Source organism: Phycobacter azelaicus, assembly GCF_014884385.1.
GTDB classification, from domain to species: Bacteria; Pseudomonadota; Alphaproteobacteria; order Rhodobacterales; family Rhodobacteraceae; genus Phycobacter; species Phycobacter azelaicus.
This window is the reverse complement of record NZ_WKFH01000003.1, coordinates 2,512,919-2,568,975: the sequence shown is the minus strand read 5'-3', so window position 1 is coordinate 2,568,975 and position 56,057 is coordinate 2,512,919. Positions and strand designations below refer to the sequence as shown.

The 56,057-nt window shown below is 59.1% G+C and carries 56 protein-coding genes and 1 tRNA gene (1 of these 57 cut by a window edge); 33 read left to right on the top strand and 24 right to left on the bottom strand.

The features are described from left to right. Window positions 1-122: the 5' end (the start) of an Asp-tRNA(Asn)/Glu-tRNA(Gln) amidotransferase subunit GatC gene (gene gatC, locus INS80_RS13445; RefSeq protein ID WP_192966122.1), read on the bottom strand. Its footprint begins 166 nt before the window's first position; only the first 122 of its 288 coding nucleotides appear in the window; its start codon is at window positions 120-122; the stop codon falls past the left edge of the window. Window positions 123-279: 157 nt separating this feature from the next. On the opposite strand from gatC, the gene INS80_RS13440 reads away from it, so the two are divergent. Then, entirely contained in the window at window positions 280-972 is a 693-nt protein-coding gene (locus INS80_RS13440) for a metal-dependent hydrolase (RefSeq protein WP_192966121.1), read from the top strand. On the opposite strand, the gene INS80_RS13435 is transcribed toward INS80_RS13440, so the two are convergent. From INS80_RS13435 to INS80_RS13425, 3 genes are read right to left on the bottom strand one after another with little or no spacing between them, the layout of a single operon-like run. Further along, window positions 969-1,577, bottom strand: coding sequence for a DNA-3-methyladenine glycosylase I (locus INS80_RS13435; protein ID WP_192966120.1), 609 nt, complete (start codon window positions 1,575-1,577; stop codon window positions 969-971). The genes INS80_RS13440 and INS80_RS13435 overlap by 4 nt on opposite strands. Next, window positions 1,570-2,421, bottom strand: coding sequence for an aminoglycoside phosphotransferase family protein (locus INS80_RS13430; protein WP_192966119.1), 852 nt, complete (start codon window positions 2,419-2,421; stop codon window positions 1,570-1,572). The genes INS80_RS13435 and INS80_RS13430 overlap by 8 nt, the downstream gene beginning before the upstream one ends. Window positions 2,422-2,430: 9 nt before the next feature. Beyond that, the gene (locus INS80_RS13425) at window positions 2,431-2,880 is read right to left on the bottom strand and encodes a nucleoside deaminase (protein WP_192966118.1); all 450 of its coding nucleotides are present in this window, start codon (window positions 2,878-2,880) and stop codon (window positions 2,431-2,433) included. A 61-nt stretch (window positions 2,881-2,941) separates the two neighbouring features. Here INS80_RS13425 and INS80_RS13420 point away from each other — a divergent pair, with 61 nt between their 5' ends. The 6 genes from INS80_RS13420 (at window position 2,942) to INS80_RS13395 (ending at window position 9,707) form a co-directional block, all read left to right on the top strand. Beyond that, window positions 2,942-4,015, top strand: a complete 1,074-nt coding sequence (locus INS80_RS13420; protein ID WP_192966117.1) for a pseudouridine synthase — start codon at window positions 2,942-2,944, stop codon at window positions 4,013-4,015. Between the two features lie 166 nt (window positions 4,016-4,181). Then, window positions 4,182-5,096, top strand: a complete 915-nt coding sequence (locus INS80_RS13415) for a 5-bromo-4-chloroindolyl phosphate hydrolysis family protein (protein ID WP_192966116.1) — start codon at window positions 4,182-4,184, stop codon at window positions 5,094-5,096. A 25-nt stretch (window positions 5,097-5,121) separates the two neighbouring features. Beyond that, window positions 5,122-6,312, top strand: a complete 1,191-nt coding sequence (locus tag INS80_RS13410; RefSeq protein WP_192966115.1) for a toxic anion resistance protein — start codon at window positions 5,122-5,124, stop codon at window positions 6,310-6,312. 103 nt (window positions 6,313-6,415) lie between these two features. Then, window positions 6,416-7,291, top strand: a complete 876-nt coding sequence (locus INS80_RS13405) for a DUF2927 domain-containing protein (RefSeq protein ID WP_192967279.1) — start codon at window positions 6,416-6,418, stop codon at window positions 7,289-7,291. A gap of 47 nt (window positions 7,292-7,338) precedes the next feature. Then, complete coding sequence (locus INS80_RS13400) at window positions 7,339-8,502, top strand: SPFH domain-containing protein (RefSeq protein WP_192966114.1); 1,164 nt, start codon at window positions 7,339-7,341, stop codon at window positions 8,500-8,502. Window positions 8,503-8,549: 47 nt separating this feature from the next. Further along, a complete protein-coding gene (locus INS80_RS13395; RefSeq protein ID WP_439650943.1) occupies window positions 8,550-9,707 on the top strand; it encodes a primosomal protein N' (replication factor Y) - superfamily II helicase in 1,158 nt (385 codons plus the stop codon). A 72-nt stretch (window positions 9,708-9,779) separates the two neighbouring features. On the opposite strand, the gene INS80_RS13390 is transcribed toward INS80_RS13395, so the two are convergent. Then, on the bottom strand, window positions 9,780-10,199 hold the full coding sequence (locus tag INS80_RS13390) for an Hsp20/alpha crystallin family protein (protein ID WP_192966112.1): 420 nt from the start codon (window positions 10,197-10,199) through the stop codon (window positions 9,780-9,782). 136 nt (window positions 10,200-10,335) lie between these two features. Here INS80_RS13390 and INS80_RS13385 point away from each other — a divergent pair, with 136 nt between their 5' ends. From INS80_RS13385 to INS80_RS13345, 9 genes are all read left to right on the top strand, one after another. Further along, window positions 10,336-11,016, top strand: a complete 681-nt coding sequence (locus INS80_RS13385) for a nitroreductase (RefSeq protein WP_192966111.1) — start codon at window positions 10,336-10,338, stop codon at window positions 11,014-11,016. A 30-nt stretch (window positions 11,017-11,046) separates the two neighbouring features. After that, on the top strand, window positions 11,047-11,493 hold the full coding sequence (dtd, locus tag INS80_RS13380; RefSeq protein ID WP_192966110.1) for a D-aminoacyl-tRNA deacylase: 447 nt from the start codon (window positions 11,047-11,049) through the stop codon (window positions 11,491-11,493). A 40-nt stretch (window positions 11,494-11,533) separates the two neighbouring features. Next, entirely contained in the window at window positions 11,534-11,719 is a 186-nt protein-coding gene (locus INS80_RS13375) for a hypothetical protein (RefSeq protein WP_192966109.1), read from the top strand. An 89-nt stretch (window positions 11,720-11,808) separates the two neighbouring features. Beyond that, complete coding sequence (locus tag INS80_RS13370) at window positions 11,809-13,392, top strand: ABC transporter substrate-binding protein (protein WP_192966108.1); 1,584 nt, start codon at window positions 11,809-11,811, stop codon at window positions 13,390-13,392. Window position 13,393: 1 nt separating this feature from the next. Beyond that, a complete protein-coding gene (locus tag INS80_RS13365) occupies window positions 13,394-14,353 on the top strand; it encodes an ABC transporter permease (RefSeq protein WP_192966107.1) in 960 nt (319 codons plus the stop codon). Further along, window positions 14,350-15,165, top strand: a complete 816-nt coding sequence (locus INS80_RS13360) for an ABC transporter permease (RefSeq protein WP_192966106.1) — start codon at window positions 14,350-14,352, stop codon at window positions 15,163-15,165. The genes INS80_RS13365 and INS80_RS13360 overlap by 4 nt, the downstream gene beginning before the upstream one ends. Continuing rightward, on the top strand, window positions 15,162-16,799 hold the full coding sequence (locus tag INS80_RS13355) for an ABC transporter ATP-binding protein (RefSeq protein WP_192966105.1): 1,638 nt from the start codon (window positions 15,162-15,164) through the stop codon (window positions 16,797-16,799). The genes INS80_RS13360 and INS80_RS13355 overlap by 4 nt, the downstream gene beginning before the upstream one ends. 97 nt (window positions 16,800-16,896) lie before the next feature. Then, the gene (locus INS80_RS13350) at window positions 16,897-17,733 is read left to right on the top strand and encodes an alkaline phosphatase family protein (RefSeq protein WP_192966104.1); all 837 of its coding nucleotides are present in this window, start codon (window positions 16,897-16,899) and stop codon (window positions 17,731-17,733) included. Window positions 17,734-17,796: 63 nt separating this feature from the next. After that, window positions 17,797-18,363, top strand: a complete 567-nt coding sequence (locus INS80_RS13345; protein WP_192966103.1) for a DUF4453 domain-containing protein — start codon at window positions 17,797-17,799, stop codon at window positions 18,361-18,363. A gap of 4 nt (window positions 18,364-18,367) precedes the next feature. Here INS80_RS13345 and INS80_RS13340 read toward each other — a convergent pair whose 3' ends face one another. From INS80_RS13340 to INS80_RS13325, 4 genes are all read right to left on the bottom strand, one after another. Continuing rightward, window positions 18,368-19,294, bottom strand: a complete 927-nt coding sequence (locus INS80_RS13340; RefSeq protein ID WP_192966102.1) for an alpha/beta hydrolase — start codon at window positions 19,292-19,294, stop codon at window positions 18,368-18,370. Window positions 19,295-19,415: 121 nt separating this feature from the next. Further along, window positions 19,416-21,323: an acyl-CoA synthetase gene (locus tag INS80_RS13335; RefSeq protein ID WP_192966101.1), complete on the bottom strand. Its 1,908-nt coding sequence runs from the start codon at window positions 21,321-21,323 to the stop codon at window positions 19,416-19,418. 191 nt (window positions 21,324-21,514) lie between these two features. Further along, entirely contained in the window at window positions 21,515-23,314 is a 1,800-nt protein-coding gene (locus tag INS80_RS13330) for an ABC transporter transmembrane domain-containing protein (protein ID WP_192966100.1), read from the bottom strand. A 228-nt stretch (window positions 23,315-23,542) separates the two neighbouring features. Continuing rightward, window positions 23,543-23,616 (bottom strand) — tRNA-Gly (locus INS80_RS13325). 282 nt (window positions 23,617-23,898) lie between these two features. Between INS80_RS13325 and INS80_RS13320 the strand changes: the two genes are divergently transcribed. Together INS80_RS13320 and INS80_RS13315 are read left to right on the top strand one after the other, a co-directional pair. Further along, window positions 23,899-24,621, top strand: a complete 723-nt coding sequence (locus INS80_RS13320; RefSeq protein ID WP_192966099.1) for a CbiX/SirB N-terminal domain-containing protein — start codon at window positions 23,899-23,901, stop codon at window positions 24,619-24,621. Between the two features lie 229 nt (window positions 24,622-24,850). Continuing rightward, window positions 24,851-27,352: a Hint domain-containing protein gene (locus tag INS80_RS13315; RefSeq protein ID WP_192966098.1), complete on the top strand. Its 2,502-nt coding sequence runs from the start codon at window positions 24,851-24,853 to the stop codon at window positions 27,350-27,352. 63 nt (window positions 27,353-27,415) lie between these two features. On the opposite strand, the gene INS80_RS13310 is transcribed toward INS80_RS13315, so the two are convergent. Continuing rightward, window positions 27,416-27,838: a tellurite resistance TerB family protein gene (locus INS80_RS13310; RefSeq protein ID WP_192966097.1), complete on the bottom strand. Its 423-nt coding sequence runs from the start codon at window positions 27,836-27,838 to the stop codon at window positions 27,416-27,418. Window positions 27,839-28,109: 271 nt separating this feature from the next. On the opposite strand from INS80_RS13310, the gene INS80_RS13305 reads away from it, so the two are divergent. The 3 genes from INS80_RS13305 to INS80_RS13295 all read left to right on the top strand — a co-directional run bounded on the left by INS80_RS13305 (window position 28,110) and on the right by INS80_RS13295 (window position 32,597). Further along, on the top strand, window positions 28,110-29,690 hold the full coding sequence (locus INS80_RS13305) for a lysine--tRNA ligase (RefSeq protein WP_192966096.1): 1,581 nt from the start codon (window positions 28,110-28,112) through the stop codon (window positions 29,688-29,690). 112 nt (window positions 29,691-29,802) lie between these two features. Further along, complete coding sequence (locus INS80_RS13300) at window positions 29,803-30,207, top strand: DUF4864 domain-containing protein (protein ID WP_192966095.1); 405 nt, start codon at window positions 29,803-29,805, stop codon at window positions 30,205-30,207. Between the two features lie 104 nt (window positions 30,208-30,311). After that, on the top strand, window positions 30,312-32,597 hold the full coding sequence (locus INS80_RS13295; protein WP_192966094.1) for a glycosyl hydrolase family 28-related protein: 2,286 nt from the start codon (window positions 30,312-30,314) through the stop codon (window positions 32,595-32,597). Window positions 32,598-32,629: 32 nt separating this feature from the next. Here the strand turns inward: INS80_RS13295 and INS80_RS13290 are convergent, their stop codons facing one another. Continuing rightward, window positions 32,630-33,115 carry a HugZ family pyridoxamine 5'-phosphate oxidase gene (locus INS80_RS13290; protein ID WP_192966093.1) on the bottom strand — a complete coding sequence of 162 codons (486 nt, stop codon included), beginning with the start codon at window positions 33,113-33,115 and terminating at the stop codon, window positions 32,630-32,632. Between the two features lie 24 nt (window positions 33,116-33,139). Next, window positions 33,140-33,730 carry a hypothetical protein gene (locus tag INS80_RS13285; protein ID WP_226892622.1) on the bottom strand — a complete coding sequence of 197 codons (591 nt, stop codon included), beginning with the start codon at window positions 33,728-33,730 and terminating at the stop codon, window positions 33,140-33,142. Window positions 33,731-33,953: 223 nt separating this feature from the next. Between INS80_RS13285 and INS80_RS13280 the strand changes: the two genes are divergently transcribed. The 10 genes from INS80_RS13280 (at window position 33,954) to istB (ending at window position 44,743) form a co-directional block, all read left to right on the top strand. Continuing rightward, on the top strand, window positions 33,954-34,277 hold the full coding sequence (locus INS80_RS13280) for an antibiotic biosynthesis monooxygenase family protein (protein ID WP_192966091.1): 324 nt from the start codon (window positions 33,954-33,956) through the stop codon (window positions 34,275-34,277). 84 nt (window positions 34,278-34,361) lie between these two features. Next, window positions 34,362-34,769, top strand: coding sequence for a universal stress protein (locus INS80_RS13275; RefSeq protein ID WP_192966090.1), 408 nt, complete (start codon window positions 34,362-34,364; stop codon window positions 34,767-34,769). Window positions 34,770-35,581: 812 nt separating this feature from the next. Next, window positions 35,582-36,445 (top strand): hypothetical protein, encoded by an 864-nt coding sequence (locus INS80_RS13270; protein ID WP_192966089.1) that lies wholly within the window; start codon window positions 35,582-35,584, stop codon window positions 36,443-36,445. Window positions 36,446-37,020: 575 nt separating this feature from the next. Beyond that, the gene (locus INS80_RS19485; RefSeq protein ID WP_192966088.1) at window positions 37,021-39,345 is read left to right on the top strand and encodes an ankyrin repeat domain-containing protein; all 2,325 of its coding nucleotides are present in this window, start codon (window positions 37,021-37,023) and stop codon (window positions 39,343-39,345) included. Window positions 39,346-39,649: 304 nt separating this feature from the next. Next, entirely contained in the window at window positions 39,650-39,952 is a 303-nt protein-coding gene (locus tag INS80_RS13260) for a helix-turn-helix transcriptional regulator (protein ID WP_192966087.1), read from the top strand. After that, window positions 39,945-41,165: a type II toxin-antitoxin system HipA family toxin gene (locus INS80_RS13255; RefSeq protein ID WP_192966086.1), complete on the top strand. Its 1,221-nt coding sequence runs from the start codon at window positions 39,945-39,947 to the stop codon at window positions 41,163-41,165. The genes INS80_RS13260 and INS80_RS13255 overlap by 8 nt, the downstream gene beginning before the upstream one ends. 377 nt (window positions 41,166-41,542) lie before the next feature. Then, complete coding sequence (locus INS80_RS13250; RefSeq protein ID WP_035262952.1) at window positions 41,543-41,740, top strand: hypothetical protein; 198 nt, start codon at window positions 41,543-41,545, stop codon at window positions 41,738-41,740. A 206-nt stretch (window positions 41,741-41,946) separates the two neighbouring features. Continuing rightward, window positions 41,947-42,342 carry a uracil-DNA glycosylase family protein gene (locus INS80_RS13245; RefSeq protein WP_192966085.1) on the top strand — a complete coding sequence of 132 codons (396 nt, stop codon included), beginning with the start codon at window positions 41,947-41,949 and terminating at the stop codon, window positions 42,340-42,342. Between the two features lie 90 nt (window positions 42,343-42,432). After that, window positions 42,433-43,962 carry an IS21 family transposase gene (gene istA, locus INS80_RS13240; protein ID WP_110732346.1) on the top strand — a complete coding sequence of 510 codons (1,530 nt, stop codon included), beginning with the start codon at window positions 42,433-42,435 and terminating at the stop codon, window positions 43,960-43,962. Then, window positions 43,952-44,743 (top strand): IS21-like element helper ATPase IstB, encoded by a 792-nt coding sequence (gene istB / locus INS80_RS13235; protein ID WP_050687164.1) that lies wholly within the window; start codon window positions 43,952-43,954, stop codon window positions 44,741-44,743. The genes istA and istB overlap by 11 nt, the downstream gene beginning before the upstream one ends. 148 nt (window positions 44,744-44,891) lie before the next feature. On the opposite strand, the gene INS80_RS13230 is transcribed toward istB, so the two are convergent. From INS80_RS13230 to INS80_RS13205, 6 genes are all read right to left on the bottom strand, one after another. Continuing rightward, the gene (locus INS80_RS13230; protein ID WP_192966084.1) at window positions 44,892-46,040 is read right to left on the bottom strand and encodes a lytic transglycosylase domain-containing protein; all 1,149 of its coding nucleotides are present in this window, start codon (window positions 46,038-46,040) and stop codon (window positions 44,892-44,894) included. Window positions 46,041-46,183: 143 nt separating this feature from the next. Continuing rightward, complete coding sequence (locus tag INS80_RS13225; RefSeq protein ID WP_192966083.1) at window positions 46,184-48,550, bottom strand: VirB4 family type IV secretion/conjugal transfer ATPase; 2,367 nt, start codon at window positions 48,548-48,550, stop codon at window positions 46,184-46,186. Continuing rightward, window positions 48,540-48,818, bottom strand: coding sequence for a VirB3 family type IV secretion system protein (locus INS80_RS13220; protein WP_058260733.1), 279 nt, complete (start codon window positions 48,816-48,818; stop codon window positions 48,540-48,542). Before INS80_RS13220 ends, INS80_RS13225 begins: the two co-directional genes overlap by 11 nt. Before the next feature lie 7 nt (window positions 48,819-48,825). After that, window positions 48,826-49,116 carry a TrbC/VirB2 family protein gene (locus INS80_RS13215; RefSeq protein WP_058260734.1) on the bottom strand — a complete coding sequence of 97 codons (291 nt, stop codon included), beginning with the start codon at window positions 49,114-49,116 and terminating at the stop codon, window positions 48,826-48,828. Next, window positions 49,116-49,694: a lytic transglycosylase domain-containing protein gene (locus INS80_RS13210; protein WP_192966082.1), complete on the bottom strand. Its 579-nt coding sequence runs from the start codon at window positions 49,692-49,694 to the stop codon at window positions 49,116-49,118. Before INS80_RS13210 ends, INS80_RS13215 begins: the two co-directional genes overlap by 1 nt. 64 nt (window positions 49,695-49,758) lie before the next feature. Beyond that, complete coding sequence (locus INS80_RS13205) at window positions 49,759-50,076, bottom strand: hypothetical protein (RefSeq protein ID WP_226892621.1); 318 nt, start codon at window positions 50,074-50,076, stop codon at window positions 49,759-49,761. Window positions 50,077-50,278: 202 nt separating this feature from the next. Here INS80_RS13205 and INS80_RS13200 point away from each other — a divergent pair, with 202 nt between their 5' ends. After that, complete coding sequence (locus tag INS80_RS13200) at window positions 50,279-50,536, top strand: hypothetical protein (RefSeq protein WP_082638140.1); 258 nt, start codon at window positions 50,279-50,281, stop codon at window positions 50,534-50,536. Window positions 50,537-50,729: 193 nt separating this feature from the next. Here the strand turns inward: INS80_RS13200 and INS80_RS13195 are convergent, their stop codons facing one another. The 5 genes from INS80_RS13195 to INS80_RS13175 are packed head-to-tail and all read right to left on the bottom strand — an operon-like array spanning window position 50,730 to window position 54,403. Beyond that, the gene (locus INS80_RS13195; protein ID WP_192966081.1) at window positions 50,730-51,092 is read right to left on the bottom strand and encodes a tautomerase family protein; all 363 of its coding nucleotides are present in this window, start codon (window positions 51,090-51,092) and stop codon (window positions 50,730-50,732) included. 27 nt (window positions 51,093-51,119) lie between these two features. Next, a complete protein-coding gene (locus INS80_RS13190) occupies window positions 51,120-51,800 on the bottom strand; it encodes a haloacid dehalogenase type II (protein ID WP_192966080.1) in 681 nt (226 codons plus the stop codon). A gap of 38 nt (window positions 51,801-51,838) precedes the next feature. Beyond that, complete coding sequence (locus INS80_RS13185) at window positions 51,839-53,080, bottom strand: MFS transporter (RefSeq protein WP_192966079.1); 1,242 nt, start codon at window positions 53,078-53,080, stop codon at window positions 51,839-51,841. Next, window positions 53,073-53,663, bottom strand: a complete 591-nt coding sequence (locus tag INS80_RS13180) for a 2-hydroxychromene-2-carboxylate isomerase (RefSeq protein WP_192966078.1) — start codon at window positions 53,661-53,663, stop codon at window positions 53,073-53,075. Before INS80_RS13180 ends, INS80_RS13185 begins: the two co-directional genes overlap by 8 nt. 23 nt (window positions 53,664-53,686) lie before the next feature. Then, window positions 53,687-54,403: an SDR family NAD(P)-dependent oxidoreductase gene (locus INS80_RS13175; RefSeq protein ID WP_192966077.1), complete on the bottom strand. Its 717-nt coding sequence runs from the start codon at window positions 54,401-54,403 to the stop codon at window positions 53,687-53,689. A gap of 99 nt (window positions 54,404-54,502) precedes the next feature. Here INS80_RS13175 and INS80_RS13170 point away from each other — a divergent pair, with 99 nt between their 5' ends. After that, entirely contained in the window at window positions 54,503-55,369 is an 867-nt protein-coding gene (locus INS80_RS13170; RefSeq protein ID WP_192966076.1) for a LysR family transcriptional regulator, read from the top strand. Between the two features lie 17 nt (window positions 55,370-55,386). Here INS80_RS13170 and INS80_RS13165 read toward each other — a convergent pair whose 3' ends face one another. Next, entirely contained in the window at window positions 55,387-55,971 is a 585-nt protein-coding gene (locus INS80_RS13165) for a TetR/AcrR family transcriptional regulator (RefSeq protein WP_192966075.1), read from the bottom strand. Between the last annotated feature and the right edge of the window lie 86 nt (window positions 55,972-56,057).

The window sequence follows — 56,057 nt, the reverse complement described above, 5'->3', positions numbered from 1 at the left end:
AGCTGTTCGATGAAGCCCAGAATGGTGTTGAACTCGTCCGCCAGGGCAGGCAGCGCGTCCTCTTCGACCTTGATCCGGGCCAGTTTGGCCACCTTGGCGGCTGTGCTTTGGTCAATCGACATGGAAACCCTCATCTCGTGTTACAGACGCGTTTACCGCCGCACCGTCCGCGCCGCAAGCCTGCGCCGCGCAATTCCCACGCCGGAGGCCGCGGGACAGTGGATTCCTGCAGGAGCGGTGCTAGAGTTTGCGCAAATCACAACAAAAGGGAGAGTCACCATGAAGATCATCTGGCTGGGCCACGGCAGTTTCCGTTTCGAGACCGAAGACAAGGTGCTGCTGCTGGACCCCTGGCTGACGGGCAACCCCAGCCTGCCCGAAAACCAGCACGATGCGGCCATCGCGGGCGCCACCCATATCATTCTGACCCATACCCATTTCGACCATGTGGTCGATGTGCTGCCGCTTGCCAAAAAGCTGAACATCCCGGTCGCAGGTCAGTACGATCTGATGGGCTTCTGGGGCGAAACCGAAGGGATCGAGACCATCGGCTTCAACAAGGGCGGTACGGTGGATCTGGGCGGCGTGAAACTGCCGATGGTGCCCGCCTCGCACAGCTCGACCTTCTCCACCCCCGAAGGCCTGCGCACCGGCGGATCGGAAGTGGGCTATGTGCTGCAGGCCGAGGGCAAGACCGTCTACATCAGCGGTGACACTGCGATCATGGCCGACATGGACTGGATCGGGGATTACTTCAAACCTGATGTGGGCATCCTGTGCGCAGGCGGTCATTTCACCATGGACATGAAACAGGCGGCCTATGCGGCCAAGCGCTATTTCAACTTCAAGACCGTGATCCCTTGCCACTACAAGACCTTCCCACTGTTGGAGCAATCGGCGGAAGATCTGGTTGCAGGCCTGCCCGATGTGGACGTGATCGAACCCGAAGTAATGACGGCGATCGAGATCTAAACCGGTTTCGTGAACGCCGACCGCGCGCGGTCGGCCTTTTCCCGGCAATAGCAGCCCGTCGCATGGTCATTGATCAGCCCCATCGCCTGCATGAAGGCAAAGACGGTGGTGGGGCCGACGAATTTCCAGCCGCGTTTCTTCAGCGCTTTTGACAATGCGATGGACTCGGAGCTTGTCGATTGCGTCTGCGGCTCGGGCAGGTTTTCCGGGTCCGGCTCATAGCTCCAGAAAAAGGCCGCCAAGGATCCGAATTCCTCGACCAGCTCCTGCGCGCGGCGGGCGTTGTTGATCACCGCTCCAATCTTGCCGCGGTGACGGATGATACTGGCATCCTTCAACAAGCGCTCCACATCCGCATCGGTGAAGGCAGCGACCCGGTCCCAGTCAAAGCCACAAAAGGCCGCGCGGAAGTTCTCCCGCTTGACCAGGATGGTGCGCCAGCTGAGACCCGACTGGAAGCTTTCAAGGCAGATCTTTTCAAACAGCCGGATGTCGTCGCCAACCGGATAGCCCCATTCCGTGTCGTGATAGGCATCAAACTCGGGCGCAGAGGCGCTCCAGGCGCAGCGGGTACGGCCATCTTCTCCGGTCACGATCTTATTCATCGACATTCTCCGCACAGGATAAAAGGTTGGCCAGCAGCGGCAGTTCAGGATCATGGGACAATCGCCCCTTGCTGCGCCAAGCGATCGACAGCGCGCACTTGGCAGCCGCCCATTGCAGCAGGCGCAGGCGATCAACCCCAAAGCCCGCCGACCACAGAGCCGCCAGCGCCAGGATGCGCCCTGGGTCGCAGATCCGTTCTTCGCAGCCCTTGGGAAGGCGAAAGGCATTGGCCAGCTCATAGCTGCGCTCTCCGACCAACCCCTTGGCATCAAAGGCACAATAGCCCCGCGCAGCCTTGCGGATATTGTCGTGATGCAGATCTCCATGCAGCGGGCGCTGATCCACCTGAGAGGACAGCAATTCCTGCGCCATCGACCGTGCCTTGGCCATCGCTGCGCGCAGCTGCGGTTCACAGTCGTCCGCCAGTCTCAAATCGAACAGCGCAGCGAACCGCTCCATGAGCAAGGGGTATCCCTCGGTCGGCTGAGCCGCCCCCCGATGCAGCCCCGAGGCAACGCCAAGAAGCTCTTGCGCCGCTGGCATGTCATGCCCTGCGCGCGCGGTATCCCCCAAGGACGGGCCTTCAAGCCATTCGATCAGGGCCGCATCCGGCCGGGTGGCATAGACCCGCGCGGCGTGATCCGGGGGAGCCGCCGCAAGGAACCTGAAGCCCTGCGCCTCGCTGCCCATGCCCCGCGGCCCATAGACCTTCAGGACCGCGCGGTGGCCATCGGCGCGCGTCACGGTCCAAAGGTTTGCGATTGCGGTCTGCGCCAGGGACGCCGGTTCTGACAGGGCAAAATGCGCCAACAGGTCTGCGCTCGGCATCTCGAGGCCGGTCATTGACGCCCCCTAGCGTTTAGCACTGAAGAAGTCCTTGAGCATTGACGCGCACTCCCCTTCGGCAATCCCCTCATAGACCTCTGGCGCATGGTGCGCCTGGGGATGGGAGAAGACACAGGCCCCATGAGCGACCCCGCCCGATTTGGGGTCGGAGGCGCCGTAATACACCCGTGCAATCCGCGCCGCTGCAATTGCCGCCGCGCACATGGCGCAAGGTTCAAGCGTCACATAAAGGTCAAAGCCCGCGAGCCGTTCCGAGCCGCGCGCAGCGCAGGCCGCCCGGATCGCCAGGATTTCGGCATGGGCAGTTGGGTCCGACAATTCGCGAGTGCGGTTACCGGCCCGCGCCGCCACTGTGCCATCCGGCGCAATCAGCGCAGCTCCGACCGGGACCTCCCCGCGGGCGGCAGCAGCGCGCGCTTCTTCCAGGGCGATGGACATATGAGAGCGAAAGACCATACCCCTCCCTGCCGCAGAATGTGCGCTTTCGCAAGGCGCCGGAATGCTCTATGGCAAAGGGATGAGCAAGACACCCGCATCCCCCAAACGCCCCTCTCGCCCCAAGGCACCAGCCAGCAAGGCTGCCCATTCATCGCAGCGCGCCGACAAGGACAACGAAACCACGCCCGATGGCGACCGGATCGCCAAGGTGCTATCGCGCGCGGGCGTTGCCTCGCGGCGTGAAGCCGAGCGGATGATTTCGGAAGGGCGGGTCGCGGTAAACGGCAAGGTGATCGACAGCCCTGCGTTGAACGTGACCAACAGGGACCGCATACTGGTGGACGGCCAGCCCCTGCCCGAAGCCGAGGCGCCGCGGCTATGGCTCTATCACAAACCGGCGGGCCTTGTGACCACCACCAGCGATGAGCTCGGCCGCAAGACCATCTTTGACGAGCTGCCCGAAGACCTGCCGCGGGTTATGACCGTGGGGCGGCTTGACCTAAATTCCGAGGGGCTGCTCTTGCTGACGAACGACGGCGGTATCAAGCGCAAGCTGGAGCTGCCCTCGACCGGCTGGCTGCGCCGCTACCGGGTCCGTATCAAGGGTCGCCCGCAGGAAAGCGATTTCGAACCGCTGCGCAAAGGCCTTGTAATCGAAGGCCAGAAATTCCAGCCGATGATCGTGTCTCTGGACCGCCAGCAAGGTGCCAATGCATGGCTAACCGTTGGCCTGCGCGAGGGAAAGAACCGCGAAATCCGCCGCGCCATGGAGGATATCGGCTTTTCCGTGAACCGCCTGTTGCGCCTTTCCTATGGACCCTTCCAACTGGGCGCCTTGAGACCGGGAGAGGTCGAGGAGTTGCGCCCGCGGGTAATCCGCGACCAGCTAGGCCTCGAACCAGTGGAGAAAGAAGACTCGTCTGGACGCAAACTCACCCGTGGCGCCCGCCCAGGCCGCAAACATTCTGGAAAAGCGCCGCCCCCCTATCGCGGTGAAGAGCCGTCACGCGGCAAACCAGGCCCAAAAACAGGGGCGCGCGCATCAAAACCAGCTCAGAGAGAGAAGAATACGATAGGAAAAAAACCCCGTCCCGACGCAAATGACCGGTCCCGCGCCGCAAAAGGGCCTATCGGCAAGAATCCCCGGCGCTGAGCCATCTGAAACAGACTTCCCCCTAGTAAGCGGGCGTCCCATCTCTTAGGTTTCAAGCATGAACACTTAAACCCAGGGGGAGCCCGCGTGCAGAAAGTCGCCTTTGCAGCACTGATGATCCTGATGTTCGGTCTGAGCACTGGCTGGATCGTGGGAGCCTGAGCGGATGGCTCAAAGGTACGGCGGAAAATTCAGCCCAAACGGAAGCGCGGATCAAGCCAGCGCCGTATCCGATATCGAGACGGGCGAAAAAAGCGGCTCCTTTCGCAATGCCAAGGTAGATCCGGTTGGCGCGCGCGCCAACACGATGTTCGTCCCCGGCGGTGTCTTACTGATGATGTCGTTGAATGACGGTGCAACAGGCTTGGCCCTCGGCGGGATTGCTGCCGCGCTCTGGACCGGTGGGGCCTTCTTGTTGCGCGAGGGGCTGCGCGCGGAGGCGGCCTTTGCGGCCCGAAAGGTTGCCCGCAAGCCCGCCTTGCCACGAAAGATCCTGGCTTCCATCCTGACCGGCGCCGGGGCGGCGCTGGCGGCCTGGAAGGCAGAGCCTGGGATCATGATTGCCGCCATCTATGGCCTTGCCGCCACGGGCCTTCATCTTGCAGCCTTTGGCATTGATCCATTGCAGGACAAGGGGGTGGAAGGCGTCGATGATTTTCAGCAAAGCCGGGTCGCACGCGCTGTGGATGAGGCCGAAGCTTACCTTGACGCCATGCGCGACGCCGCACTGCGTGCGCAGGACCGGGATCTAGAGGCCCGTGTGGAACGTTTTCAGTCGGTTGCCCGCGAAATGTTCCGCACAATCGAGGAAGACCCCCGCGATCTGACCGGCGCGCGCAAATACCTGACCGTCTATCTGCAGGGCGCGCGCGATGCGACTGTCAAATTTGCTGACATTTTTTCCCGAAGCCGAGATACACAGGCCCGCAAGGATTACCTTGCTCTGCTGGAAGATCTGGAAAAGAATTTCGCTGCCCGAACCAAAAAGATGCTGCTCGAAGACCGCAGCGATCTTACCATTGAAATAGATGTGTTGCGGGAGCGCCTGCAGCGCGAAGGGGTCCAGCTGGACCGCAACTGACACTTCGACTTAAGGAACGCCATTGATGTCCGAGACCGTTCAAAAGAAAGCCCTTGAGGCAGAGGCCCTCGTCACCGAAGTGACAGCCGTGGAACTGCCTGCCCCGGCAGGCAATATCCAGCCTCTTGCCGGCGCAGATGCCGCCACCAGCGAAGCAATCCAGCAGCGCATTGGCGAAATCGACATGAAGGACAGCAACTCGATCATCGGCTTCGGATCTCGTGCACAAGGAGAATTGCAGACGATCAGCCAGGCGATGCTAGCCGATGTCCGCAACAAGGATGTCGGACCTGCCGGGGACTCCTTACGCGATATCGTCACAACTATTCGAGGCTTTTCGGTGTCCGAATTGGACGTGCGCCGCAAACCGACTTTCTGGGAACGGCTTTTGGGCCGCGCTGCGCCTTTTGCCAAGTTCACCGCCCGCTATGAGACCATTCAGGCGCAGATCGACAAGATAACCGATGACTTGCTCGGCCACGAGCATACCCTGTTGAAGGACATCAAGTCTCTCGACCTGCTCTATGAAAAGACGCTGGATTTCTATGACGAACTGGCGCTTTACATAGCAGCCGGTGAGGCAAAACTGGCGGATCTGGACGCGAACGACATTCCCGCCCTTGAGGCAGCAGTGCAGGCCGCAGCCGAAGAAGACAAGGTGATCCGGGCGCAGGAGCTGCGCGATATGCGGGCCGCGCGGGACGATCTGGAACGCCGGGTGCATGACCTCAAGCTGACGCGCCAGGTAACCATGCAGTCGCTACCCTCGATCCGGCTGGTGCAGGAAAACGACAAATCCTTGGTAACCAAGATCAACTCGACCCTCGTCAACACAGTGCCCCTGTGGGAGACACAACTGGCGCAGGCGGTCACCATACAGCGCTCAGCTGAGGCCGCTGCAGCGGTGCGGGACGCCAACGATCTGACCAATGAGCTTCTCACTTCAAACGCCGCCAACCTGCGCGAAAGCAACAAGATGATCCGCCAGGAAATGGAACGCGGTGTCTTTGACATCGAGGCCGTAAAACAGGCCAACGCGGATCTGATCGGCACCATCCAGGAAAGCTTGCAGATCGCCGATGAAGGCAAGGCCAAGCGCGCAGCTGCCGAGGAGGACCTCAAGAAAATGGAGGCCGATCTGCGTGACACGCTGGCCGCAGCCAAGGCACGGCGCGATGGCACCGGGGACAACGCGGGCACGGCCGTTCCCTCCTGAGGCGATGGCAGAGCTGGCATCAAATAACGGCGGCTTGCGGACAGGGCCAAGGGGTTTGCGACGGGCCGCAAGCCTCTTGGTATTGGGTATTGGCCTTTCCACCATGGGCTGCATGCCTGCGGGACGCGGCGAGTCTCTGGTGCCCCAACCGCGCCCCGCCTCCCTCGCTGTTCCAGTTGCACCATCGGCTGCCAGCGCAGAGCTGCGCCAGTATTACCGTGTTCTGCAGCAAGATCTTCTGACGCGGGGCCTGCTGCGTACAGATGGCGGCGGGCCGGACACGCCCTACGACGCGGAAGATCTGGCGACGAATTTCGAGGCTATCTCGTTTTTCAACGAATACGCCGGACGCGGAGGCGGCGCGACCGGCGGCCTTTCTCGCTGGTCCGGCCCCGTACGCATTCAAGCCGAGTTCGGCCCCTCGGTGCCACAGCGCCAGCGCCGTGTGGATGATGACCGAGTGGCCAGCTTCGCGGCAAGGCTGGGCCGGATCACCAAACATCCCATTTCCGCCGTGCAAAGACGTGGAAACTTTCACGTAATTTTCGCAGGCAAGGACGACAGTGCCTTTGTTGCTGAACGCGTGCGCGCGCTGCTCCCCAATATCAGCCAGAGCGACTTCCAGCTTTTCGTGGATCCGCCCCGCACGCACTATTGTTTCGTACTGGCCGGCGGCGCGCAAAGCAGCCCGTTCGACTATATCCGCGGCGTCGCCCTGATACGCGCCGAACACCCGGACCTGGTCCGCCACAGCTGCATTCACGAGGAAATCGCCCAAGGTTTGGGCCTTTTGAACGACAGCCCCAGAGCGCGCCCGTCGATATTCAACGACGATGACGAATTTGCCTTTCTCACCAGCCATGACGAAAAGCTACTGCAGATGCTTTACGATCCACGCCTGACCACGGGAATGAGTGCCGAAGAAGCCCGCCCGATCACCCGTATCATTGCCCGCGAACTGATGGGGCAGCCCCTGTGACACTGGCAGCGCGCGCCCTTGAACACGACAAGAAGAGGACCTGACAGATGGGTATTTTCGACTTCCTAACCGGAGAGTTCATCGATGTCATCCACTGGGTGGACGATACCCGCGACACCATGGTCTGGCGCTTTGAGCGAGAGGGCCATGAGATCAAATATGGTGCCAAGCTGACGGTGCGCGAAGGACAGGCGGCGGTCTTTGTCCACGAGGGCCAACTGGCGGATGTCTTCACCCCCGGTCTTTATATGCTTGAGACCAACAACATGCCGGTGATGACGACGCTGCAGCACTGGGACCATGGGTTTCAATCGCCCTTCAAGTCCGAGATTTATTTCGTCAGCACCACGCGCTTCAATGATCTGAAGTGGGGCACCAAGAACCCGATCATCTGCCGCGACCCGGAATTCGGGCCGGTGCGCCTGCGCGCCTTTGGCAGCTATTCGGTACGCGTGGTGGATCCGGCGCGTTTCCTGACCGAGATTGTCGGTACCGATGGTGAATTCACCATGGATGAGATCAGCTTTCAGATCCGCAACATCATCGTGCAGGAGTTCAGCCGGGTGGTGGCAGGTTCAGGGATTCCGGTGCTGGACATGGCGGCCAATACTGCAGATCTCGGCAAGCTGGTCGCTGCAGAAATCTCGGCCACGGTGGCGGAGTACGGGCTGTCGATCCCCGAACTCTATATCGAGAATATTTCCCTGCCGCCCGCTGTGGAACAGGCCATGGACCGGCGCACCCAGATGGGCATTGTCGGAGATCTGGGCCGCTACACGCAATTTGCAGCCGCCGAGGCGATGGACGCCGCCGCGCGAACGCCCAACAGCGGCATGGGCGCGGGTCTTGGTATGGGTATGGGCATTGCGATGGCCCAGCAAGTGGCGCAGGGCGCAGCGGGTCCAGCCGCAGGCCCATGGGGCGCCCGCCCCGCGCCCGCTGCTGCGCAGGCCCAGCCCCAGGCCGCACCGGTCGCTCCGCCGCCACCGCCGGTGGAACATGTCTGGCATATTGCCGAGAACGGGCAGACGACAGGCCCCTTCTCGAAAGCACGTCTTGGCCGCATGGCGCAGGAGGGGCAGCTCAAACGCGAAACCTATGTCTGGACCCCCGGTCAGGACGGCTGGCAGCGCGCAGGGGACGTGGCCGAGCTGGCGCAGTTGTTCACCATCCTGCCTCCTCCTCCTCCGCCGCCTGCTCCTGGTGCCTGAACCACTTCTGGTTTTCTGTCCAAACACAAGCCTTGTGAGAAACGCACGTGTCCTCGCCGCCACCGCCGCCCACTGCGCCCCGAACCGCATCAGAGTCCGCTCCTGTGACGGATCGGGCCAGAGCTCCCAGCGAAACGCACCGTTTTCCGTGCGAGCAATGCGGCGCCGACTATCGCTTTGATCCGCAAAGCGGCACGCTGTGCTGTAGTCACTGCGGGCATGAAGAAAAGATAGCCGCTGGCCCCTGGCGTGGTGGCGCGCTGCGCGAGATGGATTTTCTTGCAGCATTGGATCGGCAGCTCCCAGAAGCTGACATGGAGACCACCCGCGTCTCCAAGTGTCCGAACTGCGCCGCCGAGGTGGAGTTCGACCCAAGCAACCACGCCCGCGAATGCCCGTTCTGTGCAACGCCCGTGGTCACCGATACGGGCGAGAGCCGCCATATCAAACCAAAGGGCGTTCTGCCTTTTGCCATGGATGAGCGCAGCGCCCACAAGGCCATGACCGACTGGCTGGGCCGCCTCTGGTTCGCTCCGAATGGCCTCAGGGAATACGCACGCAAGGGCCGCCGGATGGAGGGGATCTACGTTCCATACTGGACCTATGATGCCGATACCCGCAGCGCCTATCGGGGGGAGCGCGGAACCGTCTATTATGTCACCGAAACCGTGATGATCGACGGCAAGCCCACAGCGAGACAGGTGGCGAAAGTACGCTGGCTCCCGGTATCAGGTCGTGTGAAGCGCTTTTTTGACGATGTACTGGTGCTGGCCTCCAAAAGTCTGCCCAAGCGCTATACCGATGCGCTGGAGCCTTGGGACCTGTCGGCCCTTGAGCCCTATCAACCGCAATACTTGGCAGGCTTTCGGGCCGAAGCCTATGCGGTTTCTCTGCAGGACGGTTTTGGCGAGGCACGAGAGCGCATGGACCGGGTCATTGAACGTGACGTGCGCTTTGACATCGGCGGCGATCGTCAGCGCATTGCGCATATCGACACCGAGGTCTCGGACGTCACGTTCAAGCACGTCCTGCTGCCAGTCTGGCTGGCTGCATACAAGTACCGGGGCAAGACGTACCGGTTTGTGGTGAACGGTCAGTCCGGCCGCGTGCAGGGAGAGCGCCCCTACTCCGCCTGGAAAATTGCGGGCGCGGTGGCCGTGGCACTGATCCTTGTCGGCGTGGCCGTTTACGTAGGAAATCAATAGGTACAACCGCCGCTGGGAAGGGACAAAGCCGCGCCATTGCGCGGCTTTAGATCCGCACGTTCAAGCGGCGGATCAGCCCTTCGTGATCTCGATCTTCTTTGCGGTCTCAGGCTTTTCGAGCGCCTTCTTTGGCACGCTGATGTGCAACACGCCATCCTCCATTCGCGCGCTGGCCGCAGCCCCGTCCGCATCCTCGGGCAACCGGAATGCACGGCGGAACGCACCATACTGGCGCTCGCTGAAATACCAGGTGTCACCCTTCCTCTCAGATGAGGTCTTTTTCTCGCCGCTGATGGTCAGAACGCCATTGTCCACCGAAAGCTCCACATCGTCATCGGTGACGCCCGGCAGCTCCATCGTGATGTCATAGGCCTTGTCGCCGGACGATGCTTCGGTTGCCGGATGCAGCCAATCCGCAACTCGTGCGCCTAGAGCGCGAAAGGGATCATAGAGCGAAGGCCAGAAACCGCTATGCTCGGTCTTTTCCACCATGAATCATCCTCCTGATTGAGACGCATACAGCCTAGCACAACCCAGTGCCGATCCCCTTGATCCATCTCAAATCATCTCTTGCGGGCCGTGATCCCCATGGCCATTGTGGCGCCGCGCAACCGGAGGAGAGCCAAGAATGACCACACTGCCTGACCTTGCGGCGCTCGATGCCCTGTTCACGGCCCGGCACAGCTGCCGCGCCTTTCGCCCCGAGACGGTGGAGCGCACCGTGATTGAGCAGATCCTGTGCACGGCGCAGCGGGTGCCCTCGTGGTGCAACGCCCAGCCGTGGAAAGTGACGATCACCAGCGGCGCCGAAACAGACCGGCTGCGCAAGGCCCTGACAGAGGCCGCCATGGCCGGTGGCCACGCCCCGGATCTGCCCTTTCCCGATGGCTATTCGGGTGAATACAAGGCGCGCCGCCGCGAATGCGGATGGGCGCTTTATGAGGCCGTGGGCGTGGAGAAAGGCGACCGCGCCGGATCTGCCCGCCAGATGATGGAAAACTTCAACCTGTTCGGCGCGCCCCATTGTGCGATCCTGTCCTCTCCGAAAGAGCTTGGATCCTATGGCGCGATGGATTGCGGCGGCTTTGTCTCCGCCTTTACAATTGCGGCGCAGGCGGCCGGGGTCGCAAGCATCGCTCAGGCTGCCGTTGCCTCATTCGCGCCCATGCTGCATGAGATGCTGGAGATCCCCGAGGACCGTCTGATCCTCTGTGCGATCAGCTTTGGCTATGCAGACAAGGACCACCCAGCCAATGGCTTCCGCACAAGTCGCGCAGGGTTGGAGGAATTCGCCGACTGGCGCAGCTAACGATCATCTCAAGAAACGAAGGACAGCCCCATGCGAGCCCTCATTCAGCGCGTCAGCGACGCCTCTGTCACAGTTGACGGCGAGATCATCGGAGAGATCGGCGACGGCCTGTTGGTGCTTGTTTGCGCAATGGACGGTGACGGAGTGGCCGAGGCCGACCGGCTGGCCGCCAAGATCGCCAAACTGCGCATCTTTCAGGATGAGGCGGGCAAGATGAACCGCTCGGTCAAAGACATCGGCGGCGCGGTGCTGGCTGTCAGCCAGTTCACCCTGGCCGCCGATACACAGCGCGGCAACCGGCCCGGTTTTTCTGCGGCCTCGGACCCTGACACCGGATCGCGGCTCTACGACCATTTCTGCGCGGCTTTGGCAACCCAGGACCTGCCGGTTGAGCGGGGTCGTTTTGGTGCGGACATGAAGGTGCGTCTTTTGAATGACGGACCGGTCACGATCTGGATGGATACCGCTGACTGGTAGTGGCTGCGATTCTCATCTCCTAGCCATTTAATGACCACACATGGCTGAAGGTCGCCTGAAAAACGCAACGGAACAAAAACGGCATACATCTGTCGCTTTTGATCACTTTTTCTCAGCCACCGGTTTTCTTTCACAAAAATGCGGCATATCACTGCGAAAAGGCGACCTGCTGACCGCACCAATGCCCCTCGACGGAATTGGATCATCGCAGCGGCACAGGGATTAAAGCTTGCGAGGCCGCTGCAAATGCGCAAATCTTGAATAGCCAATCAAGAAAAAGCTGCGCAAAGCGGTACATTCAACTGGGAGAAATCGATGAAAGACCAACTGCATTTCATGGCCCGTCAGGCCGCCAAAGGCATGATGAGCCGCCGCGAGTTCATGGGCCGCGCCGCCGCGCTGGGCCTCACGGCTGCAGCTGCAAACGCGCTGCTGTCCACTGAAGTGATGGCGGCAGGCCCTCAAAAAGGTGGCACCATCCGCGTCGGCCTGCAGGGCGGCAGCACCACAGACAGCCTGGATCCGGCGCTGGCAACCAACCAGGTAGCGCTGTCGGTCATCCGTCTCTGGGGTGAATCGCTGGTCGAGCTTGCCGACGATGGCGGCATCCAGGGCAAGGTTGCGGAAAGCTTCTCTGCTTCGGCCGACGCCCGCGTCTGGACCTTCAAGATCCGCCAGGGCATCACCTTCTCCAACGGGAAACCCGTCACCGCCGAAGACGTGGTGCAGACGATGGACCGGCACTCGGGCGAGGATACCAAGTCCGGCGCTCTCGGAATCATGCGCGGCATCAAGAATGTCACTGGCGAAGGTGACACCGTCACAATCGAGCTGGACACCCCCAACGCCGACCTGCCCTATCTGCTGGCAGACTACCACCTGGCGATCCAGCCCGGCGGCGGCAAGGATGATCCGTCGGCGGCCATTGGCACCGGCCCCTATGTGCTGAAAGAAGCCGACATGGGCGTGCGGTTCGTCGCCGAGAAAAACCCCAACTACTGGGGCGATCTGGGCAATGCCGAGACCATCGAATACATCGTAATCAACGACAACACCGCACGTGTTGCCGCGCTTCAGTCCGGTCAGGTCGACATGATCGACCGCGTGCCGCCGCGTACCGCGAAACTGGTGGGCCGCGCACCGGGCATCAACCTGCACACCACCAGCGGCCCCGGCCACTATGTGTTCATCATGCATTGCGACACCGATCCCTTTGCAAACAACGATGTGCGCATGGCGCTGAAATACGGCATCAACCGTCAGGAAATGGTCGACAAGATCCTGAACGGCTTTGGCTCGGTCGGTAACGACACCCCGATCAACGCCTCCTACCCGCTCTATACCGAGTTCGAGCAGCGCGAATATGACCCGGACAAGGCCATGTTCCACCTCAAGAAATCCGGCTATGACGGCGAGATCCTGCTGCGCACCTCGGACAACTCCTTCCCGGGTGCACCGGATGCGGCGGCGCTGTTCCAGCAGTCCTGCGCTGGCGCAGGAATCAAGCTGAACGTCAAGCGTGAGCCGAACGACGGCTACTGGTCCGAGGTCTGGAACAAGCAGCCCTTCTGTACCAGCTACTGGGGCGGCCGTCCCACCCAGGACCAGATGTTCACCACGGCCTACCTGTCCTCGGCGGACTGGAACGACACCCGCTTCAACAACGAGCAGTTCGACCAGCTGTTGCTGGCGGCGCGGGCCGAGCTGGATACCGGCAAGCGCACCCAGATGTATGCGGACATGTCCACCATTCTGCGTGACGAAGGCGGCCTGATCTGCCCGATGTTCAACGATTTTGTCGATGCAACATCGGACCGCCTGGCGGGCTGGGTCAACGATGCTAAAGGCTTTGCCCTGATGAACTCCTACGCACCGCACAGAATGTGGGTGAAGGCATAAGATGCCCCTCATTGTGAAACTGTTGGTCCAGCGCATTGCGCTGGGCCTATTACTCTTGCTGCTTGTTTCCGCGCTAATCTTTGCGGGAACCATCATCCTTCCGGGCGATGTGGCGCAGTCCATTCTGGGACAATCCGCAACCCCGGAGGCGCTGGCGAACCTGAGGGCCGAACTCGGCCTGAATGAACCTGCCCTGCAACGGTATTTTTCCTGGCTGGGCGGATTGATGCAGGGGGATCTGGGTACGGCCCTGACCTCGGGACGGGATATTGGCGAGAGTATCGCACAACGTCTGTCCAATACGCTGTTTCTGGCCTTCTGGGCGGCAATTGTCGCCGTGCCGATGGCCATTTTCCTCGGTCTTCTGGCGGTACGATATCGCGAGCGCTGGCCCGACAAGTTGATCTCCGGCGTCACGCTGGCTTCGATCTCCATCCCCGAGTTTCTGATCGGCTATGTGCTGATGTTCTTTTTTGGCGTGAAAATGGGCTGGTTCTACCCGACCGCCGCAGCCTTCCGCCCAGACGCGCCGCTTTTGGACAAGCTGGACGCCATTGCCCTGCCGGTCGCCACGCTGACCCTGGTTGTCCTCGCGCATATGATGCGCATGACGCGCGCTGCGATCCTCAACGTGATGCAGTCGGCCTATATCGAAACAGCCGAGCTGAAGGGCCTAAACACCTTTCAGGTAATCTATCGTCACGCCTTTCCGAACGCCATTGCGCCAATCGTAAACGTCGTGATGCTGAACCTTGCCTATCTGGTGGTGGGCGTCGTGGTGATCGAAGTGGTCTTTGTCTATCCCGGCATGGGACAATACCTGGTCGATAGCGTTTCCAAGCGGGACGTTCCTGTCGTGCAGGCCTGCGGTATCATCTTTGCCGCCGTCTATATCGGCCTCAACATGATCGCCGATATCGTCGCCATCCTTTCCAACCCGAGACTGAGGCACCCGAAATGAGAATTCCTGTTGCTGCAGCCATTGGGATGTTCTTCACAGCGCTGTATTTCCTTGCGGCGATCTTTGCTCCGCTACTGGCGCCCTATGGCTATGATGAAGTCGTCAGCTCCGGCTTTTGGGATCCGCCAAGCGCCGAGTTCCTTCTGGGCACCGACGGCATTGGCCGCGATCTGCTGTCGCGGATGATCTATGGCGGGCAGACCACGATCTTTGTGGCCACTGCTGCGACCATCCTGTCCTTTTCAACCGGATCCGTGCTGGGCTTTCTTGCCGCCGTGGCCGGAGGATGGGTCGACCAGCTGTTGTCGCGCTTTGTGGACCTTTTGATGTCGATCCCCTCGCTGATTTTTGCCCTTGTGGTGCTGTCGGTGATGCCAGTGACCCTGCCGGTGCTGATCCTTGTGATGGGCTTGCTCGATTCCACGCGCGTCTTCCGCCTGTCGCGCGCCGTGGCTGTGGATATCGAGGTGATGGACTATGTCGAAGCCGCGCGTCTGCGCGGTGAGAAAACCGCCTGGATCATCTTCCGCGAAATCCTGCCCAATGCCCTGTCGCCGCTGGTGGCCGAAATGGGCCTGCGCTTCATCTTCATGGTTCTGTTCGTTTCCACCCTGTCCTTCCTCGGCCTTGGCATTCAGCCTCCGCAGGCGGACTGGGGCGGCATCGTGAAGGAAAACGCCGAAGGCATCGTCTATGGCGCTCCGGCAGCGCTGATGCCGGCCTTTGCCATCGCCACGCTCGCCATCTCGGTGAACCTGGTGGCGGACTGGATCCTGAACCGAACCACCTCGCTGAAAGGAGGCCGCGGATGAGCGATCCCCTCGTAAAAGTCCGTGATCTCAAGATCGGCGCGACGGTCTACCCACCCGGCGAAAAGCCCCATGACATCGAAATCGTGCACGGCGTCAGCTTTGATCTGGAAAAGGGCAAGGTGCTTGGCCTGATCGGTGAATCCGGCGCCGGGAAATCCACCATTGGTCTTGCCTCCATGGCCTATGGCCGGGGCGGCGTAAAGATCACCGGCGGTGAAGTCTGGATCAACGGGCGAGACATCCTGAAAAGCTCTTTCAAGGATATTCGCGCCCTGCGTGGCGGTGAGGTCACTTACGTGTCGCAATCCGCCGCGGCCTCGTTCAATCCGGCCAAGAAGATCATGGAGCAGGTCACCGAGGCCGCGATCGAGCAGGGCAAGTTTTCCAAGAAGGACGCCGAGGCGCGCGCGCGCGCCCTCTTTGCCAAGCTTGGCCTGCCCGATCCCGACAACATTGGAGAGCGCTACCCGCACCAGGTCTCGGGCGGGCAGCTGCAGCGCTGCATGACGGCGTTGGCCCTGTGCCCCGAACCCGATCTTGTCGTCTTTGATGAGCCCACGACGGCGCTGGATGTGACCACGCAGATCGACGTACTGAAGGCGATCAAGGAAGCGATCCGCGACACTGGCGTGGCGGCACTCTACATCACCCACGATCTGGCCGTTGTGGCGCAGGTCAGCGATGACATCATGGTACTGCGTCACGGCGACATGGTGGAATATGGCGATGTAAACCAGATCATCAACGCGCCGCAGGAAGACTACACCAAGGCGCTGGTCTCGGTCCGTTCGATCGAACATGAAGAAAAAGCACCCTCGGGCGAGCCGGTGCTCAGCGTCCGCAACATCACCGCGCGCTACAAGGGCACCAAGTTCGACGTGTTGCACAATGTGAACGCGAACCTCTACCCCGGTCAGACGCTGGCTGTTGTGGGGGAGTCCGGTTCCGGCAAATCCACCCTCGCCCGTGTCATCACAGGCCTTCTGCCGCCGCGTGAGGGAGAGATCGAATTTGCAGGCCGCGTGTTGTCGCCCGATCTGCCCAGCCGCAGCCGCGATGATCTGCGCGAATTGCAGATGATCTACCAGATGGCCGATGTGGCGATGAACCCGCGCCAGACGGTCGGCACCATCATCGGACGCCCGCTGGAGTTCTACTTTGGCATGAAGGGCGCCGAAAAGCGCAAGCGGATCATCGAGCTTCTGGACGAGATCGAACTGGGCGAAGACTTCATCGACCGCTATCCGGCCGAGCTGTCGGGCGGTCAGAAACAGCGCGTCTGCATCGCGCGCGCGCTGGCGGCAAAGCCCAAGATGATCATCTGCGACGAGGTGACCTCGGCGCTCGACCCGCTGGTGGCGGACGGTATTCTGAAACTGCTGCTCAACCTCCAGAAGATCGAAAACGTTGCCTACCTGTTCATCACCCACGATCTGGCAACGGTCCGGGCGATCTCGGACAATATCGCCGTTATGTACCAGGGCCGCGTGCAGCGTTATGGCAGCAAGTCCGAAGTGCTGTCGCCACCCTTTGATGACTACACTGATCTCTTGCTTGGCTCGGTCCCGGAAATGAGGCTTGGCTGGCTGGAAGAGGTCATCGCCAACCGCAGGATGGAAAGTGCGGGCAACTGACCCTGTCCGGCCGATCTCAAGACACCTTACGGGCCCGCATCCGTCGCGGGCCTGTTTCCTTTCTCCGATAGATCCTCACGTGCAAGGATAGATGAACATGGACCGCAAACTCCTTCTGATTATTCTGGACGGCGTGCCCTGGCGCAATTTCCGCCGTCTGTTCGGTAACCTTGAAGGCTGGGTAGACAGCGGCGATGCCCGTGTCTGGAAGCAGCGGGCAGTACTGCCCTCGATCTCGGCCAGTTGCTATGCCTCGATCCACACCGGTGTTGCCCCGGCCGAGCATGGCTGCACCGGCAACGGAAATGTCTTTCGCCTGTCGCACAAGGACGTCTTCAGCCAAGTCCGCGCAGGCGGCGGTGTGACGGGCGCTGTGGCGCACAGCTTCTGGTCCGAGTTCTTCAACCGCCATCCCTTCGACTACGTGCGCGACATCGAATATGATGAGCCGGACAGCGAGACGATCAACCACGGCCGTTTTCACACCATGACCGGCTATGGGCTGATCAACCAGATGACCCCTTCTGATGTCGATCTTTTTGGCACGCTTACCAACCTGGCCCACCGCTTTGGCCTCAACTACGCCATGCTGCATACCTGCACGCTCGACAGCATGGGGCACCGGTTCTTTCACGACTGCCAAGAGATGGACCATGCCTGCGCGGTGATGGACGAGATGCTGGCCCCCTTCATCCCGCGCTGGCGCAAGATGGGGTACGAGGTGATCGTCACAGCCGATCACGGTCAGGATGAACGCGGCCATCACGGAGGGCGCAGCCCCCTGCAACAGGAAACCGCGCTTTACTATTTTGGCGATGCTGAGGGGCCAGCCGAGGATACTGTTATCGATCAGTTGCAGCTTGCGCCGACAATCCTGTCTCGCCTTGGCGCCCCGGTTGCGGAGACCATGAAGGCCAAACCGTTTCTGACGTAACCCTTCTGCAACCAAAGGCAGTGAAGTTTGGGCTGCGCGGTCCCATCACGAAAGGAACATCCTGTGAAACGCCTGCTCTCTGCCCTCGCCCTGCTGGCCAGCCCTGCGGCGGCAAGCGACTACTGCCACGAGCTGTGGTACACACGGAACGCAATCATGCACCAGGCAGGCTACTGCTTTGGCTCGGTACTGGGACAGGCCGTCTTTGGCACCGGGCCCTGCATCGGCAAATCCGTCACCCTCAGCCCCGAGGACAACCAGACCGTTGCGCGACTGCGCGCGGCGGAAAAGGAACTATCCTGCCGGGTGAACACTAAGCAGCCGCACCTTGAACTCGATGACCTCTTTGTGCGCAGGCAGCTGTGGGATGTTCCGATCCCTGACGATGGCGAAAGCGCCTGCATCGGTTGGATGGGGCCAGAGGTCATCCTGCACGCCGGACAAGGCGCCGACACGCCAGTCGTAGGTTCGATCCTGCCGGGACAAACCGTATCATACGGGCATTGGCCGGGCGCCGGTTGGACCTATGTTACGGTCTCTCCAGGCCAGGGTGACTGGCGCACCATTAGCGTTGGCTGGATGAACTACGAACGCATCGGAGAGGTGCCTTGCCAGCAGTACGCGGGATGACCGTTCAATCGTAGGGCCAGACCTCTTGGCCAAGCGCCTCGATCGCTACTGAAATCCTCTCAAAACTATCGCGCGCACGCTGAACCGAATGGCGGGCGCGCAGGTAGCCATGTACCAGACCCTCTTCGTTTATCCAATGGGCGCTGCCGCCTGCGGCAAGGATCCGATCCCGGTAGATGCGGCTGTCATCGCGCACCGGGTCGCAATCGGCGGTGACCAGAACGGTCGGCGGAAGGTCAGAGAAGTCGCTGTCATGCAGCGGTGCGAAAGTGGGATCTCCCTTGGGCAAGATTCCCCCTTCGCAGCGGATACGTTGATAAAACAGAATCTCGTCTCGGGTCAGCATCGGTGCGTCGGCATGCTCAACATAGGATCCGGCGTCCACATCACCGCCAAAGGCGCCATAGATCAGAACCTGGCCCAACAGGCGGTCCGTTTTCCCGCGTGCGTGATGCGCCACGGCCGCACAAAGGTTCGCACCCGCGCTGTCACCCGCCAGGACAACGCCACCGTCAAACTGCGCAAGGATCCACTCAAAGGCTGCCCAGGCGTCTTCGAACATGGCCGGGTGCAAATGCTCGGGTGCCAGGCGGTAGTCGACCGCAACGACCCGGTAGCCGGTCTGTGCGCAAATCTCAGCACAGACATCATCATGGCTTTCAAGGCCCCCAACCACGAACCCACCGCCGTGACAGAACATCACGCTACGCGTCGGATGACCTGCCTGATAGATGCGAACCGGCACACCTGCGGCCTCACGGTCCGTGCAGGCGACGATATCCGGGCGCGGCGCGCGGAAACTCTCGGCCATGGCATCATAGATCGCACGCTGCTCGGCAATGGACCGCTCGGCCGTATCCGCCGGGAAGCAGGCTGCGGTCTTTTGGATGAAGTCCCAGGTTTCCGCATCGATCAGCATTTCATAGTCCATGACAAGGACGCCTCCGGTAGTTCTTTGTGCAAAGCCTAGGACACGAGGTCGCGGAAAGGGAATGCCAAAAATAGCACAAAGCGCCCGTTTGGGGCGCTTTGCATGTTCATACTGTCATTTTTCAGGCTGCTGTCTGTGCCGCCGGAAGATGCTCCCAGGGACGGGTGAAACCGCCAAGAACCTGACCGATTTCTACGTCGCTGGAGCCATTGGCCGCAACCTGAGCCACCAACCCACGTTTCTTATCGTCGATCACCGCCTCCACGCGGGCAGGCAGGCCCGCTTTCAAAAGCGCCTCATTGTAGATGCGCGTAATGGCGTTCTTGCGCAGGTCCGGCTTGAAAACCTTTCCAACCGCGGTCTTCGGTAGTTCGTCCAGAACGGTCATGTGTTTCGGGATCGCGGCACGTTCGTGGATGTGGACCTTGCAGTAGTCCATCAGTTCTTCTGCGGTTACGCTCGCCCCGTCGACCAGTTCGACAAAGGCGCAAGGCACTTCGCCCGCGTGCAGGTCCGGCTGGCCGATCGCCCCTGCAAAGGCAACGGCATCATGGCCTAGCAGGGCCTCTTCGATTTCGGCAGGGTCGATGTTGTGACCACCGCGAATGATCAGGTCCTTAGCCCGCCCGGTGATCCAGACATAGCCATCGCCGTCAATACGGCCCAGATCCCCAGTGCGCAGGTAGCTGTCGTGGAAATAGAGCTCGGTGTTCTTCTCGGCCTCAGTGTAGGTGTTGCCCGCATAAACGCCGGGGTTTGAGACGCAGATCTCACCCACCTCGTCGATGCCGCATTCCGCCAGACCATCGGCAGTGGATTTGATGATCTTCACATCCGTGTAAGGGAAGGGAATGCCGATCGAGCCGATCTTTTTCTCCCCGTCCACCGGATTACAGGACACAAGGCAGGTCGCCTCAGTCAACCCGTAGCCTTCGACGATATTGACGCCGGTCGCCTTTTCAAAGCGACGGAACAGCTCCACCGGCAGCGGAGCAGAGCCGGAGAAGGCTGTCTTCACGGTCGAGATATCCGCATCAACCGGCCTCTGCATCTTGGCGGAAATCGCCGTGGGCACGGTGATGATGAAAGAGATCTTCCAGCGCTCGATCAACTTCCAGAAATTGTCGAACACACCGTCTCCGCGATAGCCCTGCGGCGTGGGGAAGACCACATGTGCGCCCGACGCCACCGCCGCCATGACGATGACATGGCAGGCAAAAACGTGGAATAGCGGCAGAGGACACATGATGTTGTCCTCTTCAGTGAATAGCAGGCTGTGGCCGATCCAGCCGTTGTAGATCATGCCGGAATAGCGATGCTGCGCAACCTTGGGCATCCCGGTGGTGCCGCCAGTGTGGAAGTAGCAGGCGACCCTGTCTTCGGTGCTGTCGGCAAAGGTCAGCGTGGTGGGCTGCTTGCGCAGCTCCTTCGTGAAGCTCTTGTAATCGGCATGAGCCAGCTGCGCCTTGTTCTCCAGCTTGGGCCGCACCAATGGCACGATCCAGGATTTGGGGGGCGTCAGATAGCGGTTCAGATCCACCTCGAGGATGGTCGTCACATGGGGCGCATGGCGCGCCGCCTCGGCCACTTTCTGTGCCACATCCGTCTTCGGGAAAGGCTTCAGGGTTACCACCACCTTGGCATTCGTTTCACGCAGGATCGACGCGATCTGCTCAGGCTCCAGAAGCGGGTTGATCGGATTGACGATACCAGCCACGGCACCGCCCAGCATGGTCACCAGCGTCTCGGTACAGTTGGGAAGCACATAGGCCACGACGTCTTTCTCGCCGATGCCGAGCTCACGGAACATGTTTGCCGCCTGGGTCACCTGATCTTTCAACTGACTCCAGGTCAGGGTCTCAGCCTTGTCGTTGGGCCCAGAAAAAATCTGATAGCTAGTGGCATTGTGGTTCGGGAACTTACCGGCCGTGCGCGACAGCAGCCCATAAAGGGTTGTGGGCAGATCCCGCTCTGCCCACGGCATTTCATTTTCAACCGCCTTGGTGTCTTCCAACGTGGCAAACGGCATTGATGTCCTCCCCTGCCCCCTTTTTTCGGGGGTATTGTCTCCTGAAGGTAAAATGGGTGCAAAACCCGCGCTGTGCAAGCGCAGCACAGAGGTCACGTCAAGGCAAGCAGCCTTTTTACGCTGCGACAAAACACTGGCTGACCAGAGGGAAACCCGTTCAAGGCCGCATATGGCCCAGCCGGAACGCAGGTTTACTCAGCGGCAAGCCCGTCAGTGAACTGAAGCCGCGCAAGACGCGCATAAAGGCCGCCCTCAGCCACCAGCGCATCATGAGTACCGGTGGCAACGATGCGCCCTTGGTCCATCACCACGATACGGTCCGCCTTTTTCACGGTGGCCAGACGGTGCGCCACAATCAGAGTGGTGCGCCCCTGGCTGAGCTCATCCACAGCCGCCTGCACAAGACGCTCGCTTTCCGCGTCCAGCGCCGAGGTCGCCTCATCCAGCAGAAGAACCGGAGCGTCCCGCAGGATCGCACGGGCAATGGCAATCCGCTGCTTCTGCCCACCGGACAGCATCACACCGCGCTCACCGACATAACTGTCATAGCCCTCCGGCAGCGCCGAAATGAATTCATGGGCCGCAGCCGCCTTTGCGGCGGCCTCGACCTCAGCATCCGTTGCATCGGGACGGCCAAAGCGGATGTTCTCACGGGCGGATGTGGCAAAAATCACAGGATCCTGCGGGACCATGGCAATATGCTGGCGGAACGCATCGCGCCGAAGCTCGTTGAGCGCCACGCCATCGAGGCGCACAGTGCCTTCATTTGGATCATAGAAACGCTGGATCAGCTGAATGACTGTGGTCTTGCCTGCACCGGAAGGACCAACGAAGGCAACGGTTTCCCCCGGCTTGATCTCAAGCGAGACATCATCCAAGGCCAGAACGTCCGGGCGCGCCGGGTAGCGGAACATCACATTGTCAAAGCGGATCTCTCCCCGCACCGGCTGCGCCAGCGCCTGCGGGGCAGCAGGGTCGACCACCGGGTCAGTTGCATTCAGCAGTTCGACCAGCCGCTCTGTCGCACCGGCAGCACGCTGCAATTCGCTCCAGATCTCGGACAGAGCCGCGACAGAACCTGCCACCAGCACGGCATAGATGACAAACTGAACAAGCATACCCTCACTCATGTTGCCACTGCGCACGTCGACAGCCCCCATCCACAGAACCCCAACGATCCCGGAAAAGACCAAAAGGATCACGATGACAGTCAAGTAGGCCCGTGTGCGGATACGCTTGCGAGAGACGTCATAGGCTGTCTCGGTCATCTCTGCGAACTTCTGGCGGCTAACTGTCTCATGGGTAAAGGCCTGAACGGTCTGTACCGCGCCCAGCGCTTCGCCCGCGTTGCCCGAAGAGGCCGCGATCCAGTCCTGATTCTCCCGGCTGATCGTGCGCAAACGCCGCCCCAGCACCAGAATCGGAACAACAACGGCCGGTACGATCAACAATACCAGTCCGGTCAGCTTGGCTGAGGTCAGAAGCATCAGGATCATGCCACCGCCAAACAAAAGCAGGTTGCGCAGCGCGATAGACACCGATGAGCCGAGGACCGACTGGATTAGCGTGGTGTCCGTGGTGATCCGGCTCAGGACTTCTCCGGTCATGATACGTTCGTAGAACTCTGGGCTCATGCCGATCACCCGGTCGAAAACCGACTTGCGGATATCGGCAACCACCCTTTCACCAAGGCGTGTGACCAGCGCGTAACGCAGGCCGGTGCCCACTGCCAGCAAGGCTGCCATGCCCAGCGCTGCAAGGAAGTACTGATTCAAAAGCGCCGTATCCGAGAAGCGGAAATTATCCACCACGCGGCGGACCGCCAATGGCAGACTGAGTGACACGCCCGCGGTCAGGACCAGCGCACAGGTGGCCATGAACATCAAAGCCCGATAGGGTCTCATGAAGGGCCAAAGCGCCGCCAGCACGCCGATTTTCCGCGACCCCTGCCGCTCTTCACTTGCGTTCGGTGCTGCCGTCCTGCGCGCCATCCCAGATCCTTACAACGTCGTTCTGTCAAGGCGCCGTGCCCTGCCAGATGGTCTTCCAATGTCCCGGAGGTTCATGGCCTTGCAAACACATGAGGTCAAGCACTGAGGCCAAGGGCATCTAGCCGCAGAGTTGCGGCCACCGCCCCCTTACCACGGGGGGACAGATGGGCTTACTGCATCAACGAACCCGCAAAAAAAAGGGGTAAAGTGTACCATTAGGGGGAGGTTTGGAGCGGGTAGCGGGAATCGAACCCGCACCTTAAGCTTGGAAGGCTCTTATGATACCATTTCACCATACCCGCTCTTAGTGAGACGTGATTTAGGTGAAGCCGGGTAAGAGGTCAACCACCTTCTTTTCTGCCCAGCCCGCGAAACCGCCGACCCGCCAAACCTTCCAAGAGTTCAATAGTTTTTGCGGCTTTGAAACGTCATCCTAACAGCAATTGCCTGATCGCCTTGGTCACAAAAGGCCGAAAAAATCCGGCCGCAGTCATCTGCCCCTGGTCGGCTTGCGTAACAGTACCATATGCAGTCTGTAAGACTGCTTTGAACCAGCATTGCCGCGGACACAATAGAGAGTAAACATGAGCCCATCCCCCTCTCATACGGCCATTTTGGTGGCCCACGGACAACCCTCGGCTCCGCAGCCGCCGGAGGATGCATTGCGTGCCCTCGCCAATGATGTCGGTGCTCACCTGCCTGACTGGAATGTGCGCTCGGCGACGCTGGCCTGCCCCGGCGCTCTTGAAGAGGCAATGGTGGACGGAGCCGTAATCTATCCGTTCTTCATGGCAAAGGGGTGGTTCACCACAAAGGTGTTGCCAGATCGTTTGCAAGGACGCGACTACGTGATGGCTACTCCGTTCGGCCTAGACCCTGGTCTGCCGGAAATGGCAGCCAAGGTGGTGCGGCAGGCCCAGTCGGACGCTGGATGGCAGGCGGATGACATCAATCTTCTTCTCGCCGCCCATGGCTCTGCACGCGGCCCAAAGGCAGCAGAGGCCGCAATGGCGTTCCAAACGCGCCTTGCGCCTTTGTTGCCCGGCGCCAGGATCGAGCCAGCCTATGTAGAACAGGCCCCTGGAATTGACGAAATCGCGGCACAGCTACCGGCCCGCACTCTTTGCCTCCCGTTCTTTGCGCAAAGCGGCGACCACGTGAAAGACGATATCCCCGAGGCTCTGGACGCTGCCAATTTCGCGGGTATCGTGATGCCGGTCATGGGAGCCATGAAAGATGTACCGCAATTGATTGCCAGGGCAATCGCCCGCACAGCAGTCGGCTCCGTTTCCCACCTGTCAGAATAGGCAAAATGAAACACCTGGCCCGTGGCGCCGCAGTGTTGGGAGCAAGGGTTTCAGATATATCCCCTTAAATTTTAAACGTTTACTTCAAGGCCTCCCTGCCATGGAGAGGCTTTGATTTACCAATCCTTATTGACCCGCCGGTAACGCTGAATGCTGGCGGCCTGGGCACCGATGCGCTCGTTTGTGTGTACGGCCGTGCATGAAATGAGAACAGGATCGAGAATACGCCATGGCCCGTCCAGATTGGGTAGATGACCTTGTTGCCAGTCTCACCGGCACCAACCGCGCCGATATCATCGGTGGCAGCACAGGTGACGACACCATCAGCGCCGCGCGCGGTGACGATACCGTTGCGGGCGAAGAGGGCGATGACATCATCGATGGGGGCGATGGAAATGACGTCATCTACGGCGACATGGGCGATGGCTTCGATCAGGGCGTCGACGCGAGCCCACTGGTTCTGGACATCAATAATATCCAAAGCATCTCTCACGACGGGTACCTCGGCTCGGCCGGAGATAGCGCAGTCTTTCGCGACGTGGCCACGCTGCCGGATGGCAGCAGCGTCTGGGGTCGCCTTGTTCTGGTCGAGAAAGACAATCCCAATCTGATGGTCGAATTCGGCTATGCCGAAGGCGCGGAGATTCTGCTGGACGGTGATCAGCCGGGGGACCGCGCGACGTTTCGACTTGAGTTCTTTGATCCTGTCACTGGCAATCCTGTCTATCTGAACTCCACCGCGACCTTCAACGACGTGGACGACAACAGCGGCTTTGGCGACGCCGAGGCTGTCATTGTCGATGGCAACAGCTTCACCTCTTTTGGCGTTTCAGCGGATACGTCTCTGAACACGGCGACCGACGGCAACATGGTCACGGCCACCGGGACAGAGTCCAACATGTACACCGACCAGGATTCCTGGTTTTCGGCCGAGTTCGAGGACCGCTCGTCCATCGAGTTCACCTTGCAGACCCGTGTTGGCCTTTCCGGTTTCACACTCTCCGGTGACCTTATTGACGACCCGGTGGTGACGGTCATTGACCAAGGGGCAGATACCATTGTTGCCGGAGACGGCAATGACGTGGTCTACGGCCAGGGCGGCAACGACGCACTTTATGGGGACGCGGGCGACGACAGGCTGGATGGCGGCGACGGCGACGACCTGATGGAGGGCGGCGTCGGCAATGATACGATGATCGGCGGTGCCGGCGGCGATACGATCGCCGGTGGTGACGGGAACGATTATATCGAAGGGGGCGAAGGTGACGACTATCTGACGACCGGACTTGGCAACGATACCCTGATCGGTGGGGAGGGTGACGATACCCTCAGGAACTCGGCCGGTGACGACAGCCTTGTCGGCGGTGTCGGCAACGACAGCATCGTTGCCACGGAAGGCAACGACACGCTTGAGGGCGGCGAAGGCAACGACACACTCTATGGCGGTGTCGATAACGATCTGCTGGTCGGCGGCGCGGGCGACGACCTCATGTACGGCGAGGCTGATCAGGACGTCTTCCGTATGTCGGACGGTTTCGGCAATGACACCGTGTACGGTGGCGAGGCAGGAGTAGACTACGATACTGTTGATCTGACGGCCGTCACGAGTGGAGTCTCGGTGACTTATACCGGACCCGAGGCCGGCACGATCACGGATGGTACGGACACGATCACCTTCTCTGAAATCGAAGCCCTGGACCTGACAGACCAGGCCGACACCGTGGATGCCTCGGCCGACACGGCTGGCGTTGTGATTGATGCCGGCGCAGGGGATGACACGGTCAAGATGGGCTCTGGGGACGATCTCATCACCGGCGGCGTCGGCTATGACCAGATTGTCCTGACTGCAGCAGGCGGTGCCGATACCATAAGCGACTTCGACATCGGAGACGACGATGCGAACAGCTTCTACAACGATCAACTTGATGTTTCGGAACTGACCGGCGGCACCGGACCCTTTGGTGCCGTCCGCACCAGCGACGTCGTTGTCAGCGATGATGGTTTCGGAAATGCCCTGCTCACCTTCCCGAGCGGAGAAAAGCTTGTGCTGAGTGGTGTCACGCCAGCACAGATGAGCACCCATGCTCAGCTCTACGCGGCCGGTATCCCCTGCTTCACTCCGGATGTTCTGATCGCCACCGAAAGAGGGGCCGTTCCTGCAGGCGAGATCATGGTCGGAGATCTGCTACAGACAGCCGACAACGGGTACCAGCCGGTGATCTGGGTCGGCCAACGCACTCTGAGCGCCGCAGAACTCGCCCTGCGTCCCCACCTGAGGCCCTACTGTCTGGCGCCCAATGGCATTTTGTCTCCGGAACGGCCTATGTGGGTGTCCCCTCAGCACCGCTTTATGGTCAACAGCCGCACCTTCGAGCGTGACCTGCCCTTTGGAGAAAGCTTTCTTTCGGCGAAACTTTTGTCCCGGATCGATGCCAACTGCCGCCAGCGCACTTCCGCGCCCCAAGGTGTGACCTATGTGCACCTGATGACTGAGCAGCATGAAGTGATCTTTGCCGAAGGAATCGCGACTGAGACCTTCTGGCCGGGCCCCGAGGCGATCCGCGGGCTCTCCTCGGACAATATGCGTGAGCTGTTCGAGTTGTTCCCGGAACTGCGCCTTGCACAATACCTCACCGGCGACGAAGGGCGCGGCCAAGTACGCAACACCTACGGCGAGCTAGCACGCCTATCGCTGCGCGGCAGTGACCTTAAAAAGATCCGCGCTGCCTGATCCCGCAGCGCGTCGTAGTCCTCCGAAATTTCCAACCGTCAGCGCGCTCCTGCCGCTTCTGATCTAAACCATATGCCGCGCACGGGCGCCGCGTTCGATGGCGGCAGCGTGGAGCCGGTCGATGTTCAACTCGTACCGGATCTCTTCAAGCAGGCGCAGCTCGGTCTCAGCAAGGCTGCCATCGGCCGCGGCAACATCGCAGGCCAGCGCATAAGCGGTTTCAAACAGGCGTTCGGGCAGATTGTCCCGGATGAGGCCGAACAAAGCATCAAGGCCATCTTCTTGTTCAAACAGGTCAAAAACCGTCTGCGAAATCGTATTGATCCGGTCGATGTCAAATTCAGCAAAAATCGGCAGCATGTTGACAGCTGACTGGATCTTGACCAGCTCGGCCGTGCGGATGTTTTCGTCCGAGGCGGAAATTGCCACCATCAGAGCGACAAGGCAGTCCTGCGGGGTCATCGGATGGGGGGCTTGCTCGCTCATTGGCGCAACCTTTTCATAGATCTGCATTCACGGTGGACGATAAGCGCGGTTTTCTGCAGGCGCAACCATGCCGCCCAACGCCGCACGAGACCGGGCCCGGTTTGCGCGGCTGATTGCCCGTTAGCCAGCTGTCGTGAGAGGTGAAAACGGGCGATCCGCACCAGTGTTTGTTGACTCATACTGCACCGGCACAATAGAGGGAGTGGCCGGATACAAGGTGTATGCCGGTGAAGCGGATATCGGCCCAGAGTGGCCACCGATGGAGAATAACATGTCTGAACTGCGCGAAACCGCTCTGACGAGCAAAGCCTGGCCGTTTGAAGAAGCACGTCGCATTCTCAAACGTTATGCCAAGGGCGCGCCGGAAAAGGGCTATGTGCTGTTTGAAACCGGCTATGGACCGTCGGGGCTGCCGCATATCGGCACCTTTGGAGAGGTTGCCCGCACCACGATGATCAAACGCGCCTTCGAGGTGATCTCGGACATCCCCACAAGGCTGATCTGTTTCTCGGATGACCTTGACGGGATGCGCAAAATTCCTGGCAATGTGCCCAATGCCGAAAGCCTTGAGGCGCATCTGCAAAAGCCGCTGACCTCGGTCCCCGATCCCTTTGGCACCCACGACAGCTTTGGCGATCACAACAACGCCATGCTGCGGCGGTTCCTCGATACCTTTGGGTTCGAATACGATTTCTACTCGGCTACGGAATTCTACGGCACGGGTCAGTTTGACGAGATCCTCAAACGCGCCTGCGAACGGTATGACGAGATCATGGAGGTCATGCTGAAGAGCTTGCGCGAAGAGCGTCGCCAGACCTACTCGATCTTCCTGCCGATCCACCCGGAAACGGGCCGCGTGCTTTACGTGCCGATGAAAAAGGTGGATGCGGAAAACCACACCATCACCTTTGACGACGAGGACGGAAAGGAATGGACCCTGCCCGTCACCGGCGGCAATGTGAAACTGCAATGGAAACCCGACTTTGGCGCCCGTTGGGCCGCGCTTGAGGTCGACTTTGAAATGTACGGCAAGGACCACAGCACCAACACGCCGATCTACGACAAGATCTGCCGGATCCTGGGCTGGCGCGCACCTGAACATTTCACCTATGAATTGTTCCTCGACGCAAACGGTCAGAAGATCTCCAAGACCTCGGGCAATGGAATTTCGATCGACGAATGGCTGACCTACGCCTCGACCGAGAGTCTGGCCTATTTCATGTATCAAAAGCCCAAAACGGCCAAACGGATGCATTTTGATGTGATCCCCAAGGCGATGGACGAGTATCACCAGCAGCTGCGCGCCTATCACGGGCAGGATCTGAAGGCGCAGCTCAACAACCCGGTCTGGCACATCCATGGCGGCGAGGTACCGGAATCCAAGATGGTGGTGCCCTTCTCGATGCTGCTTAATCTGGCCTCGGTGGCATCGGCCCACGACAAGGAAACCCTTTGGGGCTTCATCCGCCGCTATGCGCCGGAAGCGACGCCCGAAACACACCCTGACCTTGATGCAGCCGCGGGCTACGCGGTGAAATACTACGAGGACTTCGTTGAGCCGGAAAAAGTCTTCCGCGCTCCCAGCGACGCCGAGCGAACCGCCTTGGAAGAGTTCCGCGCCAAACTGGCCGCATTTGACGGCGAGAATACCGGCGAAGCCCTGCAAGGCGTTGTTTTCGAGGTCGGACGAGAGCATTTCGGCAAAGAAAACATGCGCGACTGGTTCAAGGCTCTGTACGAGGTGTTGTTGGGCGCAAGCCAGGGGCCGCGGTTTGGCGGTTTCGTTGCCCTCTACGGCGTAGACGAAACCATCGCCTTGATCGACAAGGCGTTGGCAGGGGAGCTGTCATAGCACCTCACGCTCGTTCACGAGATCGTGAGGGGCGCCAGTTTTGGCGCCCCTTTTTTTGACAGCGTGTCCGAAGGCCCTAGGCTTTTATGAAGGTCGGCAGCGGGAGGGTGCCATGAGAAGACTTATCGCTGTTCTTATTTTACTAGTGCCTTGGGGTTTTTCCGCTGCCGCCGCCGAGAAAGACAGGATAACATCCGTGATCGCAGCCCAGATTGAGGCTTTTCGGGCAGAGGATTATGGCCGAGCCTTCGAATACGCTTCCCCCTCGATCCGCAGTCTGTTTGGAACGGCAGAAACCTTCGGTGACATGGTCGAGCGCGGCTACCCCATGGTCGTAGGCCCTAAAGATGTGCGTTACCTGGATCTGAGGGAAGTCGCCGGCTCTCAGTGGCAGCGCGTGCTGATCCGCGACCGAAACGGGCGTTTGCACCTTCTTGACTATCAGATGGTCGAGCGGGGATCGGACTGGAAAATCAACGCTGTACAGATATTGCGCGCGCCGGAGGGCAGCGCCTGATGCACAGGCAGCGCACGCCTGCCTGAGCCGCAGTTAATCCAGACGGACTAAACCCTTTTCGCAACTGCGCCTCTTGCGTTTTGCGGCTAAGGAAAGGGTTTTCCATGAACAAGGTGATCACCGACGGTTTGCAACTGATGCCCGCCCGTTTCGAGGAGGGCCTTGATCAATGGTCAAGTGGTGATGGGACACCCGGCTCCGACACCTATGACGGTGCCATAAACGCGGCGCTTGTGGCGGCGGATGCCGATTTCGGCGGCTGCCTGGAATTGCAGAAAACTGCAAGCACCCAGCGGCTTCGCTACATGGGGCAAACGCCAATCCTGCCGGGCTGCTATCTGCAGGTGAAGGCCCGCATCAAGGCCATGAGCGGAGCACTTCCCAGCGTGCGCATTGCAGGATGGGCGGGCAATTCCAGCAACGGGAATGTATCTGGTGTCGTGCAAATCGGCAGCAGCACCAGTCTCTCGTCTTACGGCCGCGTTGTTGAGGTTTCGGCCATCGTTGGAACCGGTGGCCGCTCGGGCGTCGATATGCCCTGGGGGATCTCCGCAACATATGGTCACTTGGGTCTGGATCTGACCGGTCCGAACGGCGGTGTGGTGCGCATTGACGATATCGAAATTACCGATATCACAAGCGCCTTTTTGCGGAATATGCTCAGCCTTGTGGATGTGACCGACTTTGGCGCAGTCGGGGACGGGATACAGGACAATACCCCAGCATTTGAGGCGGCGGATGCTGCCGCGAATGGGCGGCGGATCCTCGTCCCTGAAGGCAACTTTCGTCTGAACAATACCGTTACGCTGGATCACGAGGCAATCTTCGAAGGCACCGTGACGATGCCGACCGACCGCATGCTGTTGTTGCGGCGCAATTTCGACTTTCCGTCCTATGCCGACGCCTTTGGGAGCGAAGAGTTGGGCTTCAGAAAGGCCTTCCAGGCCCTCTTGAACAACGTGGACCATGAATCTCTGGACCTGAAGGGACGCATGATCTCCGTAACCGCGCCGATCGACATGCAGGCCGCGGTTCCAAACCGAACCTCCTATGCAACGCGCCGCGTCATCCGGAACGGACAGCTTTCGGCCGTAGGCGGCGCGGCTTGGGACACGGAGATTGTGACCGCGCAAGGCACCTATAGCACGAGCGATACACGCAAGCTGACCAATGTTTCCAACATCGCCAATATTCCAGTCGGCGCTCTGGTCGAAGGTAATGGCGTGGGGCGCGAAGTCTATGTGCGCGAAAAGAACTCTGGCGCCGGAGAGCTCACGCTGAGCAAGCCTCTGTTTGATGCGGTAGGCACGCAGAATTTCACCTTTCGAAATTTCAAATACATGCTCGACTTTTCAGGCTTCAGCCAACTCAGCAAATTCGGCATGACCGAGATCGAGATCCAGTGCAGTTCCCATTGCAGCGCGATCCGGCTGGCGCCGTCCGGTACGGTATTCAGCCTCGATCATTGCTTCATCTCGCGCCCGAGTGATCGTGGGATCACCTCCATCGGAACCGGTTGCCAGGGCATTCTTGTGGACAATTGCCAGTTCCTGTCCGCCGAAGAACCGCTGAATGTCGCAAACCGGGAGAGCATCGCGCTGAACGTCAACGCCAATGACGCCAAGCTGCGCAACAACCGCGCCACCAAGTTCCGCCATTTTGCCCTGCTTGCAGGCGGCAACCACACTGTGACTGGAAATCACTTCTTTCAAGGCGACGAAGTCGCCAACGGGGTGCGCACTGCGGGCCTGGTGCTGACCGAGAACTACAATGCCTCAACCGTATCTGACAATTACATCGACAATTGCTTTATTGAGTGGACGAACGAATATGACGCGACCCCGAATTTCACCGGGGGGTTCTCTTTCAGCGCCTTGTCGATCACCGACAATGTATTTCTCTCCGGCGATGTCGCCCCGTGGTTCAGCTACATTGTGGTAAAACCCTATGGAACGGGCCATTTCCTTAACGGGATCACCGTTTCAGGCAACAAGTTTCGCTCGATCAATGGCTCGATTGATCGAGCAGAGCGGGTCGACACCAGCTTTTCGGACCTTGATTTCAGCCGCACACAGATGGTCTTTTTCGAAGGCAACACCTACCACAACGTAACCCACGGTGCCGCCAGCCCTTTGCGCCTGGAACATGTGCAAAACAGTGCGGCGTCGTCCTGGACGGTGAACACTGACCGGCAGCTCCCGTTTGAGGGCCGTGCCCGCAAGGTGGACGCGGTTGCTGCCATCGGCCCCATTCGCACTGGGGGCGGCAGCACTCGTTATGCAACGCCCTATATCGAGGTGGAACAAGGCAGCAATCGCGATCAGGTGAGACTGCGCTGGCAGGAAGCCCTGAGAGGCGAGGTTCAGGTGATCGTGCGCGTGGATCGATAAGCGCCCCCGACCGATACCGAGCCTGCGAAATCTCAGCCGGGCGCGAAAAGGTCTTCGGGGCTGAGGTGAAAGGCTTTTCCAAATCCGCCATTGAGATAACCGGCCTTCACCGCAAAGCAAACAAAGCAGAAATCGGCGAAGCCGACATAAAGCTTGGCCTTGGGCTGGACACGCAAATAGTGATCGGCCAGTCGGCGATGCTCTTTGTCGGAGTTTGAAATGAAATGCGCCCTGCCCTGCAAACTGATCCTCGGGTGGGTCAGTGGATCTCCACGATCACCGGGCTCGCCCACCAAAAGAGAACATGCCGGGTTTTCTTGCAGGGCCTGCGTATGGGCCGACAGGCTTGAGATCAGGCTGATGGGCTGCCCATCCGGGCACAGTCCAAAGGCCACACGGGTAACAAGCGGGCATGCATCCTGGTCGACAACGCCCAAGGCCGCAAACCGCGCCCCTGCCAGAAGTGTTCGTGCCAGTTGGCGCGCTTCATCGTCGGTGGGACGGATCGGATTGGTCATCATCAGCTCAGATAGATCGGAAACTCAGAACCTATGCCACAAGGCTACACGCAGGCCAAGGCTGCGTTGATCGGCCTCTTTGTATTCCAAGCCAAAAACCACCTCCTGATGCGCGCTGATCTCGTGGCGCAGGCTTGGGATGATGGCGTATGACAAAGATTGCCCGGAGGTTTTGGAAGTTTCGATCTGCAGCATGGGCGACAGCCGACCGGGATTATTCAATCCGACCGTTGCATCCAGTTTCCATGTCGGATCATCGGCCCCATGGCGATACTCATAGGTCGCATCGATTGAGGCCCAGCCACTGCCATGTTCGGTCTGAAAACCGTGACCCGCCGACAGGGTAACGCGGTACATGCCCCCCCAATCCCCCCGGAAATGCGCTCCACCGGCCGAGATAGCGAGGGCCAAAGGAACTGCGCTGTTCTGCTTCGAAAGCGGGATGCGAGCGAACAAAAGAGCATGCCCTGAATCGTGGTGGGATTGGTTCAGGTCAACGCCAATGGTCAGCCTGTCTGACCAGCCATACTCTCCAAAATAGCTGAGTTCATGACGCCATTCGCCCGTTTTTGTCTCGCGCAGAGTTGCACTGGCAGATGCAAACCCCTGGCCCATAGCTTGCATCCATGGCCCCGCCCGCAGCGGCGCGGCAAGAAGCACTACAATAAACAGAAGCGGTATGCCTAGTCGCAAGTCAAAACTTTTGGCTGTACAGGGTTTACAGCCTCAACCCTTGCTTGTTTTTGCCGTAAACTCAACCTTCGCAAAAGAAATCTGTCCATTTTCTTTGGAACCATCGTAGGCTGGTCCTGTTGCACCTTGCGCAAGGGAGGAGATCATGCCGACAATTTCCAAATCGGGCGAAGTTCAAACTGTCATTACCACTTTCGATACCATGCCAAGAACTTGCCTCGACCTGCTGGATGCGCTGACCGATGCCTATGAAAACTACATCTCGCGCCAACCCGGTTTCATCGCTGCAGGCCTCCACGTGAACGACGCCAAAACCCGGATTGCGAACTACTCTCAATGGCAGCAGAAGGAGGATTTCCTACAGATGCTGCGCACGCCAGAAATGCGCGAACGCAACCGTCATCTCAGTTTGCTCTGCCGTAGTTTCGAACCGGTGATGTATGAGGTCGCTGGGACTTTTGGTAAGTGAAAAGAACAATCATGATATGGATCAAGGCTTAACAATCAGGCGCCTTGCATCTTGGTGCTACGCCCGAATGACTGGAGGACCCAAATGTATCACAATATTCTCGTTCCGATTTCCTTTGACCCGGACCGCGATGTCTCTGCACCGCTCAAGCTGGCACGCCTTCTCGCGACGCCGGAGGCCAACATCACCCTCCTGCACGTGGTAGAGCAGATCCCTTCTTATGCGATCTCTTACATGCCCGCTGATTACATGGCTGAAGCGCGTCAGGCGATTGAGAACGAGCTGTCAGCTCTGGCCGACACTCTGCCCAATGCAAAGGGACTTGTGATCGAGGGGCACTCTGGCCGGTCGATCCTGGATTGGGCAGATCAGAACAAGCCGGACCTCATCATCGTGGCCTCTCACCGTCCGGGCATGCAGGACCTCCTGCTCGGCTCGACCGCTGCTCAAGTCGTTCGCCACGCCAAATGCGCGGTTCACGTAGTCCGCTAGTAAGCGCACAGGCCAAATGTCAGCGCCCAGAAAGGCAAACGCACGGCCGCCCCACCGATGATAGACATACTGCAAGGTCCCACCGGTTGGGGCCTGGCGCGGTGTGGCAACGCTTACAACGGCACTCTTCCTGCCATGAGATCTGTCACGCGCTGTAGGCTGCCAGAGGGAGCGCGATTTTGCCAAACAGCTTGACCTCGCCCCACAAGAGATTGCTAGTGTGTCACGATTAGGCAGGGAATTCCTTCTGGGAATCCAGCGTCTTTTTCGGGACGCATGAACAGTTGGGCCCCGCGGGAGGAAAAGACCCCAATACGGTCGGTTTGGAAGCAGGCGTTGAAGCAACCTGGGACGAAAACGATGTGGTTTGATAACGACTGCGCGTCCGTGAACTTCGATACTTTATTGCAGGAACCCGAGCTCTGCGACTAGTGCTTTTGTGCAAGCTCGATTTGGGTCGACAGGTCGCTGAACTCTCAGACAGATGTCCAAATTCGGGCTTAAAAACAACCAAATAGGAGCAGTGAGTGGAGGCGAGTACCGGAATCGAACCGGTGTACACGGATTTGCAATCCGGAAAATTTCGTTGATTTCAAAGGGAAAAATTGTAAACGGACTTGTTTCGTTCAGGGTCACTTTTCAATAGGTTACGAGACCCAAGTAAACGGTTTTCCACAGGCTCTTGCTCTGGCGAAAAGGCAAAGAAAAACCGCTGAGGGGGCGGCCACCCACCTCAACGGCATAGAAGAATATTTCCATCCTAATACCTACGGCATTTCCAGTCTGACCTCAACCCAATTGGCGGTGAGATCATGAGCTGGCGCATCGCAAATGAATGCGCCGAGCGCCGCTTTGGAAGCGCCGCGCGCAAGCAGATCATAATGTTTCTGGCCGACAAGGCGAGTGATGACGGCTCAGGCATCTGGTGCTCTAAAGGGACGATCCAGCGCCACACAGAGCTTAGCGAGAGCACGGTGAAGCGCACCATCATCGACTTCCTGCGCGAAGGCATTCTGATCGAGACAGGGCGGCGGCACTGCAAGAATGGCTACACCGTCATTTACCGCATTGTCCTGGAGCGCGTCGCCGCGCTCGAACCCACAGCCGAGCCCGACATCGACACGGGGGTCACTGTGAACCCCGTCCAGCCTGAACCCGGTACGGGGTCCACGGTGAACGGGGTACGGGGTTCACGGTGGACCCCAAACCATCCTAAAACCATCCATAAACCACCTACGCGCAAGCGCGAGGCGGCGGAGGAGGTTGAAGATCTTGAAGCTGAGAAGATCTTGGCGGCCTATCCCGAAGACAGGATCCGAGACCGGCGAACCAGTCTGCGCTTGATCGCAGCGGCTGTGAAAGCCGGTGTGGAGCCCGATGACCTGAAGCAAGCGATTAAAGCCTATGCCAAGGAAAGCGAAGGCTACACGCGCAGCAAGGTCTGTTTCTCGGACAACTGGTTCAAGATGCGCCGGTGGGAGAAGGGACTGGCCCAGATACAGGCGGACCGCGAGAAGGCGCGAGAGGCCGAAGCCAAAGGCCGTGCGAGCCTCGCCGAATGGATCCACGAGCGCCATCCCCTCTGCCGCCATATTACGAACCGCCAGATCGAGGATTTGATCGCGTCGAAGCTGGTGACGCCCGAACAGGTGCGCGCTGCGGGGCTGCAGGCGTGATCTTACGACCATTTCTCGCTGCCCATAAAATCAGTTTTGCGACTGTATCCCCGATTTCCTCACGTATGGGGGCGGCTTCAGTTATCTCTTTCTTATGCCTGGCGACATTTAGCTGCGAGGTGGAAAATCGAACAACGAAAAGGAAAAAGATATGGCAAACCCACGCCCCACGAACGGCCCGTCTACCACCGGAAATAAATCTGGTTCTGGTCGCGGAAACAATCCGCCCAAGGGAAAATAAGGAGCCTGTGGCCCGCCGTGTGCAGGATGCACAAAAGCTGCTGCAAAAGGCACCGCCACGAAAGCTACTGAAAAACTGATTGGGATGGTGGTTGTACCGCCATCCCGTTATCGAGGTGCAAAGTGTATTATTCAAAAGACAAAGAGTTGAACAAAGTGATTGCAGAGGAAGTTAAGTCCGGGGCGCGGTATGTCTCCGGAAAGAAGCATGCCAAGCTTTTCTTGGCAGGTGGTGGATTGCTGGTATTCTCCCGAACGCCGAGTGATCGACGTGCGTTTCGGAACGTAAAGGCTGAACTATCCAGGATACATCGCCAACAGGCCGAGGTGTGACCGTGTCCGACACTCAGCCGATTGCTCAACTCCCGGCGTCAAACTCAGCACTCCTCTACGCTGTATCAATGTTTTGCGCGCCCGAATGGCAACACTCAGAACGCCGCCGCTACGCACGCTCGGAGATGCGTTTGGAGGGAGGGGCTGACCGAACGATTGAGTTAATTGACCTGCTTAGGCAGTCGTTGAGCCAGGACCAAGCGTCAACTCTTTGGGGAGATGCAGTTGAACAGCTCCTAAGGCTTGGGATTTCCCTGGATGCGCTCGAACTCCACACGCGGACCTATTCGGCAACTCCGCAGCAGGCACTTTGGGTGCTTCTTGCGTTTGACGTTATGCCTTCCCTTGGCAGAACGTGGGGTTTTTGGTGCCAGGATGAGGCGCTTTTGCCTCAGATGCCCGAAGACGACCTTTGGTTTTTACCGCATCAAGATCCTGCGAACCCAGATCGTTTGATCTTGCCCGTCGAGACAGTTCTTTCATGGTGGTTAGAGAAAGTTGACGACCCTTTGGATCGGATTTGGGGAGAATACGACGACGAAAGAAGGCGTACCCTCGACAACTGGAAGTCAGGCCGAACAACACCAGCGCTTTCTAGGATCATTGAGTGGTTCGGTGACGAGCATCAATTTTCATACAAGAGTTCAGACGAAGCTCGACTGTCGACAATGCAGTTTCGCTCGCTGTTGCTTTGGGCGCGTGCGATCGAGCAAGCCTACAAGGATCTCGTTGGTTTCTTGACGCCAGGTTGCTCACCGAACGACACTGATCCGATACGCAACAAGACTTTGCAATTGATCGAGCTCTTTAGGTGGAGCTACGAGGCCACTTTGGCCAGCCACGACCCTTCGGTAGAACGAGAGAGAACGAAATTCTCTGCCGCCTTCCCCAAGTGGGTAAAGGCCAGCGTTTTCTCGGCCATTACAGCCAACGAAAACGGTGACTTGCCTGCACCCGAAACCATTGGTCAGTTTTTATCACTGATGTTGATGTCTATGCCGGATGACAACGTTTTGCCTGATCTATTTGAAAACTTGCAGGCCAGGTCACCCAAAATGTGGATGCCCAACCAGGAACGACTTGGAGAGCGAGAAGCAGTTCAAGCAACCATTGAGAACGTGCTCGTGATGTGGGGCGGCGATGAGCCTGCGCGTCAGTTCTATGTCGCCTCGGGTCTTGAAAAACTTCGAAAATTGCCCCGCATTGACGAGTTCGAAGCAGATTTCGCCTACCTATGCGCCCTCAACGCACTGTCATCGGGTGATTTTAATGAAGCGCGTCAATATGCCGAAAATGCTCTCGAGCTCTGTTTGACGCTATCCGTCGGTCCACTGAAACTGGATATCGCACGGCTCAACTTCTCACTGGCTGTTGCTCAGGATGCGTTCAACCGTGGCAGTGCGGAGCGCAGTTTTCGAATTCTTTGCAAATCAGTCCAACCTCAAGATGCAGCTCGCTGGAATCTCGGCGAAGGCCCGATCGATTATTCGATGCGGTTGGCTGCCGCTGATCACGCGGCTTGGTTCTGGGACAACATTGTTCGCCCGTATGAAGGTGTGGAAATCGAAGCGCCGCTTCAACAAGAATCCGAGATCATTCGCGCATACGCAGGTTTGCTTTTCTCTGGCGCTTCGGAGGTGGAGGTGCGTGCCTTCAAAAAGAAGTTTGGCGGCCAGCTGAAGCACAAGTTGCGAGATGTGCGCGGCGACACGTTCTTCACTGTGGCATCAAAGATGGTGCCGGATCTTGTGCGTGTGATGCGGCAAATGCCAACCTATTCCGGGCTCCCTACAGAACCCTCTGAATTGGCCAACTCGATGGCCGCAACGCATTTGAAGCTAGTTAGCTTGCTTCCCACGGATGTTCTGAATGCGCGGGACTATTTGAAACAGACTGCGCTGATGCTGGCGGCCGAGCGAAAAGATGTAGAGATGATCAAAGCACTCGTTGACCGTCATGTGGACATCGATGCGCAGGACGTGATCGGCCGGACCGCATTGCATGCAGCCGCTAAGGTTGGAGCTGATCGATGTTTTGAGATCCTCCTTGCCGCTGGTGCCAACCCGACACTTAAGACCTTCTCCGGAAAGACACCTGCCATTTTTGCCGCAGAATTTGGGCGGGCTACGATCTTTGAGATGAGATTGGCATGTTCGGCATATCAAATGGGCAGTAGCGAGCTTGAGGAGGCACACAAGCTGGCGCAGGAATCCGCGGAGGATTTTAAGGCAAAGCGCAAGGCATATGCCATCCAGGGATACGAAGTCGCTGGACGGAAGGGCTTTCAGAGGATTGCTGCTTTGGCATTGGAGATGCTGGATGAGTGAGCTCTGCCTGTGTTTATTTGAGATATGGGGATTTTTCCCCAAGTCATCCAATGGCAGATTTAGGGTTTGGTCACATCAAAGCTGGTGACGCCTGAACAGGTTCGAGCCGACGCGTTGTATGAGTGTGGTGATGTGACCGGGTTGTGTTTCGTAATGGTAACCTTAATGCGCTCAATGTTATGATGAGATAACATAAGGCGTGAATTGAGCAGGGCGTTGGCTTGTCGTTTCAAGAGGCGAAAATTGACATTAATGTTTTCTCAGAGTAACATATAGCAACTTAGTGTCGCTTGGAGATATCATTATGGCTGTTTCGATCAAAGTGCCCAGAGCGGCACGTAAAGAGCTCGTGACACTTGGGGAAAACATTCGCGTTGCACGACTGCGCCGCAAGTTAACTGCTGAGATTGTCGCGCAGCGCGCTGGCACAACGCGCCAGACCATCGCCAAGATCGAAAGCGGGAACCCTGCAGTCAAGATCGGCACTTACGTGGCAGTACTGCAGGCGCTCGGCCTCTTGAAAGGTTGGGGGGATATCGACGATCCGGTTGGCGAGCAGATGGCCCTGGATGACCTCCCGCAGCGTGCGAGACTGAAAAATGGTTGAGGTCTGGATCGACTGGAAGGGGCTGAAACGGGTCGGCACGCTCCACCGCACAGCGGGACGCGGCCGAGAGCGGGTGTCCTTCACCTATCATGACGATTGGCTTGCCGACGAAAACGCCTTCGGGCTTTCGCCGGACATGCCTCTCGTCAAAGGGCAATTCGTGCCTGAGGCAGGGCAAGACATGCTTGCACCGCTTGGGGATTCTGCCCCTGATACCTGGGGTAGAACGGTCATGCGGCGCTATGAGGGGCGCATGGCAGAGGCCGAGGGACGACGTCCGAGAGTGCTGCAAGAAACCGACTACCTGCTTGGTGTGAATGACGAAACCCGTTTGGGTGCGCTGCGCTTCAGGGTTGATGGCGAGTTCCAAGCGCGCGAAGGCATTGGCGTGCCTGCCCTCGTGAGCCTCGGGGATTTGCTTCATGCGTCTCAGCGCGTTCTGCGCGGCGACGAGACCACTGAGGACCTGAAAATGCTGTTTGCTCCGGGCAGTTCTCTGGGCGGCGCGCGGCCAAAGGCCAGCATCCTCGATCAACACGGCCGTCTTTCTGTCGCCAAGTTCCCAAAGGAGACGGACACCTATTGCGTGGAACGCTGGGAAGCCATTGCATTGGAGCTCGCAAGACGCGCCGGAATCACGGTTTCTGATCACACGCTTGAAATGGCTGGCGATAAGCCGGTTTTCTTGTCCCATCGGTTTGACCGGAAGGACGACGGCAGGATCCCATTCATCTCCGCCATGGCGATGCTGGGCGGCAAGGATGGCGAAAACTACAGCTATTTGGACCTGGCAGATATCATCACCTCAGAAAGCGTAACGCCCGACCAAGACCGCGAGGAACTCTACCGGCGGGTTGCCTTTTCCATTCTCGTGACGAACCTCGATGACCATATGCGCAATCACGGGTTTCTGCGTGGGCGTGGCGGATGGCACCTCTCACCGGCCTACGACATAAATCCCGTGCCGAACCAGCCGCGTGTGCTCAAGAGCTATGTCGACGATGACAATCCGGATGCCAGTATTGCTCTGCACCGCGCGCAAAATGAATCCTATCTTCTCGAACGCGGCGAGGCAGATCGCATCATTGCAGAGGTCGCAGAAGCGACTATGGCTTGGCGCGACGTTGCCCGGGCTTTGGGGGCTGCGGAGAGGGAAATCAAAGAGATGACGACAGCCTTCGAGCACGAGGAAGCGGATCTGGCGCGAGCGTAAACTGGGGCAGCTGTCGCCTCTCGAGGACAAAGCAACACACCAGTGTGAAATTTACGCTGAAGCGCAAATCTAGAAATATTACGCTGCAGCGTAAGATGTCGAGAATAATGGCCGCTGCGATCCCGGAAGTTCCTGCGCCCTTTCGGAGCAGGTTGTCGAGACCAGTTAAATTCTGAGTGCCAAACCCAGATCCTCAGTGCCGTGTTTCCGATTGCTGAACATAAGCGGGCAGCCGTGTCCGACGCGGGGCCAGCCCCGCTTCAACAAGAAAATTCCCCTGCGCCAGCGCATTCCTCGCGAGGCAAGTTTCTCGCTGACAGCCTCTTGGTGCCAGCTTTGGTCATGTTCATCGAAACACTCAAAGTGAGGATGAAAAAATGGCTACTCAAACTCTGAAACTGAACGTCAAATCCGGCGAAAAAGACGGCAAGAACTTCTGGGACCGCTGCGGCGTCCTCTTCGTCAACACTGACGACAGCGGCAACATCACGTCGATCAACGTCAAACACAGCATGTTCCCCGATGTCGAAATGGTCGCCTTCCCGCGCCGCGATGAAGATCCGGTCACCGAGTGACCTTAGCGCCAGGGCGGGTTTCCCGCTCTGGCTTTCTTCTGGGGCGACAGAACTAAGCTGTAGTTCGGCTTTCAGGTGAAATTTCGTGGGCATGGGCAATTTATTTCTGCCGTATTCACTTCGCTATCGGGTGGACTGTAAGGACGTATTCGCACCACGTCGCCGGTGCCCTTGGGTTCCCGATCATGGTCAGCTAGGCTTTCGAGATGTGTAGGAACGCCGCTGATTTCAGATTTGTCGATGTACATCCAAGAGTACTGCTGGTCGGGGCCTGTCCTGGACGTGAAGAGGAACGGGACGGAAGGCCTTTCGCAGGGCAGTCCGGTCAAAATCTTGAAATCATGCTGCGACGCTTGCAGGTCCTGCATCCGCTGGTTTTTCCATCGCCGCAACTAGATGCCTACAGCTTAGTCAATGCACATTCACTGCCAAGATATCCCGAGCGTGAGGGATATGATGGGAGCACGCAGCCACGCAAACAGGACGTTCTGGCACCCGAGAACCGAGCTAGGCTCATTGCCCGTTTGCAGCGCGTTCAGCCCGAAATCATCGTTTACCTGGGAAAGGCGGCACAGTTCGTGTTGATTGTCACTGAGAACTGACCCGGTAGCCCTATAAATTGTCACTGAGAATTGACCCATGTGAACACACTTCCCCGACGGTTTTGGTTGGGGGGATTAGGAGTGATCGACATGGGATTTTTGAGTGTCATTCGACGCTGGGCATTGCGTGACAAAATGCCAATCAGGGAGATTGCCCGGCGGACGGGTTTGTCTCGGAACACGATCAAGAAGTATCTGCGTGAAGGTGCGGTGGAACCGCAGTTCAAGACGCCCAAGCGTCCAAGCAAGCTGGACCCCTACGCGGATCGGCTGTCAGCCTGGCTTTTAATCCAGACGCGGAAGTCACGCAAAGAGCGGCGGACAGTGAAGCAAATGCATGCTGATCTTGTGAAGCTGGGATATAATGGTTCCTATGAACGCGTGGCAGCTTTCGCCCGGGCATGGCGTGAAGATCGGCATCGAGCGGAACAGACGACGGGGCGCGGCACCTACGTGCCTTTGGTGTTCGCGCCCGGCGAAGCCTTCCAATTCGATTGGAGCGAGGACTGGGCCAACATCGGCGGTGAGCGCGTCAAACTTCAGGTCGCTCATATCAAGCTATCGCACAGCCGCGCTTTCTTGGTGCGGGCCTACCCGCTGCAAACGCACGAGATGCTGTTTGACGCCCACTGGCATGCATTCCGCGTGTTCGGCGGTGTGCCTGGTCGCGGGATCTATGACAATATGAAGACCGCCGTTGATCGTGTGGGCAAAGGCAAGCAGCGGGACGTCAATGCACGCTTCAAGGCTATGGCCAGCCACTACGTGTTTGAGCCCGAGTTCTGCAATCCGGCGGCCGGTTGGGAGAAAGGCCAGGTTGAGAAGAACGTGCAGGATGCGCGCAACCGCATGTGGCAGGTCATGCCGGTCTGCGCCGATCTGGCAGAGCTGAACCAATGGCTTGAAGATCGCTGTATCGCCCTTTGGACAGAGACGCCGCACAAGGCTTTGCCGGGGTCCATCGCTGACGTGTGGGAGGCCGAGAAGCCTACGCTGATGGCACTGCCGCCGGCATTCGATGGCTTTATCGAACACAGTAAGCGTGTGTCACCCACATGCCTGATCACTTTCGAACGCAATCGCTACAGCGTTCCCGCCAGCTTTGCGAACCGCCGTGTCAGTTTGCATGTCTATCCCGAACGGCTGATCGTGGTCGCTGAAGGGCAAACGGTTTGCAAGCATGCGCGGATCATCGAGCGGTCTCATCGCAAGCCCGGCAAGGTCATCTATGACTGGCGCCACTATCTCGCTGTTATCCAACGCAAACCGGGCGCACTTCGGAATGGTGCGCCGTTCACGGAGATGCCGGATGCCTTCCGTCAATTGCAGGATCACATGCTGCGTAAAGAAGGCGGTGACCGAGAGATGGTCGACATTCTGTCTTTGGTCCTTCAGCACAACGAAGAGGACGTTTTGTGTGCAGTGGAGCTGGCACTTGAAGCAGGCGTCCCCACCAAGACGCACATCCTGAACCTGTTGCATCGATTGATCGACCGCAGACCGACAGATCACCCCGAGGTCGATCCGCCGGACGCACTGGCATTGCAGACAACGCCAGTGGCCAACGTCGGTCGCTATGACGGGTTGCGACAGACTGAGGAGAAGCGCCATGCGTCATGACCCAGCAGGAGCCTCTATCGTCATCATGCTGCGCAGTCTTAAGCTCTATGGCATGGCAAATGCGATTGAAGACTTGGTCGCCCAGGGCGCGCCAGCGTTCGAAGCTGCCACACCAATGCTGTCACAGCTGCTCAAGGCCGAGATCGCCGAACGCGAGGTACGGTCCATCGCCTACCACACGAAGGTCGCCCGCTTCCCCGCATACAAGGATCTGACGGGCTTCGACTTTGCATCGAGTGAGATCAACGAAGCGACAGTGCGGCAGCTACACCGATGCGAGTTTATCGAAGCGGCCGAGAATGTCGTTTTGATCGGCGGTCCCGGAACGGGCAAGAGCCACACAGCCACAGCAATCGGCGTCCAAGCCATCGAACATCACCGGCGTAAGGTGCGCTTCTTCTCGACCGTGGAATTGGTCAACGCGCTGGAGCAGGAGAAGGCGCTTGGTAAGGCAGGGAAACTGGCTGAGATGCTGACGAAGGTCGACTTGGTCATCTTGGACGAACTCGGCTACCTGCCGTTCAGTTCATCTGGCGGGGCGCTGCTCTTCCATCTGCTCAGCAAGCTCTACGAGCGCACCAGCGTCATCATCACCACAAACCTCAGCTTCTCAGAATGGGCGCAGGTCTTCGGGGATGCAAAGATGACAACCGCGCTCCTCGATAGGCTGACTCACCGCTGCCACATCCTCGAAACCGGAAACGACAGCTACCGCTTCAAGGCCAGCGCTGAGGCTGCAAAAAAAACACGAAAGGAGGCCAAAACATTGACCGCGTCATAAACCACGACGCATAACTGAGGGTGGGTCAAATCTCGGTGAAAATACCGGGTCAGTTCTCAGTGACAATCAACAACCGTGGGGACACCTTGGGCAAATAGGGGTGAGGCAACCAACAGCGCGCAAGTGGCAACGGTAGTAAGAAAGCGGATCATCGGAATGCCTCCAGATCGAATTGCATGAAGTCTTGTTCGCGGGCCTGCGCGGCCGCCATGGCCAGCTCAGTCGCGCTAAGCGGGCGGGTATGGGCGGCTTTGAGGCGCGTGCGGATCGCGATCAGGCGAGCGAGCTCGGCCCGCGCATAGGTGTTGAGCGACATGGCCGCGTGAATGTCATCTGTCTCACCAATGCGGGTGATGATGTTCTGCACGCGCAGCGCGGCTGCTTGCACTGAGACCAAGGAGTAGTCGCCATAGATCCCTGCGCCGAACGAGGTCAGGCTCATGGTGGAATCGGCGAGCAGAACTGAGTCGATGGTGCCAAGCGCATCAACGCCGCCGACGCGGGCAAGGTAGAGATTGTAGCGCTCGGGGATCACCTGAACGTAGTGCTGGGTTTCGGCAAACGGCGGCACGCCGCCGTAGCGCTGCACATTGCCGGGACCGGCATTGTAGGCCGCGAGCCCGTGAATGATGTTGCCGTCAAACATGGCAAGCATCTGCGCCAGATAACGCGCGCCACCGATGACCTGGATGTAGGGGTTTTCATAGTAGGCCGGGTAAATCCCGAGATCCTGCGCTGTGCCGGGCATGATCTGGGTCAGGCCGAATGCGCCGACCGGGGACCGTGCGCCGATTGTGAAGCGGCTTTCTTGCCAGATCAGCGCCTGCAACAGGCAACGCCATTGCTTGGGCGAGAGACCCGCCGCGCGCACGCCAGACATGTGGTGCGTTTCCTGAGCCGCGCGAATGATCAGCTCTTCAATCGATCCCGAGGCATCGCCGAACATCTGGGCTGCGCCTGGGTTTGGGTCGACCGAACCATAGAGCGTGTCTGCAGCGCTCTCAGGCGATGAACCAGCTTCCAGGCTTGCGACCAGTGCGCCTGAGTTCCCGCTGGCAAGCGTCGAGGCATCGAGAATGTCTTCTAGCGCTTGAAGTTGTTCATGTTCGAGCTCTTCGAGCTCTTCTTCTTTGGTCAGCCGATCTCGCTGCAGAGCCAGATCTTGTTCGCCCTGCTGCAGCACGCGCTCGCGCTGCAAGAACATGCCCGCATCAAAGGTCGGCACGCCTTGGGCATAGGCAAATGGCGCGGCGAGCGACACCAAGCCTGCAAAGATATGCAGGCAATGCTTACTCACCGAGACCACCAATCGGTCCGAGCAGCTCGAAATTGCAGTTACTGCGGCTGACTTCGGCAAACGAATTGAAGCATTTTGCTTCCGACGGCCGGTATTCCGCGCAGGCTGTCAGAGTCAAAAGGGTGAGGGTAAGCACGCAAAGTCTACGCATCAATCGTTCTCCAAAAATCGAGGTTCTGGCGGTAATCCGCGCCGACCAGCGCTTCGCCTTTTTCCATGCCGCCAAGGATCGTGAGGTAAGGGCCAAGGGCGCTGAGATCAGCGTCAATCACCACCGAGCCTTGATCATCGCGCACCAGCGCCAGACGGGAGTTGCTGCCGGTGCCGAGCAATACGCTGAGCTCTTTTTCAGCGAGGCCCAACATGGTGTAATCACCGGCCGAGGCGCGGATGTTGGGCAGTAGGAGCTGCGTCGGCACGGCCTCGACAATCGTCTTGCCGGTGCGGGTTTTTTCAAGCTGGCTTGCGTATTGGGTCATCATCACGACAACCGCGTTCTGTTTGCGCGCCGTGACCAGCCAGTTGCTCAGCCGGTCCGCAAAATACGGGTTGTCGAGTGCTTTCCAGGCCTCATCGATGATGATCAACGTCGGCTTGCGGTCCTCGATTACACGCTCCACCCGCCGAAACAGATAGGACAGGACCGCCATGCGTTCTTTCTCGCTTTCACTGTCGAGAATGCCGGTAAGGTCGAACCCGACGACATCACCATCGAGCGAAAAAGTATCCTCAGAGCTTTGCCCGAAAATCCAACCGTAGCGGCCGTCTGCGGTCCATTCCTGGATCCGCTCGAACAGATCCCCTTCATCCGCCCCGGCCACAAAGAGGGAGGCCAAATCCTGCCAGTTGCGCAGCGTGGCATCGCTGGCTCCGGCGTTCTGGCGCACCACTTCTTGGATGCGATTAATTTGAACTGGGCTCAGGGGCTTGTCGGAGCGATGCAAAAGGGTGGCCAACCAATCGGAGAGCCAGGCTTGCCCGCGCCCGTCGATTTCTGTGCGCAGTGGGTTGAGGCCAGTGGCTTCACCTGCCTTGATGGCGCTGTAGCGCCCGCCATTGGCGCGTACGGCCATTTCCATGCCAGCGCGATAGTCGAAGACAAACACGCGTGCGTCGCAGCGCCGGGCTTGGGTCATGAGGAAGGCTGACAACACCGACTTGCCGGAGCCAGGACGACCGAGGATCAAGGTGTGCCCACCGGTCGGCTCTTTGTCCGGCTGACCTGTCTCATGGTAGTTGAACAGGAAGCCCGAACGCTCCGGCGTCGGGAAGAGAGTGATCGGCTTGCCCCAAGGCACTTTGTGTCCGGGTTTGCCCAGTTGACCGCGATGCAGCGCTGCGAGATCAGCAAAATTCGTGTTGGTGATGGCGGCCTTGCGGCTGCGCATCTGCCCATTGCCCGGATGCTGCGCGACATAATGCGTCCGAGTTGCAAAGCTCTCATTGACAAGATTGACGCCTTCACTGGCCGCGATGTTGCGTACCTCGGAAGCGATGGCTTCCAGCTTTTCCTCGGTCTCGGCGAAAACCGTCACCGTCATGTGATGGTCGCCAAAACTGAGGCGCTTGGATTCCAGATCGTCCAGCGCGTCTACCAGTTCTTCGGCGAGTGAAATCGCGCCGTCATCGCTGGCCTTCATTAGGCGCTGTTGGCGCTTGATCCGGCTGGCCATGATGTTGCTGTTGATCGGCGTGAAGGAGTGTGTGACCACCATGTCGACGGGCAGGTTCAGCTCATCGAACATGGTGCAGTTGGTTTTGGCCGGATAGGTCTTGATCGCAAAGCTGGTGCCAAACCGCTTTCCCGCTGTCCCGTCGTCGAGCGCAAAGCCGCGCCCCTGAAACGTGACACGCGTATTGGCCACATCATCGGCAATGACGCCAAAGCGGGAATTCGCGAAGAGCGGTCGCTCTTGGCCAATATTGAGTGCCCCGAGGAACCCGAGTAATTCGCCGCTTTCAGCTCCAAGAAGGCGCGGGCTCATCTCTGCGAAAGACGAGAGCAGAAAACCGACGACCTCCTCGAGCTTGCGCAGCTGCTTGGCTGTCTGGTCTTTCAACTGTGCGATCGAGTCTGAACGCTTCAGGCGCAGCCGCGCGCCCATGGGAGGGCGTTTCAGCACCGTGAGCGTGAGTGTCTTGTCCCGCAGACCCGCCTGCGCCATGGCCACCTGCCAGCGGGTGTCCAGCGCTTGCGCAAACCCTTCCTCGCGAACCGGTGGCAAAGCAGTCTCGATCGCTTTTGAAACCTTGTGCACGTAGAAACTGTACTCCGGCCCGATCTGCGCAATGATCGCTGCAAAAAGCGCGCGGATCTTCTCCAAGTGCGCGTCATCGCTGGTCATGCTGTTGACGCCATCAAGGCGGATGCACTGGAACAGGGCATTGCCGCGCGTGCGGATCGTCACGTCATTCACGAGGCTGACATAGGGCAGCATGCTGGCCATAGGGCGCTCTTTGCGCGCCCAGTCCGGTAGCGTCGCAAGATCATCCGAGGGGTTATGGAGCATAGCTGTCCCCCGAATGGATCTTGCGGTTCGGGGTGGGCGGCGTTTCCTGCAGGGTGGTGACCATCACCTCAAGAAAGGCAGGATCCCAATCGGCCGCTTTCCAAAGTGCGGGATAGGCCAGAGCGGCGATGATGATCACCGGCCAGCTTTGGACCCAAAGAAACAGCAACACAAACCCGAAGAGCCAAACCATTGCATACATGATTGGTAAGCCGATGAGCTTTGGCGGCCGGATCAGGCCCAGGAAGAGGCGGGTTTGCGTTGCCATGCCGGATTTATGCGCCCCAGATGGCGGTCACGATGGTCGGCGCAGCTGCGATGCCTGCGATAGCGACCAGCACCCAAAGAGCCTGGCGGAAATCCAGAATGCCAAAGAGCCAGGAGAGGAACACGCCAATCAGGGCCAGGGTGCCGATCACAATGCCCAAGGGGCCGGTGATCGTGTCGACAATGCCTTGAAGAAGGTTCTGCACCGGGGAGAGATCGATGCTCTGTGCAAGGGCCGGGTTGGCAATCATCAAACTGGCCAGAGCCAGCGACAGGATCGTGCGGAGTTGTGTGTGCATCAGGAGGCTCCAGTCAGTCGGTCACGCACGGCCATGACCCGGCGCACGTGATTTTGGGTTTCTCGGTAGGGAGGGATGCCGCCATAGCGCGTGACCGCGTCTGGTCCCGCGTTATAGGCAGCGAGCGCGAGTTCGGGCGTGCCGAACTGCGCCAGCATCATCAGAAGGTAGCGGGCTGAGCCGTCGAGGTTGGCCTGCCAGTCATGCGGATCCACGCCGAGCTGCGCGGCCGTCGCGTGCATCAGCTGTCCAAGGCCAATCGCGCCTGCGGAACTGCGCGCATTTGGGCGATAGGCGCTTTCGATCTCGATATTGGCTTGGAACAGCGCCTGCCATTCGGAAACGGAGAGGCCAGCACGGCGCAGCGCGGGGTGCCCGCCATAACGATGCGCCGTGCTTTCAATGGCTGACAGGACTTCGGGGCGGGGAACGGCGCGGGCGGGTGCAGGAGGCGGAGCTTCAGGCTCAGGCACTGCAAAAACGATCAGCTCTGGCGGGTTTTCACCAATCCCGTCGACATAGCTTTGCGCAAAACCTGATTGGGGGGATTTGGTCTCCAGCTGGCCATCGGCTCGCATGGAAAGCACGAAGCCTTCGGAATAGGCCGGGGCAGCTAGGAATGCTGCGAAGACGGCAAGTGGCTTAGCCCGCGTCGTCCAACTTGTGAGAGGCGATCTTGCCTTCGAACATGGGGATCGAGACGATCGAAACACCAAGCCCGGCGAGGAAGCTGGATAAGCCGTTGATTGTCTTAAACTCTCGGGCCGCCATGTTGTTACGCGCGGTGACGAGCAGGCGACGCGTCTCGCCATCTGGCGAGACGCAATGCACGGTCCAAACTCCGGACCACTGAGCACCTGTACGTTTGGGCGTAACCCGGCACACAACATCCGCCGAATGACCCTCGGCAAGTAGTGTGCGCAGCCCGTCTTCACTGACAACATTAGGGGCGTCTTGCATCAAATTCATAGGATCGAGCCTTGCAGAATTGTGCATTGGCCCGGCAGTCCCTCATGGACTACCGAACCGATACAATATTATAATCTTGCAATCAATAGGTGCAATTTGAGTTGTTGCGCCCTTCATGCGTTGAAACAAATTTACTGCAACGGAGTGGCTGAGCCAAGATAATATGGGGCTTTTGAAACAAACATGCGTGGCTATGGTCGTTCTGAGCTGGGGATCTGCCGCGATCGCGGGCAGTTGTTTGCCGCCTGCGCCGCCGTGGATGCCGACCGATGCCGATGACGTGCAGGCCTATGCGGATCTGTTGAAGCGCGATGCGGAGGCTTATTTTGCGGATGTCGAGAATTATTTCCGTTGCCTAGATCAGCAGAGGCGAGAGGTCTTCGAGCAAGCGCGCGTGGTCAGTGGAGACTATGCGCGCGTTCTGGAATTCCTGAACGACATGAGGAAATGATACCCGTCCTCAAGTAGAGAAAACTGCCGTTCAACAAAGCTGCCGCGAAGGTCGCCAACGCGGACAAAACGGCCGTTGCCCCCTCGAAACGAACGACCGCATTGCACGCTTTGCGACAGCAGCGAAAAACAGCAAGGGTGGAGAGCGGTCACTTGCTGCGAGCTGCACAAGTGGCCGCTTCCGGTGAATATGTTTACTGATCGGCGGGAACCCAATCTGGCAATGGCGTTCCCCCGGTGTAGTGGTTCTCGGCGGGGTTTTCCCGAAAGAGGACGTAGAGATCGACAGGGTCGGAATTCAGTTCTTTTTTCAGGATGTCCGCGATGGCATCGGTCAGAGCCTTCTTGCGACCCGCATCCCGGCCAGGGCGCAAATCGACGGTGACCAACGGCAGGCCATCTCCCAGAATGCCGAATGCCTCACGCACGGCGACGTAGTCGTACTTGATCTCCTTGGGGGCAAGCGTGTCGAGCACGGCCTGTTTTACGCCTTTGCGGATACGGGTTTTGGTGTCATAATCGGTGCCTTCGGGCACCTCGACGCGGATGACGGGCATGGAATTCTCCTTGGTTTGGGTTTTGTTTCAGGTATTCAGCTCGAGGGCGTAGTCCGCCACGTCCTGCAGAGACGCGCCGATGCGATGAGGCTCGACGCCGAGGCGTTCCAGGGGGAGGCCATATCGGTTGAGCCAGATGGTCCGGTATCCGAACCAGGTGGCGCCGCAGATGTCCCAGCAGTTGGAAGAGACAAACAGGATCTCTCCGGCGTCACAGTCAAAGGTATCTGGCCCCATCTGATAGGCTTCTGGTGCGGTCTTGAAGCGTTTGACCGTGTCGACGCTGAGCACATGGTCGAAAAACCCATCAAGGCCCGAGGCCTTCACAGCCTGATCCAGCATCCAGGGCGTTCCGTTCGACAGGATTGACAGAGCTATGCCCGCCTCCTTGAGGCGTTGGAGCTGTTCGGCGTTTTCCGGAAAGGCCGAGAGTTCGGCATATTGCCCCATCAGGCGGTCGCGCGCGTCCGGGGTCAAATCCTGCCCCAAGGCTTCGCAGGCATAGTCCAGGGCATCGCCCGTTACCTGCCAGAAGTCCGCATACTGGTCGCACATGTTGCGCAGGCGCGTGTACTCGATCTGCTTGTCGCGCCAGATGGTGGCGAGCTGGGCCCCTTTTCCGGGGAACAGATCTTCGGCCAGTGCACCGACGGAATAGACGTCGAACAAGGTGCCGTAGGCGTCGAAGGCGATGGCTTTGAGGGGCATGGGGTGGTCTCTTTCGTGTTGAATGTCGATAGGTCGGATCACCCGGACACCTGCGGTGGCCGCAATGCCCGGATCAGGAGAATGGTCAAAAGGGCGATGAGGCCTGCCGCGGCATAGCCGAGGGTGAAATCCCCCGTCAGGTCGGCCAGATAACCCGCAAGCAGCGGCCCGGCGGCCTGACCAGCCGAGAACACGAACACCAGAGCGGCAAGGGCGTTCGCGGCTCCTGCCGGGCCGAAATAATCCCCTGCAGAGGCGGACATGATCACCGGAATGCTCCAGGCGGCCAGGCCGAACAGCAGGATCGACAGGTAAAGGCCGGGCATCCACGCGCCGAAGCCGACCAGAAGATAGGCGGTTGCTAAAACCCCAAAGGCCAGTGCCATCCCGGCACGGCGGCCCAATCGGTCAGAGATTGATCCGAACAGGATGCCGGAAAACAGGCTGAGGAACCCGAACCCCGCCCAAAGGCGCCCGGCATCCTCGGGCGACATGCCATAGGTATCGACCATGCTGGTGACGATGAAGGTGACATAGGCCATGTAGGTCGCACCGTAGAGGGCAAAGATCAGCCCCATGTGGATCAGCATCCGAAGCTTGGTCCTCCGGCTCATTTCAACCCGGATGGCCGTGTGGTCTTCCATGGCGCGTCCAAAGGGATCGGCACCAATGTTTTCGGGGCGGTCACGCAACAGGGCAAAGGCCAGAACAGCAACGCCCGCCGATATGGCCGCGAACAACAGCCAGCCCAATTGCCATGTTTCGAACCCGGCCATGGGGGTGAGTTTCGGCACGACAAACCCGGAGATGATCACGCCCAATCCGGGGCCAGACATCAGGATACCCGCCGCAAGGCCTCGGTGAGAGGGGTGGAACCAATGCGATGCCAGGCTCATCACCGGCACGACCACGCCGCCGCTACCCACGCCGGTCAAAGCATAAAGTAGCCACAGAAGCAGGAAGTCCTGCCCAAGCGCGATCCCCAGCATGGTGACCGCGATGAGGACAAGGCTGGCGCTGGTTGTGACGCGGTTTCCAAACCGGCGCAGAACAACGGGCACCAGGGCAACTGCCACCAGATAGCCAATCAGATAGGCAAAGCCCAGCACGCCGCTCTGGCCGTAGTCCAGGCCCAGCGATGCCGACATAGACGGCAGGAGCATTCCGAACGCAAAACGCGCCAGCCCCAAACCGCAGAAAGTGGCCACACCGCCAGCGATTGCAACGATCCAAGCGTAGTGAAGCCTGCCCGGCCTGTTGGAGGTCATGGTATCAGCCATAGAGAGCCTCAACGTCGGCGAAACGGTCGCCGCCCCAGAAGGGTTCATCGTCGATCATGATGAAAGGAGAGCCGAAGACACCGCGCTCCAGCGCTGTTTCGGTCACCTCGCGCAGGCGGTCCTTGACCGCCTGATCTCCTGCACCTGCCAGCGCCTCGTCCCGGTCGAAGCCGAGGCTTTCGGCAGCATCCAACGCAACATTCGGATCGGCGGTATCGCATCCATCAATCCAGAAGGCCTTGTAGGCTGCTTCGACAAAGGCCCCCATCTTGTCAGGGTCCTGGCGTTCGATCCAATAGGCCAGACGTGAGGGCGGCACCGAACTGGCCGGGAAATTTGCAGGGCGCTGCATGCCCTCCACGCCGTCTATTTTGGCGCGTCTGAACACATCCTTGAAAACGTAGTCACTCTTCAGGGGATGAGCCAACGGAGCCCCACCGTGGGCCTTGTAGACCGCGCCGATCAGGAAGGGCCGCCAGTTCACATCACGCCCGATGGCTGCGGCGAGCGCCCCCACCTTGCGGCTGGCCAGATAGCCATAGGGCGATGCGAAGTCGAAATAGAAATCGAATGATTTTGTCATGGGTCTTTCCTTGTAGCCGGGGCTCACCAGGGTTCCTTGAAGGGCCTCAGGTCCATCTCGAAACTCCAGGCGGTCCGGGGTTGGGCGTGCAGCTGCCAATAGGCTTCGGCGATATCGTCTGGCTTCAGGATGCCGTCTTCACCACGGGCCTCGAACATCGCAGGGAACAGGTCTTTGGTGTTCGGGTTGTCGATCAGCCCGTCGATGATGACATGGGCCACATGCACCCCTTCCGGGCCAAGTTCGCGCGCCATGCTCTGGGCCAGCGCCCGCAAGGCGTGTTTGCCCCCAGCAAAGGCTGCGAACCCGGCATTGCCACGCAGCGAGGCCGAGGCGCCGGTGAACAGGATGGTGCCCTGACCACGCTCTTTCATCCGCCCCGCAACCTCTCGGCCCACCAGGAACCCGGCCAGCGCGCACATCTCCCAGACCTTGCGATACACTCGGGTCGTGGTCTCGGCTACGGGCATGCGGACATTGCCGCCGACGTTGAAGACACAAGCTGCGATGGGGCCTATATCTTCGGCTTCTGCGACCAACTGCTTGACCGCATCTTCATCCCGCGCATCAGAATGCACCCCAGTGGCTTGCCCGCCAGCAGCTTCGATCTCCGCAATCAGAGGCGACAAATCTCCACGACGGCGAGAGGCCACCACATGCAGACCTTCCCGCGCAAACCTGCGGGCAATCGCAGCGCCGAGATTGTCTCCGGCGCCAATGACAAGGGCGGTCTGGGTCATGGGGCGTGTCCTTTCGGTGGCCATGTCTCTTGACTACCCGACGCCCTTTCATTTAACAAATTAATAGTTTTGATCTCAGATATACATGATGTGTATGGCATGAACCTCAGACAGCTCGAACAATTCCTCGCCGTGGCTGAAACCGGCAGCTTCTCAAAAGGGGCTGCCCGGGCGCATGTGTCTCAACCCGCGCTGTCCACGGCCATCGGTAAGCTTGAGGATGATCTTGGGGTGCAGTTGTTCAACCGTCTGGCCCGGCAGGTCACCCTGACGTCAGAAGGCCATCGCCTGATGGCCAGCGCCAAGACCATCGTCGGTGAATGCGAGACTGTTCGTTCGGCCCTGAAACAGACCGCCGAGCGCGAGGTGCTGTCCATCGGCATCTGCGACACGATGGATCTACCCTCGCTGGCCGCCACGCTGGAGCAGTTCCGGCGCAACCATGGCTTTGTCCGCCTCAAGGTCTGGGAAGACAACAGTCAGACATTGATCAACCAGTTGGCCAACGGACGGCAAGATATCGTGTTCCTGGCCGACACAGGAGACGAAAATCTGCCGCCTTCCTGGGAAAAACACGTTCTGTCGACCGAGCACTATGTCATTGCCACGGCGCAAGACCACCGCCTCGCTGAGCAGAAATCGGCTCCACTCACCACGCTGCATGACCTCCCCTTCATCGCGCGCAGGCATTGCGAATACCGCAAGGTCTTCGGACAACTTCTGTCACAGCAGAACATCCGTCCCAAGGTAACCTATCGCACCTCGCAGGATCAGCGCGCCTTGGATCTTATCCGTGCGGGGTTGGGTGTCGGCCTCTTTCCGAAAAGCCTGGTCAGCGATGATCTGCATGTCCTTGAGGTCGAAGATCACGAACTGAAACGGAACCTGATCTGCTGCTGGAAGGAACCCCAGTCGGCAGGTGTCAGTGCATTCCTGGAATTTACCGAAATATCAGCCACGTCCTGAGATGTGCCCGGCACCCTTCAGTTCCCGACAAGGCGCAAGGCGTTGGCCTTGATCGACAGCATCTGGTTGCCGTCAAAAGCCCCGCGCGCCAGGACCCGGATACCGACGGTCAATGAAACCAGAGAGCGGGCAGCGTCCTCTGCTACGATGGTTTCGGGTATGCGCCCCTGATCCTTGCCGCGTTGCACAAGGGCCAGAAAAAACTCTTCGAGGTTGTCCAGCGCACCCCGGACGATTTCTTGCACGTCCTCATCATGGTTGGGCATCTCCAGCGCCGTGTTGATGATCAGGTTGCCCTTTTTCTCGAAATCGGTCAGCCCTTGCGCGACCACGCCGTCGAACACGGCCGCGATTGCGGCAATCGGGTCATCCAGCGCCGACAGCTGCGCCAACAGCGGCCCCTGGTTGTCGCGCACGAACTTGGTCAGGACCTCCTTGAACAGCTCTTTCTTGCTGCCGAAAGCGTTGTAGAGGCTGCCCTTGTTGATCCCCATCCCTTTGGTCAGATGGGTGATCGAAGTGGCTTCATACCCTTTCGCCATGAAGACGTCGGCGGCCCGCTCCAAAGCCTCATTGGTGTCGAATGCTTTTTCCCACGGCATGGAAGGATCTTTCGTCTACTGAGTCGCTCCAAACATAGGTTTTTATACCGATCATTCAACAAAATCCAAACGTGAAGCCCGAATCT

What these genes read in the sequence shown, in the direction of transcription:
- INS80_RS13365 (WP_192966107.1), top strand. Translation starts at nt 13,394, where the DNA reads ATGCCCCTCATTGTGAAACTGTTGGTCCAGCGCATTGCGCTGGGCCTA.
- INS80_RS13285 (WP_226892622.1), bottom strand. Translation starts at nt 33,730, where the DNA reads ATGGGCCAGGGGTTTGCATCTGCCAGTGCAACTCTGCGCGAGACAAAA.
- INS80_RS13225 (WP_192966083.1), bottom strand. Translation starts at nt 48,550, where the DNA reads ATGCTCCATAACCCCTCGGATGATCTTGCGACGCTACCGGACTGGGCG.
- INS80_RS13385 (WP_192966111.1), top strand. Translation starts at nt 10,336, where the DNA reads ATGACCACACTGCCTGACCTTGCGGCGCTCGATGCCCTGTTCACGGCC.
- INS80_RS13410 (WP_192966115.1), top strand. Translation starts at nt 5,122, where the DNA reads ATGTCCGAGACCGTTCAAAAGAAAGCCCTTGAGGCAGAGGCCCTCGTC.
- INS80_RS13330 (WP_192966100.1), bottom strand. Translation starts at nt 23,314, where the DNA reads ATGGCGCGCAGGACGGCAGCACCGAACGCAAGTGAAGAGCGGCAGGGG.
- INS80_RS13275 (WP_192966090.1), top strand. Translation starts at nt 34,362, where the DNA reads ATGTATCACAATATTCTCGTTCCGATTTCCTTTGACCCGGACCGCGAT.
- dtd (WP_192966110.1), top strand. Translation starts at nt 11,047, where the DNA reads ATGCGAGCCCTCATTCAGCGCGTCAGCGACGCCTCTGTCACAGTTGAC.
- INS80_RS13420 (WP_192966117.1), top strand. Translation starts at nt 2,942, where the DNA reads ATGAGCAAGACACCCGCATCCCCCAAACGCCCCTCTCGCCCCAAGGCA.
- INS80_RS13165 (WP_192966075.1), bottom strand. Translation starts at nt 55,971, where the DNA reads ATGCCGTGGGAAAAAGCATTCGACACCAATGAGGCTTTGGAGCGGGCC.
- INS80_RS13425 (WP_192966118.1), bottom strand. Translation starts at nt 2,880, where the DNA reads ATGGTCTTTCGCTCTCATATGTCCATCGCCCTGGAAGAAGCGCGCGCT.
- INS80_RS13355 (WP_192966105.1), top strand. Translation starts at nt 15,162, where the DNA reads ATGAGCGATCCCCTCGTAAAAGTCCGTGATCTCAAGATCGGCGCGACG.
- INS80_RS13255 (WP_192966086.1), top strand. Translation starts at nt 39,945, where the DNA reads ATGGTTGAGGTCTGGATCGACTGGAAGGGGCTGAAACGGGTCGGCACG.
- INS80_RS13170 (WP_192966076.1), top strand. Translation starts at nt 54,503, where the DNA reads ATGAACCTCAGACAGCTCGAACAATTCCTCGCCGTGGCTGAAACCGGC.
- INS80_RS13360 (WP_192966106.1), top strand. Translation starts at nt 14,350, where the DNA reads ATGAGAATTCCTGTTGCTGCAGCCATTGGGATGTTCTTCACAGCGCTG.
- INS80_RS13220 (WP_058260733.1), bottom strand. Translation starts at nt 48,818, where the DNA reads ATGGCAACGCAAACCCGCCTCTTCCTGGGCCTGATCCGGCCGCCAAAG.
- INS80_RS13305 (WP_192966096.1), top strand. Translation starts at nt 28,110, where the DNA reads ATGTCTGAACTGCGCGAAACCGCTCTGACGAGCAAAGCCTGGCCGTTT.
- INS80_RS13430 (WP_192966119.1), bottom strand. Translation starts at nt 2,421, where the DNA reads ATGACCGGCCTCGAGATGCCGAGCGCAGACCTGTTGGCGCATTTTGCC.
- INS80_RS13335 (WP_192966101.1), bottom strand. Translation starts at nt 21,323, where the DNA reads ATGCCGTTTGCCACGTTGGAAGACACCAAGGCGGTTGAAAATGAAATG.
- INS80_RS13280 (WP_192966091.1), top strand. Translation starts at nt 33,954, where the DNA reads ATGCCGACAATTTCCAAATCGGGCGAAGTTCAAACTGTCATTACCACT.
- INS80_RS13205 (WP_226892621.1), bottom strand. Translation starts at nt 50,076, where the DNA reads ATGCAAGACGCCCCTAATGTTGTCAGTGAAGACGGGCTGCGCACACTA.
- INS80_RS13295 (WP_192966094.1), top strand. Translation starts at nt 30,312, where the DNA reads ATGAACAAGGTGATCACCGACGGTTTGCAACTGATGCCCGCCCGTTTC.
- INS80_RS13400 (WP_192966114.1), top strand. Translation starts at nt 7,339, where the DNA reads ATGGGTATTTTCGACTTCCTAACCGGAGAGTTCATCGATGTCATCCAC.
- INS80_RS13290 (WP_192966093.1), bottom strand. Translation starts at nt 33,115, where the DNA reads ATGACCAATCCGATCCGTCCCACCGACGATGAAGCGCGCCAACTGGCA.
- INS80_RS13375 (WP_192966109.1), top strand. Translation starts at nt 11,534, where the DNA reads ATGGCTGAAGGTCGCCTGAAAAACGCAACGGAACAAAAACGGCATACA.
- istB (WP_050687164.1), top strand. Translation starts at nt 43,952, where the DNA reads ATGCGTCATGACCCAGCAGGAGCCTCTATCGTCATCATGCTGCGCAGT.
- INS80_RS13370 (WP_192966108.1), top strand. Translation starts at nt 11,809, where the DNA reads ATGAAAGACCAACTGCATTTCATGGCCCGTCAGGCCGCCAAAGGCATG.
- INS80_RS13180 (WP_192966078.1), bottom strand. Translation starts at nt 53,663, where the DNA reads ATGACAAAATCATTCGATTTCTATTTCGACTTCGCATCGCCCTATGGC.
- INS80_RS13270 (WP_192966089.1), top strand. Translation starts at nt 35,582, where the DNA reads ATGAGCTGGCGCATCGCAAATGAATGCGCCGAGCGCCGCTTTGGAAGC.
- INS80_RS13245 (WP_192966085.1), top strand. Translation starts at nt 41,947, where the DNA reads ATGTGTAGGAACGCCGCTGATTTCAGATTTGTCGATGTACATCCAAGA.
- INS80_RS13390 (WP_192966112.1), bottom strand. Translation starts at nt 10,199, where the DNA reads ATGGTGGAAAAGACCGAGCATAGCGGTTTCTGGCCTTCGCTCTATGAT.
- INS80_RS13185 (WP_192966079.1), bottom strand. Translation starts at nt 53,080, where the DNA reads ATGGCTGATACCATGACCTCCAACAGGCCGGGCAGGCTTCACTACGCT.
- INS80_RS13250 (WP_035262952.1), top strand. Translation starts at nt 41,543, where the DNA reads ATGGCTACTCAAACTCTGAAACTGAACGTCAAATCCGGCGAAAAAGAC.
- INS80_RS13340 (WP_192966102.1), bottom strand. Translation starts at nt 19,294, where the DNA reads ATGGACTATGAAATGCTGATCGATGCGGAAACCTGGGACTTCATCCAA.
- INS80_RS13350 (WP_192966104.1), top strand. Translation starts at nt 16,897, where the DNA reads ATGGACCGCAAACTCCTTCTGATTATTCTGGACGGCGTGCCCTGGCGC.
- INS80_RS13440 (WP_192966121.1), top strand. Translation starts at nt 280, where the DNA reads ATGAAGATCATCTGGCTGGGCCACGGCAGTTTCCGTTTCGAGACCGAA.
- INS80_RS13200 (WP_082638140.1), top strand. Translation starts at nt 50,279, where the DNA reads ATGGTCGTTCTGAGCTGGGGATCTGCCGCGATCGCGGGCAGTTGTTTG.
- istA (WP_110732346.1), top strand. Translation starts at nt 42,433, where the DNA reads ATGGGATTTTTGAGTGTCATTCGACGCTGGGCATTGCGTGACAAAATG.
- INS80_RS13210 (WP_192966082.1), bottom strand. Translation starts at nt 49,694, where the DNA reads ATGCGAGCCGATGGCCAGCTGGAGACCAAATCCCCCCAATCAGGTTTT.
- INS80_RS13320 (WP_192966099.1), top strand. Translation starts at nt 23,899, where the DNA reads ATGAGCCCATCCCCCTCTCATACGGCCATTTTGGTGGCCCACGGACAA.
- INS80_RS13215 (WP_058260734.1), bottom strand. Translation starts at nt 49,116, where the DNA reads ATGCACACACAACTCCGCACGATCCTGTCGCTGGCTCTGGCCAGTTTG.
- INS80_RS13190 (WP_192966080.1), bottom strand. Translation starts at nt 51,800, where the DNA reads ATGCCCCTCAAAGCCATCGCCTTCGACGCCTACGGCACCTTGTTCGAC.
- INS80_RS13315 (WP_192966098.1), top strand. Translation starts at nt 24,851, where the DNA reads ATGGCCCGTCCAGATTGGGTAGATGACCTTGTTGCCAGTCTCACCGGC.
- INS80_RS13405 (WP_192967279.1), top strand. Translation starts at nt 6,416, where the DNA reads ATGGGCTGCATGCCTGCGGGACGCGGCGAGTCTCTGGTGCCCCAACCG.
- INS80_RS13300 (WP_192966095.1), top strand. Translation starts at nt 29,803, where the DNA reads ATGAGAAGACTTATCGCTGTTCTTATTTTACTAGTGCCTTGGGGTTTT.
- INS80_RS13175 (WP_192966077.1), bottom strand. Translation starts at nt 54,403, where the DNA reads ATGACCCAGACCGCCCTTGTCATTGGCGCCGGAGACAATCTCGGCGCT.
- INS80_RS13260 (WP_192966087.1), top strand. Translation starts at nt 39,650, where the DNA reads ATGGCTGTTTCGATCAAAGTGCCCAGAGCGGCACGTAAAGAGCTCGTG.
- INS80_RS13435 (WP_192966120.1), bottom strand. Translation starts at nt 1,577, where the DNA reads ATGAATAAGATCGTGACCGGAGAAGATGGCCGTACCCGCTGCGCCTGG.
- INS80_RS13415 (WP_192966116.1), top strand. Translation starts at nt 4,182, where the DNA reads ATGGCTCAAAGGTACGGCGGAAAATTCAGCCCAAACGGAAGCGCGGAT.
- INS80_RS13310 (WP_192966097.1), bottom strand. Translation starts at nt 27,838, where the DNA reads ATGAGCGAGCAAGCCCCCCATCCGATGACCCCGCAGGACTGCCTTGTC.
- INS80_RS13195 (WP_192966081.1), bottom strand. Translation starts at nt 51,092, where the DNA reads ATGCCCGTCATCCGCGTCGAGGTGCCCGAAGGCACCGATTATGACACC.